Source organism: Bradyrhizobium valentinum (assembly GCF_001440405.1).
In the GTDB taxonomy this organism is placed as follows: Bacteria; Pseudomonadota; Alphaproteobacteria; order Rhizobiales; family Xanthobacteraceae; genus Bradyrhizobium; species Bradyrhizobium valentinum.
Genome location: NZ_LLXX01000143.1, coordinates 35,403 through 92,204 on the forward strand (window position 1 = coordinate 35,403; position 56,802 = coordinate 92,204).

57 protein-coding genes are annotated in these 56,802 nt (G+C 59.8%); 24 read left to right on the forward strand and 33 right to left on the reverse strand.

Features of this window, described 5'->3' with window-relative positions; genetic code table 11:
• Positions 1-67 precede the first annotated feature (67 nt).
• Genes CP49_RS25130 through CP49_RS25145 form a run of 4 tightly spaced genes read left to right on the forward strand, consistent with a single transcriptional unit; the run spans position 68 to position 3,264 of the window.
• On the forward strand, positions 68-364 hold the full coding sequence (locus CP49_RS25130; RefSeq protein WP_057852856.1) for a (2Fe-2S)-binding protein: 297 nt from the start codon (positions 68-70) through the stop codon (positions 362-364).
• Positions 361-1,779 (forward strand): FAD/NAD(P)-dependent oxidoreductase, encoded by a 1,419-nt coding sequence (locus tag CP49_RS25135; protein ID WP_057852857.1) that lies wholly within the window; start codon positions 361-363, stop codon positions 1,777-1,779. Before CP49_RS25130 ends, CP49_RS25135 begins: the two co-directional genes overlap by 4 nt.
• On the forward strand, positions 1,776-2,909 hold the full coding sequence (locus CP49_RS25140; RefSeq protein WP_057852858.1) for an NAD(P)/FAD-dependent oxidoreductase: 1,134 nt from the start codon (positions 1,776-1,778) through the stop codon (positions 2,907-2,909). Before CP49_RS25135 ends, CP49_RS25140 begins: the two co-directional genes overlap by 4 nt.
• A 7-nt stretch (positions 2,910-2,916) precedes the next feature.
• Positions 2,917-3,264, forward strand: a complete 348-nt coding sequence (locus tag CP49_RS25145) for a RidA family protein (protein WP_057852859.1) — start codon at positions 2,917-2,919, stop codon at positions 3,262-3,264.
• A gap of 181 nt (positions 3,265-3,445) precedes the next feature.
• Here CP49_RS25145 and CP49_RS25150 read toward each other — a convergent pair whose 3' ends face one another.
• Positions 3,446-4,345, reverse strand: a complete 900-nt coding sequence (locus tag CP49_RS25150; protein ID WP_082646239.1) for a LuxR C-terminal-related transcriptional regulator — start codon at positions 4,343-4,345, stop codon at positions 3,446-3,448.
• 375 nt (positions 4,346-4,720) lie between these two features.
• Between CP49_RS25150 and CP49_RS25155 the strand changes: the two genes are divergently transcribed.
• From CP49_RS25155 to CP49_RS25185, 6 genes are all read left to right on the forward strand, one after another.
• Positions 4,721-5,308 (forward strand): hypothetical protein, encoded by a 588-nt coding sequence (locus CP49_RS25155; protein WP_156438665.1) that lies wholly within the window; start codon positions 4,721-4,723, stop codon positions 5,306-5,308.
• Between the two features lie 304 nt (positions 5,309-5,612).
• The gene (locus CP49_RS25165) at positions 5,613-6,413 is read left to right on the forward strand and encodes a hypothetical protein (RefSeq protein WP_057852862.1); all 801 of its coding nucleotides are present in this window, start codon (positions 5,613-5,615) and stop codon (positions 6,411-6,413) included.
• Positions 6,414-6,551: 138 nt separating this feature from the next.
• Positions 6,552-8,486 carry a hypothetical protein gene (locus CP49_RS25170; protein WP_057852863.1) on the forward strand — a complete coding sequence of 645 codons (1,935 nt, stop codon included), beginning with the start codon at positions 6,552-6,554 and terminating at the stop codon, positions 8,484-8,486.
• Between the two features lie 115 nt (positions 8,487-8,601).
• The gene (locus tag CP49_RS25175) at positions 8,602-10,629 is read left to right on the forward strand and encodes a type I secretion system permease/ATPase (RefSeq protein WP_057852864.1); all 2,028 of its coding nucleotides are present in this window, start codon (positions 8,602-8,604) and stop codon (positions 10,627-10,629) included.
• A gap of 37 nt (positions 10,630-10,666) precedes the next feature.
• The gene (locus CP49_RS25180; RefSeq protein WP_063791765.1) at positions 10,667-12,031 is read left to right on the forward strand and encodes an HlyD family type I secretion periplasmic adaptor subunit; all 1,365 of its coding nucleotides are present in this window, start codon (positions 10,667-10,669) and stop codon (positions 12,029-12,031) included.
• A 43-nt stretch (positions 12,032-12,074) separates the two neighbouring features.
• A complete protein-coding gene (locus CP49_RS25185; protein WP_057852865.1) occupies positions 12,075-13,634 on the forward strand; it encodes a GNAT family N-acetyltransferase in 1,560 nt (519 codons plus the stop codon).
• Positions 13,635-14,258: 624 nt separating this feature from the next.
• Here the strand turns inward: CP49_RS25185 and CP49_RS25190 are convergent.
• From CP49_RS25190 to CP49_RS25250, 13 genes are all read right to left on the reverse strand, one after another.
• A complete protein-coding gene (locus tag CP49_RS25190) occupies positions 14,259-14,606 on the reverse strand; it encodes a hypothetical protein (RefSeq protein WP_156438642.1) in 348 nt (115 codons plus the stop codon).
• 95 nt (positions 14,607-14,701) lie between these two features.
• The gene (locus CP49_RS25195) at positions 14,702-15,805 is read right to left on the reverse strand and encodes an acyl-CoA desaturase (protein WP_197423229.1); all 1,104 of its coding nucleotides are present in this window, start codon (positions 15,803-15,805) and stop codon (positions 14,702-14,704) included.
• Positions 15,806-16,327: 522 nt separating this feature from the next.
• Positions 16,328-17,299: a tripartite tricarboxylate transporter substrate-binding protein gene (locus CP49_RS25200; protein WP_057852868.1), complete on the reverse strand. Its 972-nt coding sequence runs from the start codon at positions 17,297-17,299 to the stop codon at positions 16,328-16,330.
• A gap of 28 nt (positions 17,300-17,327) precedes the next feature.
• The gene (locus tag CP49_RS25205; protein ID WP_057852869.1) at positions 17,328-18,038 is read right to left on the reverse strand and encodes a GntR family transcriptional regulator; all 711 of its coding nucleotides are present in this window, start codon (positions 18,036-18,038) and stop codon (positions 17,328-17,330) included.
• Between the two features lie 141 nt (positions 18,039-18,179).
• Complete coding sequence (locus CP49_RS25210) at positions 18,180-18,953, reverse strand: SDR family oxidoreductase (RefSeq protein WP_156438643.1); 774 nt, start codon at positions 18,951-18,953, stop codon at positions 18,180-18,182.
• Positions 18,954-18,969: 16 nt separating this feature from the next.
• Positions 18,970-19,353, reverse strand: a complete 384-nt coding sequence (locus tag CP49_RS25215) for a carboxymuconolactone decarboxylase family protein (RefSeq protein WP_057852982.1) — start codon at positions 19,351-19,353, stop codon at positions 18,970-18,972.
• Positions 19,354-19,389: 36 nt separating this feature from the next.
• Positions 19,390-20,625 (reverse strand): ABC transporter substrate-binding protein, encoded by a 1,236-nt coding sequence (locus CP49_RS25220; protein ID WP_057852870.1) that lies wholly within the window; start codon positions 20,623-20,625, stop codon positions 19,390-19,392.
• Positions 20,626-20,661: 36 nt separating this feature from the next.
• The gene (locus CP49_RS25225; RefSeq protein ID WP_156438644.1) at positions 20,662-21,906 is read right to left on the reverse strand and encodes an ABC transporter substrate-binding protein; all 1,245 of its coding nucleotides are present in this window, start codon (positions 21,904-21,906) and stop codon (positions 20,662-20,664) included.
• Positions 21,907-21,943: 37 nt separating this feature from the next.
• Positions 21,944-22,648, reverse strand: a complete 705-nt coding sequence (locus tag CP49_RS25230) for an ABC transporter ATP-binding protein (RefSeq protein ID WP_057852872.1) — start codon at positions 22,646-22,648, stop codon at positions 21,944-21,946.
• Positions 22,635-24,416, reverse strand: coding sequence for a branched-chain amino acid ABC transporter ATP-binding protein/permease (locus tag CP49_RS25235; protein WP_197423230.1), 1,782 nt, complete (start codon positions 24,414-24,416; stop codon positions 22,635-22,637). Before CP49_RS25235 ends, CP49_RS25230 begins: the two co-directional genes overlap by 14 nt.
• Positions 24,417-24,418: 2 nt before the next feature.
• Entirely contained in the window at positions 24,419-25,369 is a 951-nt protein-coding gene (locus CP49_RS25240) for a branched-chain amino acid ABC transporter permease (protein WP_245310851.1), read from the reverse strand.
• Positions 25,370-25,475: 106 nt separating this feature from the next.
• The gene (locus CP49_RS25245; protein ID WP_057852874.1) at positions 25,476-26,873 is read right to left on the reverse strand and encodes an MmgE/PrpD family protein; all 1,398 of its coding nucleotides are present in this window, start codon (positions 26,871-26,873) and stop codon (positions 25,476-25,478) included.
• A 31-nt stretch (positions 26,874-26,904) separates the two neighbouring features.
• A complete protein-coding gene (locus CP49_RS25250; RefSeq protein ID WP_276326855.1) occupies positions 26,905-27,813 on the reverse strand; it encodes an NAD(P)-dependent oxidoreductase in 909 nt (302 codons plus the stop codon).
• 164 nt (positions 27,814-27,977) lie between these two features.
• On the opposite strand from CP49_RS25250, the gene CP49_RS25255 reads away from it, so the two are divergent.
• Genes CP49_RS25255 through CP49_RS25265 form a run of 3 tightly spaced genes read left to right on the forward strand, consistent with a single transcriptional unit; the run spans position 27,978 to position 30,609 of the window.
• Complete coding sequence (locus CP49_RS25255) at positions 27,978-29,321, forward strand: MmgE/PrpD family protein (RefSeq protein WP_057852876.1); 1,344 nt, start codon at positions 27,978-27,980, stop codon at positions 29,319-29,321.
• A 49-nt stretch (positions 29,322-29,370) separates the two neighbouring features.
• Entirely contained in the window at positions 29,371-29,751 is a 381-nt protein-coding gene (locus tag CP49_RS25260; protein ID WP_057852877.1) for a carboxymuconolactone decarboxylase family protein, read from the forward strand.
• A 24-nt stretch (positions 29,752-29,775) separates the two neighbouring features.
• Complete coding sequence (locus CP49_RS25265; protein ID WP_057852878.1) at positions 29,776-30,609, forward strand: N-acyl homoserine lactonase family protein; 834 nt, start codon at positions 29,776-29,778, stop codon at positions 30,607-30,609.
• Between the two features lie 61 nt (positions 30,610-30,670).
• On the opposite strand, the gene CP49_RS25270 is transcribed toward CP49_RS25265, so the two are convergent.
• Both CP49_RS25270 and CP49_RS25275 read right to left on the reverse strand, forming a co-directional pair.
• Positions 30,671-31,642, reverse strand: coding sequence for a Bug family tripartite tricarboxylate transporter substrate binding protein (locus CP49_RS25270; RefSeq protein WP_245310852.1), 972 nt, complete (start codon positions 31,640-31,642; stop codon positions 30,671-30,673).
• 245 nt (positions 31,643-31,887) lie between these two features.
• Positions 31,888-32,133 (reverse strand): hypothetical protein, encoded by a 246-nt coding sequence (locus tag CP49_RS25275; protein ID WP_156438645.1) that lies wholly within the window; start codon positions 32,131-32,133, stop codon positions 31,888-31,890.
• A gap of 170 nt (positions 32,134-32,303) precedes the next feature.
• Between CP49_RS25275 and CP49_RS25280 the strand changes: the two genes are divergently transcribed.
• Both CP49_RS25280 and CP49_RS25285 read left to right on the forward strand, forming a co-directional pair.
• Positions 32,304-32,486, forward strand: a complete 183-nt coding sequence (locus CP49_RS25280) for a hypothetical protein (protein WP_057852881.1) — start codon at positions 32,304-32,306, stop codon at positions 32,484-32,486.
• A gap of 768 nt (positions 32,487-33,254) precedes the next feature.
• Complete coding sequence (locus CP49_RS25285; RefSeq protein WP_057852882.1) at positions 33,255-33,632, forward strand: H-NS histone family protein; 378 nt, start codon at positions 33,255-33,257, stop codon at positions 33,630-33,632.
• Positions 33,633-33,791: 159 nt separating this feature from the next.
• On the opposite strand, the gene CP49_RS25290 is transcribed toward CP49_RS25285, so the two are convergent.
• The 8 genes from CP49_RS25290 to CP49_RS25330 all read right to left on the reverse strand — a co-directional run bounded on the left by CP49_RS25290 (position 33,792) and on the right by CP49_RS25330 (position 41,663).
• Entirely contained in the window at positions 33,792-34,034 is a 243-nt protein-coding gene (locus tag CP49_RS25290; protein WP_057852883.1) for a hypothetical protein, read from the reverse strand.
• A gap of 321 nt (positions 34,035-34,355) precedes the next feature.
• Positions 34,356-34,766 (reverse strand): hypothetical protein, encoded by a 411-nt coding sequence (locus tag CP49_RS25295; RefSeq protein ID WP_057852884.1) that lies wholly within the window; start codon positions 34,764-34,766, stop codon positions 34,356-34,358.
• Positions 34,767-35,147: 381 nt separating this feature from the next.
• On the reverse strand, positions 35,148-35,858 hold the full coding sequence (locus CP49_RS25300; protein WP_063799914.1) for a sugar transferase: 711 nt from the start codon (positions 35,856-35,858) through the stop codon (positions 35,148-35,150).
• A gap of 1,571 nt (positions 35,859-37,429) precedes the next feature.
• Positions 37,430-38,347, reverse strand: coding sequence for a CsgG/HfaB family protein (locus tag CP49_RS25310; RefSeq protein WP_245310853.1), 918 nt, complete (start codon positions 38,345-38,347; stop codon positions 37,430-37,432).
• Between the two features lie 113 nt (positions 38,348-38,460).
• A complete protein-coding gene (locus CP49_RS25315) occupies positions 38,461-38,787 on the reverse strand; it encodes a curli assembly protein CsgF (protein ID WP_245310854.1) in 327 nt (108 codons plus the stop codon).
• 224 nt (positions 38,788-39,011) lie between these two features.
• The gene (locus CP49_RS25320) at positions 39,012-39,473 is read right to left on the reverse strand and encodes a hypothetical protein (protein WP_057852888.1); all 462 of its coding nucleotides are present in this window, start codon (positions 39,471-39,473) and stop codon (positions 39,012-39,014) included.
• Positions 39,458-39,847, reverse strand: coding sequence for a curli-like amyloid fiber formation chaperone CsgH (csgH, locus tag CP49_RS25325; RefSeq protein WP_156438646.1), 390 nt, complete (start codon positions 39,845-39,847; stop codon positions 39,458-39,460). Before csgH ends, CP49_RS25320 begins: the two co-directional genes overlap by 16 nt.
• Positions 39,848-39,905: 58 nt before the next feature.
• Positions 39,906-41,663, reverse strand: a complete 1,758-nt coding sequence (locus CP49_RS25330) for a beta strand repeat-containing protein (RefSeq protein WP_057852890.1) — start codon at positions 41,661-41,663, stop codon at positions 39,906-39,908.
• An 862-nt stretch (positions 41,664-42,525) separates the two neighbouring features.
• On the opposite strand from CP49_RS25330, the gene CP49_RS43380 reads away from it, so the two are divergent.
• Genes CP49_RS43380 through CP49_RS25350 form a run of 3 tightly spaced genes read left to right on the forward strand, consistent with a single transcriptional unit; the run spans position 42,526 to position 43,853 of the window.
• Positions 42,526-43,011 carry a hypothetical protein gene (locus CP49_RS43380; protein ID WP_082646242.1) on the forward strand — a complete coding sequence of 162 codons (486 nt, stop codon included), beginning with the start codon at positions 42,526-42,528 and terminating at the stop codon, positions 43,009-43,011.
• The gene (locus CP49_RS25345; RefSeq protein ID WP_156438647.1) at positions 42,992-43,405 is read left to right on the forward strand and encodes a helix-turn-helix domain-containing protein; all 414 of its coding nucleotides are present in this window, start codon (positions 42,992-42,994) and stop codon (positions 43,403-43,405) included. The genes CP49_RS43380 and CP49_RS25345 overlap by 20 nt, the downstream gene beginning before the upstream one ends.
• A gap of 1 nt (position 43,406) precedes the next feature.
• Complete coding sequence (locus CP49_RS25350; protein WP_057852893.1) at positions 43,407-43,853, forward strand: DUF6941 family protein; 447 nt, start codon at positions 43,407-43,409, stop codon at positions 43,851-43,853.
• A 26-nt stretch (positions 43,854-43,879) separates the two neighbouring features.
• On the opposite strand, the gene CP49_RS25355 is transcribed toward CP49_RS25350, so the two are convergent.
• Positions 43,880-44,224 (reverse strand): curlin repeat-containing protein, encoded by a 345-nt coding sequence (locus CP49_RS25355; protein WP_057852894.1) that lies wholly within the window; start codon positions 44,222-44,224, stop codon positions 43,880-43,882.
• Between the two features lie 334 nt (positions 44,225-44,558).
• On the opposite strand from CP49_RS25355, the gene CP49_RS25360 reads away from it, so the two are divergent.
• Positions 44,559-45,272, forward strand: a complete 714-nt coding sequence (locus tag CP49_RS25360) for an invasion associated locus B family protein (RefSeq protein WP_245310855.1) — start codon at positions 44,559-44,561, stop codon at positions 45,270-45,272.
• Between the two features lie 506 nt (positions 45,273-45,778).
• On the opposite strand, the gene CP49_RS45145 is transcribed toward CP49_RS25360, so the two are convergent.
• From CP49_RS45145 to CP49_RS25370, 3 genes are all read right to left on the reverse strand, one after another.
• Entirely contained in the window at positions 45,779-45,934 is a 156-nt protein-coding gene (locus CP49_RS45145) for a hypothetical protein (RefSeq protein ID WP_156438649.1), read from the reverse strand.
• Positions 45,935-45,970: 36 nt separating this feature from the next.
• Positions 45,971-46,582, reverse strand: coding sequence for a hypothetical protein (locus tag CP49_RS25365; protein ID WP_057852896.1), 612 nt, complete (start codon positions 46,580-46,582; stop codon positions 45,971-45,973).
• Positions 46,583-46,941: 359 nt separating this feature from the next.
• Positions 46,942-47,217, reverse strand: a complete 276-nt coding sequence (locus tag CP49_RS25370) for a hypothetical protein (protein ID WP_057900799.1) — start codon at positions 47,215-47,217, stop codon at positions 46,942-46,944.
• Between the two features lie 357 nt (positions 47,218-47,574).
• Between CP49_RS25370 and CP49_RS25375 the strand changes: the two genes are divergently transcribed.
• Positions 47,575-48,189 carry a BA14K family protein gene (locus CP49_RS25375; protein WP_082646243.1) on the forward strand — a complete coding sequence of 205 codons (615 nt, stop codon included), beginning with the start codon at positions 47,575-47,577 and terminating at the stop codon, positions 48,187-48,189.
• A gap of 52 nt (positions 48,190-48,241) precedes the next feature.
• Here the strand turns inward: CP49_RS25375 and CP49_RS43385 are convergent, their stop codons facing one another.
• On the reverse strand, positions 48,242-48,445 hold the full coding sequence (locus tag CP49_RS43385) for a hypothetical protein (protein WP_082646244.1): 204 nt from the start codon (positions 48,443-48,445) through the stop codon (positions 48,242-48,244).
• Positions 48,446-48,673: 228 nt separating this feature from the next.
• On the opposite strand from CP49_RS43385, the gene CP49_RS45150 reads away from it, so the two are divergent.
• Complete coding sequence (locus CP49_RS45150) at positions 48,674-48,919, forward strand: hypothetical protein (RefSeq protein WP_156438650.1); 246 nt, start codon at positions 48,674-48,676, stop codon at positions 48,917-48,919.
• Positions 48,920-48,954: 35 nt separating this feature from the next.
• Here CP49_RS45150 and CP49_RS47815 read toward each other — a convergent pair whose 3' ends face one another.
• Entirely contained in the window at positions 48,955-49,443 is a 489-nt protein-coding gene (locus CP49_RS47815; RefSeq protein ID WP_245310856.1) for a hypothetical protein, read from the reverse strand.
• A 44-nt stretch (positions 49,444-49,487) separates the two neighbouring features.
• Between CP49_RS47815 and CP49_RS25385 the strand changes: the two genes are divergently transcribed.
• Entirely contained in the window at positions 49,488-50,699 is a 1,212-nt protein-coding gene (locus CP49_RS25385) for a hypothetical protein (RefSeq protein WP_057852899.1), read from the forward strand.
• 29 nt (positions 50,700-50,728) lie between these two features.
• Here CP49_RS25385 and CP49_RS25390 read toward each other — a convergent pair whose 3' ends face one another.
• Positions 50,729-51,001: a hypothetical protein gene (locus CP49_RS25390; RefSeq protein ID WP_057852900.1), complete on the reverse strand. Its 273-nt coding sequence runs from the start codon at positions 50,999-51,001 to the stop codon at positions 50,729-50,731.
• Positions 51,002-52,060: 1,059 nt separating this feature from the next.
• On the opposite strand from CP49_RS25390, the gene CP49_RS25395 reads away from it, so the two are divergent.
• Together CP49_RS25395 and CP49_RS25400 are read left to right on the forward strand one after the other, a co-directional pair.
• On the forward strand, positions 52,061-53,119 hold the full coding sequence (locus tag CP49_RS25395; RefSeq protein ID WP_245310857.1) for a polysaccharide biosynthesis/export family protein: 1,059 nt from the start codon (positions 52,061-52,063) through the stop codon (positions 53,117-53,119).
• 58 nt (positions 53,120-53,177) lie between these two features.
• Complete coding sequence (locus tag CP49_RS25400) at positions 53,178-54,548, forward strand: O-antigen ligase family protein (protein ID WP_057852901.1); 1,371 nt, start codon at positions 53,178-53,180, stop codon at positions 54,546-54,548.
• Positions 54,549-54,635: 87 nt separating this feature from the next.
• On the opposite strand, the gene CP49_RS25405 is transcribed toward CP49_RS25400, so the two are convergent.
• On the reverse strand, positions 54,636-55,268 hold the full coding sequence (locus CP49_RS25405; protein WP_245310858.1) for a transglutaminase-like cysteine peptidase: 633 nt from the start codon (positions 55,266-55,268) through the stop codon (positions 54,636-54,638).
• Positions 55,269-55,440: 172 nt separating this feature from the next.
• Positions 55,441-56,418 (reverse strand): UDP-glucose 4-epimerase GalE, encoded by a 978-nt coding sequence (galE, locus tag CP49_RS25410; RefSeq protein WP_057852903.1) that lies wholly within the window; start codon positions 56,416-56,418, stop codon positions 55,441-55,443.
• Positions 56,419-56,802: the final 384 nt, after the last annotated feature.

Consider the following 56,802-nt stretch of genomic DNA (forward strand, 5'->3'; position numbering starts at 1 on the left):
GACAGGCAGCGGCTCCTACTGACATCGACACGACCCGAGCGCGAGAGAAGGGGCGAAGAGGCATCCAATGTTCAAACGATCCGATCAGGACAGCAGAAGACCGGTGCACATCGTCGTGGACGGGGCCGCCGTCGCCGCGCGCGAGGGCGATACGGTTTCCGCTGCGCTGCTCGCCTCCGGCCGTGACGTGCGCCGCGCAACCGCGGTGAGCGGCGCGCCGCGCTTGCCCTATTGCATGATGGGCGTGTGTTTCGATTGCCTCGTCACCATCGATGGCGTCGGCAATCGCCAAGGCTGCCTGGTGCCCGTCGCCGAGGGCATGCAGATCGAGATCCAAAAGGGCAAAAGGGAGATCGGCCGATGAACGTGGCTCCCAAGCGCGATAGCTATGACGTCGTGGTCATCGGGGCAGGGCCCGCAGGGCTCGCCGCCGCAGCGACCGCGGCCGAAGCTGACCTGTCGGCACTGCTGCTCGACGAGAATGCCGGCCCCGGCGGTCAGGTCTGGCGCGCCATCGCCTCGACCCCAGTAACGGAACGCGACCGCCTCGGCGCCGACTATTGGGCGGGCGCGGAGCTCGTTCGGGCGGTGCGCACGAGCGGCGCCGAAATCATCCAGCGTGCGACGGTCTGGAGCCTTGACCGCCACCTCGAGGTCGGCGTGTCAATCGGCGGCGCGTCGTCCCTCGTCAAGGCGCGCCGCGTGATCCTGGCAACAGGCGCGCTGGAGCGGCCGTTTCCGATTCCCGGCTGGACCCTTCCTGGGGTGATGACCGCAGGCGCCGCGCAGACGATGCTGAAGTCCTCAGGGCTCGTGCCGGATGGGCGGACGGTGATCGCCGGCCAGGGACCGCTGCTTTGGTTGCTCGCGGCGCAGATCCTGCGCCTTGGCGGTCGGATCGACCGCATCCTCGATACGACCGAGCGTCGAAACTATTTTGCCGCGCTGCCCCACGCATTCGCCTTCATGACCTCGCCCTATTTCGCAAAGGGCCTTGCCATGATGCGGGAAGTGCGGGCGAAAGTTCCGGTGGTGAGTGGAGTTAGCGAACTTGCTGCCGCTGGCGACGGCCAGCTTGCAACCGTGACCTATGCAGTCGGCAGCCGACGCGAGACGATTCCAGCCGAGCTGCTGCTGCTGCATCAGGGCGTGGTGCCCAACGTCAATCTCGCGATGGCGGCCGGGGTCGAGCATCGCTGGGACGACCTGCAGCTCTGCTGGTCGCCGGTTCTTGATCACAATGGCAGCGCGTCGGTCGAAGGCATTGGTATCGCCGGCGATGGTGCCGGGATCGGTGGTGCGGGAGCCGCAATTGTTCGCGGCCATATCGCTGCACGAGTTGCGGTCGAGGCGCTGGCACCTGCGGCGGCTGCGAAGCTTGCCCCGATGGCAACCTTCCGAGCATCGCTAGCGCAGGCCGAGCGAGGCCGTGCCTTCCTCGACACGCTGTTCCGCCCCGCCCGGCAGTTCCGCATCCCCTCCGGCGATACCGTCGTCTGCCGCTGCGAGGAGGTCACGGCCAAGGACATTGTCGATGCCGTCGCGATCGGTGCGACCGGTCCCAACCAGCTCAAGGCGTATCGCCGCAGCGGCATGGGTCCCTGCCAGGGCCGGCTCTGCGGCCTGACCGTCACTGAACTGATGGCGCAGGCCCGCGGCAAGACTCCGCAGGAGATCGGCTATTATCGGCTGCGCGCACCGGTGAAGCCGATCACGCTCGCGGAGCTGGCGGCGGTGCCGAAGACAGAAGCCGACGTCCAGGCGGTGGTGCGCGGATGACGAAGCTCGCCGATGCCATCGTTGTCGGTGGCGGCATCCACGGATGCTCGACCGCGCTTCACATGTGCCTCGCGGGCATGAAGCCGGTGCTGATCGAGAAGGACTATGCCGGCCGCCACGCCTCAGGGGTGAACGCCGGTGGCGTTCGTCAACTCGCGCGGCATGTCGCCGAGATCCCGCTCTCGATCCGCTCGATGGGAATTTGGGAGCGGATTGAAGAGCTGGTCGACGACACCTGCAGCTTCGAAAGCCACGGCCAGGTGCTGGTCGCCGAGAACGACGCCGAATTCGATGCCTGTCGCGCGCGCGTCGCCGAGTTGAACGCGCTCGGCTTCACTCATGAGGAGCTGATCGACGGGCCGGAGCTGCGGCGGCTGGTGCCGGCGGTGGCCGAGAGCTGCCCTGGCGGTGTGGTGTCGCGGCGGGATGGCGCGGCCGATCCCGCCAGAACCACCACCGCATTCCGCCGCAAGGCTGCCGCGCTCGGCGCAACCGTCTGTGAAGGCGTGGCAGCGACCAACATTCGTAAAGAAGATGGGTTGTGGCGGGTGGATGTCGGCGCCGACACCTATGCTGGGCCGGTGCTCGTCAATGCCGCCGGGGCATGGGCCGGCCGCATGGCCGCGGCGCTCGGCGAGCCGGTGCCGGTTGAAACCGTGGCGCCGATGCTGATGATCACCTCCCGCGTGCCGCGTTTCATCGATCCGGTGGTCATTCTGCGTGGCCGCAAACTCTCCTTCAAACAGTTCGCCAACGGCACCGTGCTGATCGGCGGTGGGCATCTGGCGACGCCGGACCAGGATCGAAATGAAACGGTGCTGGACTGGCGCAGCCTCGCCATCAGTGCACGCACGGTGTTCGAGCTATTCCCCGTGATGCGCAGCGCCGCCATTGTCCGCGCCTGGGCCGGCATCGAGGCGCGGACACGCGACGAACTGCCCGTGCTCGGCCCGAGCGCGCGCCACGCGGGGCTCTATCACCAATTCGGCTTTTCGCTGCATGGCTTCCAGCTCGGCCCCGGCGCGGGCGCCGTGATGACGGAGCTGATCGCCAACGGCGGTACCCAGACACGGATCGGCGATCTCAGCATCGACCGCTTTCATCCTTCCACACCCTGGAACCCAAGATGAGGACATCATGAACATCATCCGCAACATCCGTACGCCGATCATGCACCGCGCAGTTGAAGCCAATGGGTTTGTGTTCGTCGGCGGCACGATCGCCGACGATACCAGCGCCTCGATGGGCGAGCAGACCCGCAACATCCTCGGCAAGATTGCCGGCTATCTGAAAGAGGCGGGCACGGATGCAACCCGCGTCGTCAGCGCCTCGATCTTCGTGACGGATCTCTCCAAGAAAAAGGAGATGGACGCGGCATGGCTCGAATTTTTCGGCAACGACCTGCCGGCGCGGGCAACGGTCGGTGTGGCCGATCTCGGCGGCGGCGCCTTGATTGAGGTCGTTGTCACGGCGCTCAAAGGCTGAGCACACTGGCCCGCTTGTCCAATTGCTGACAGCGGCTTGTCGTCCCAGAATTGCTGAGGTCGTTGCCTGGCGATCTCAAACCGGTCGCCTGGTTCGAAAGTGGCGCGCACTATCAGATATTTTGGTGGAGCGCTCCACGCGGGCACGTCGCGGCAAAATTCATCGCCACCACGGTTCATCATCAATGAGGCACGGATGATTTGGCCGCCGCGACCGAATCCTGGGTAACCATCTCGGCCAGGCCATCCGGGCCGACGCCGCGGACGGCGATGGCGACTTGCGTACGATTGCAGACGCCCAACTTGCGCATGATCTCGCGGACATGAACCTTGACGGTCGTTTCGGTCATGCCGAGCTTGCGACCGATCACCTTGTTGGGATCGCCTTGGCAGAGGCACGCGAGAACGGCGTACTGCCGTTCGGTAAACTCGGGTGCATGCCGCGCGCCGTTGGAGCCACAAGACCCATTGGAAGACCCATTAGAGCCGTCGACGCCGCGGTCACTCGCCGCCTTGCCGTCGAAAAGGGAGACTTGTTGCTCGTATAGGCCGTCCTCCGGTCCGAGGGGCGGGGCCTGCATCTGTTGCTCGGGGGGCAGGAGCGGTTGCTCCTGGGAAAGATCAGGCAGTCTGTATTCGATGGGCGGCGAATTGAAGGCCTGGGCTAAGACGGCGGTCGGCGGAAAATAGGTACCGCCATGGAGGACGAACGAAAGGGCCTGCAGCGCGAGCTCGGGCGCCATGGAGTTGCTGAAGTAACCCTGGGCCCCGCAACGCATCGCGGCGAGGACGGTGGCGGGATGTTCATCGTCGGAGACGATGGCGAGCGCGGCGTCCCGGCGAAGCGTGTGCAAGACCTGTATCTCGGTGAAGACCTCGTAGGGAGAGGGGGCACCGACGCTGTAAATCAGCATGTCGCATTCGGCGCGCTCGGCAAGCTTCGCGTGCGCTTCGTCAGGATCGAGCGAAATCAGCTCGACGTTTTCGTTCCTGGCCCACGGACTTAAGAAGCTCTCCGCGCGGGCTCGCCTAAAGGCCATCGTATCTACAATAAAAACGGTCTTCTTGGGTGGGACCGACATAACGCGCCCCTTAATGTTACATCCAATGATATCGACAGGTTTCTTCCGAGACCCCAAAGGTCGCTATGAAATAGATCACTTAGCATCTTAATTGTGCAGAAAAGTTTACACTTGTTGGAACGAAATGCCAAGATAAGGATGTGTGACAAGAAGTCGTCAAAAAAATGGGAACTGAAGCAGGATAGCAGCAGGAAAGCAGCAGGATAGCAGCAAGAAGGCGACATTTTTCATGCGATGATGCAAAATATTTCAGGCGCTGATTGCATGAGTGAGGTTCCTCCAGCCTTCGTTATTATATCTTTCGATATATACTTCTTTGGCGACGAAGCCCGTTACGATCGAATGATGATAGGCCTGATCTTCGGAGACATGGCCGTGTTTGTCAGCAAGCTGCCGCCAAAGCCGGATTTTGACATGCTCGCCGCCGCGGCGCCCGCGTCGGCGGATCGCCGTACGTTCGTCCTCGCTTTGATGGGAAACCTGATCTGCAGTTGGTCGAATAACGAAAGCCTTTTCATCTACGTGCTGATGATTCTGTTGCGGACCGACGAGGCTTCCGCCGCAGTCGTGTTCGCGACATTGAACACCACCCGCGCGAGACTCGATCTGATCCAGCGACTGGCCAAGATCAGGGTGACCGACAAGGCTCTGTCGAAAAATCTGACAGCGCTCATCGAACGTTTCTCGGAATCCACCAAGGTTCGCAATGAGTTGAATCATTGCATGTTCATTTTTGATTCCGCGGGCGCCATCACCCACACGCAGTCGATGCGATTGATGGAAACAAGGGCGAGCCTGAGGTTCGGAGAGATCAAGGCGCTGGACGAAAGCCGTCTGCAGGAGATGGTGCGGACGACCCACGAAATGACGAAGATCAACCGCGAGATCTGGGATCTGCTGCCGCGCCTTGAAGCGCATGTTTATGGCGTGAAGCCCCAAGGCGTGCCGCGCGACGCGGCTTGAAGCAGGCCGGCGATAACGAACGATCGAACGTCGTCGCGCCGCTATTCATCCAAAAGACTGACTCGTTCTGGGCGCCAACCGTGCCGATGGTTGATATCGCAAGATACAACGGAGGATCGAATGCGTGCATGTTGTTGTCGAAGATGTGGCGGCATTCTGACCGTGCCGTGGTTCGCAATAACGCGAGTGCCGGCAGTCGGAAGAAACCGACGTTGAAGAGCACCGCCGCGCTTCGAAGACCGCAGACTTAGAAGATCAGCGCTCTCCGTTCCGCCCGCGATGCTCCAAACCACAGGAGCTCGTCATGTTTGATCCCAACGATCAGGAACAAGAGCAAGAGCAGTTGCAGGCGCAGGCCAATCTCCAGGCTCAATTGCAGGGCCAGGGCCAGGGTCAAGGCCAGGGTCAGGGCCAGGGCCAATTCCAGGTCGCGGTACAGTCGCTCGAATCCAAGAGCGACAACGAGAACGACAACGAGAACGACAACGACAATGACAACGACAACGACAACAAGAATGAGAACGAGAACAAGAACGAGAACGAGGTCGAAAACAAGCTCGACAACGAGGTAGATAACGATCTCGACAACGACGTCGACAACAAGATCGACAACGACATCGAAAACAAGATCGAAAACACCGTCGAGAGCAAGGTAGACGTTGATGTCGATGTGGATGTCGATGTGGACACAGAAGGCCTGAGCACCCCGGTCATCGACCTCAGCCACTTCACCACGAATGGTTCTGTCGTCATGCCTGACGTCGTGACCCAGACGATGAACGACGGCAACCAGTTCAATATTGATCAGGTCAACAACCTGGTCGATAACGACAGCAACTGGTCGCATGCCAGCTACACCGGCGGCGCCGGCGGGGATTGGTGTGAGCCGGGTGCAAGCTTCAGCATGGAAGCCAAGATCGAAGGCGGAGAGTCCAGGATCGGCGACGTCGGCGATGTTGGGCGTGGCAGCGTGTCTTCGAGCGCCGATGCAGTTCTCAACCAGTCGGCCTTCGATCAGAACATCACGCAGGGTGCGAACATTCAGTTCAACAGCATCACCATTCAGGCTGCTGGTAACAATGTGAGCGACGACGATATAGGGTAGTTTCGCGTTCGACCCGCGCGGCGTTAGCCGCGCGGGTCATTTTTTCCCAGCTTTCATTTCAGTCGCCGCAGTTGCCGACAAGAAGCTGTGGGGTCGCCGTGCGGCCCCTAACAGCTCGCGGCGACAGGGGAGGTTCCCATGGCGTCAGCTAGTTTCGTCGAAATCATTTCCCATTTCGCTGGATATCTGCAGATCTTCGAGGACATCGCTCGCGATCGCACCCAGTACGATGAGACGCCCGCGCCCGGTCCCTCCGGCGACTACACGACGCTGCGACCGAACTACCACCATCGCTACGCGCCAGAGGATATGGACAGTGCGGGGGGGCCAGGGCCGGAGCTGATAGCCGACGATCCGATGGATCTGATCCGCGGCCGTCCGCTCAAGCTGCACAAAGGCCCGCAGGATCCCGATTTCGATTTTTTTCCGACACCGCTGAAACCGAACATCGTGTTGCCCGCAGCGGGCGGCGGCGGTGGCGGCGGGGGCGAGCTTAACATCAGGGTGACCTACGAGGACGGCGGCGCGCAGATTCAGCTTGCGGTCCGCCAGTACAACTTCATGCATGACGAGGACGTCAATCTACCGGCGGATTTCATGGCTGCGGCCGAGCCCTTGATCATGAGCCTCAATGATGATGCGATGGCCGTCATCGGGAAGTTGGTGGACGGTGCCAACGCCGAGATTCCTACCCATTGGTGGATGACGCAGAACGATGCCGGCCTGCCGGATTTCCTCAAGGCTCACGATGCCGCATGGGCCGACCGCGATGGCACGCCGGATGAGCATTCGGTGCCTGCCGGCTACTATGTCAACGGTGAGCTGCAGGAACCGCCAACGGAGCCGAGGCCGCCGATCGAATTGAAGGAGTTGCCGGACACCGGCGACGGCATCGGCCAATGGGCGTCGATGGGCGGCAACTACAGCATCAACGCGGCGCTGCTGGTCGATATTGGCGAGGGCGCCCGCACCATGGTGGTGTTGGGGGACTACTTCAAGACCGATGCCATGTTCCAGACCAACACGACCATCGACAACGACGAGGTCAGCGTGTCGGGTGGGGAGGGCGCGCCATCGGTGACCAGCGAAGGAAATGTCGCGACCAACATCGCCAACTTCGTCCAGAACCCCAGCATCTACGCCGAACTCCCGTCCTACTGGGCGGGGCCGAACTGGATCGTCGATGTGGTCGACGGCGACTACTACAGCGTCAATGCGGTGAGCCAAACCAACTATCTCTCCGACAACGATGTGGCAGCGCAGGTCAGCAGTGATGGCCACTACAACCTCGTCAGCGGCCACAATCAGCTCGGTAATCTGGCTCAGATTTTTGATGGTGACATTCAATACGACCTGATCGTCATCGAGGGCGCCTATCACGGCATGAACGTGATCTTCCAGAACAACATCCTGTTGAACAACGACAACATCGTGATGTCGGCCGACGGCGCCGATCCGTCTCAATCGGTGAGCTCAGGCGACAACAGCCTGTTGAACGAGGGCGCTATCGAGAATTATGGCGGCGACACCTTCGATGTGCTGACCCCGGGCCTCCAGCAGATCCTGGATCTGCTGGCCTCCGGCGTGACGTCGATTGATCCCGAGCTGGGCAGCGCCATCGCCGGCAATGGCGGCCCTCTGCGCGTGCTCTACGTCAAGGGGGACTACTACGACATCAATGCGGTTTGGCAGACCAACATCACCTCCGACATCAACGTGCTGTATCAACTGCAAAACGAGCCGTCGGCCGATCTGATGGCGCTGGAACCCGGCGGGGGCAGGGGCATAAGGCAGTCGGCCACCACAGGCGGCAATGAACTCGCCAACGATGCCGCGATTGTCGATGTCAATCCCGACGTCATTTACGTTGAGGGCGAGGTCTACACCGATTCCATTCTGGTGCAGGCCAATCTGCTGCCGGTGGACCAGGATGATGCGGTTAATGGCGACACCGATACCCTGGTGACTGAACTCATTGCGTTCGTCGATGACACCCAGGACCAGACAAACACGAGCCCGGCTGTCGTTACCAATTCGGTGCAGGCAGATCCGATGGCGAGCGTGCTGCATTAGCGGCAAGCAGGATGTTTTGATTATTGGAAGTGAACGGAGTTTCCAAATGTGGGGTTGGGATGTTCGTCCAGGCGGGAGTTGGCGCTTGAGGGAGTATGACGAAGCAACGCCGCATATGGCAAAGATAATTCCGCTTCGTCCATGGTTTGATCAGCCCCCTCCGCGTGCCGAGGATCCGCCTGTCGCATTTGCGGACGAGAAGGCGGCTCCGGCCGTGGCCAAGGTCGCGGAGCCGCCGGCGGTCGAGCCATCACTGCGGGAGGAAGCCAAGACCCCGGCGCCGGGATCCACCGTCGTGATCGAGCAGCAGACTCCTGCGCCCCCGCTGCAGCGTGGCGGCGACAGGAACGGTGGCGGCTCCTCCGGCGGTGGTGGCGGCGGAGGCGGTGGCGGCACGCCGCGGCTCCAAAAGCGTTCCGGCGACAATGAATTTCGCGATGTGCTCGGCAAGGGCCTTGCGAATGCCCGCCGCAACCTGGTGACCGTGGGGATATTCTCGATCGCGGTCAACCTGCTGGTGCTGGCGATTCCGATCTACCTGTTCAACATGTCCGATCGCGTGATGACCAGCCGCAGCACGGACACGCTGGTGATGCTGACCATTATCGTGGTCATCGCGATCGGGGCGCATGTGCTCATGGATATGATGCGCCGCGTCATCCTGATGCGGGTGGCGGTCGAGACCGAGGCGCGATTGGGCGGACCGGTGCTGAGCGCCGCCGCCAAATCCGCGCAGAGTGGATCCAGCCGCGAATTCCAGACGCTGGCCGACCTGCAGCACCTGCGCGCGTTCATTACCGGCCCCGTGCTGCTGACGATGTTCGATACGCCGGTGTCGCCGGTCTATTTCGCCGTCGTGTTCCTGATCCATCCGCATCTCGGGTTCATCGTCCTGGGGGCCGGCGTCGCATTGGTCGTTGTGGCGCTGATAAACCAGCGGGTGACCGCGATCCCGTTCAACCAGGCGAACAATTACGGAGCCAGGGCAAACCTGCAGGCGGAATCGATGGCGCGCAACGCCCAGGTCATCAACGCCATGGGCATGATTCCCGAAGGCGTGCAGGTATGGGGCCGCGAAACCGTGGAGTCTCTGAAGGCACAGGTGATCGGACAGGACCTCAACATCCTGATGACGGGCGTGTCGAAATTCCTGCGACTGTGCACCCAGATCGCGATCCTCGGCTGGGGCGCATGGCTGGCGCTGGAGAACGAGATCACCAGCGGCATGGTGATCGCGGCCTCGATCGTGGCGAGCCGGGCGCTGGCCCCGCTGGAAGGCACCATCGAAGGCTGGCGCAATTTCGTGCAGGCGCGTTCGGCTTATGCCCGCATCAGATCCCTGCTGCTGAACTCGCCGCTCAACCTGGAGCGGCTCCGGCTGCCGCGTCCAGCAGGGTATCTCAGCGTCGAGCGCATTCTCTACGTGCCGCCGCCGAACAAGAAGGTGATCCTGAACGGGATCAGCTTTCAACTGAAGCCCGGAGAATCCCTTGCCATTGTCGGAGATTCCGGTACTGGCAAAACCATGCTGGCCCGCATGCTGGTTGGATCCATCATTCCAACCGCCGGCAGCGTAAGGCTGGACATGATGGATCTGCGTAACTGGGATCCGCGGCAGTTCGGCGAGAGCGTCGGCTACCTACCGCAGGATGTGCAATTGTTCCCTGCATCCATCAAGGCCAACATCGGCCGGATGCGCGAAGACGCCCGCGACGAGGATGTGTTCGACGCGGCCGAGGCCGCCGACGTGCACGAACTGATCTCGAGCTTCGCCCAGGGCTACGAGACCGTTGTCGGCATGGATGGGAGTCCGCTGTCGGGCGGCCAGCGCCAGCGCATCGGGCTAGCGCGCGCGTTCTACGGCAATCCGCGCCTGCTCGTGCTCGACGAACCGAATTCGAATCTGGACGCCAATGGCGAGCGGGCGCTCGCCAAGGCGCTGGTGCGCGCCAAGGAAAAGCAGATCACGGTGGTGACGATCACCCAGCGCGCAGCGCTGCTGATGAGCGTCGACAAGATCATGATCCTGCATCAGGGCGCGGTGCAGGCATTCGGCAACCGCGACGAGATCATTCCGATGATCACCGGACGCAAGCCGAACAATATCCCCCCCAACGGCAATCCTCCTTCGTTGAATTCATAGGGACATCAGTCAGGTTTGACAGCAACGAGGTTACGCCATGGCCAACAGGAAAATTGCGGACCGCTCCGCAGTATCACAAGGCACCTGGTACGATTCGCTGCCGCGATCGACCAAATTTCCAACGGTTGCCGGCGCGCTGATCATGGCCGTGGTGCTGATGGGATTCGGCGTCTGGGGCAACATGGCGCCGATCGCCGGCGCCGTGGTTGCGTCGGGCGTATTCGTCGTTACCGGACAGAACAAGATCGTCCAGCATCTCGAGGGCGGCGTGATCCGGGAGATTTTCGTGCGCGAAGGCGACAAGGTGGAGGCCGGACAAATACTGCTCGAACTCGATGACACGGCGGCGCGTGCGGAGTTGCAGCGGCTGTTCCTGCGTCGCATCCGCCTGTCGGCCATGGATGCAAGGCTGCAGGCCGAGATGAGGGAGGAGGCGGATATCACGCTTCCGCCGGAGGTCGTCGGTTGGCTGGGCAAGTCGCCCGAGGCGAAGGAAATCGTGGACAGCCAGCAGATGACGTTTGCGGCGCGCCGTAACAACCTCAACAGCGACGTCAAGAGTATCCAGGAGAGCATCAACGCTCTGGAGGAGCGGATCCGGGGGTCGCGGGTCCAACTGGACGCGGTCAAGCGCCAGATCGTCCTGCTCGATGAGGAGATCGTGACTAAGGACCGTCTGGTGCAGGCCGGACTGGTGCGCAAACCGGAGCTGATGGTGTTGCAGCGGTCGAAGGCCAATCTGGAAGGCGAGGTCGGTCGCATCATGGGTGATATCGGGGATGCGAAGGAACGCATTGCCCGCGCGCTCGAGCAGATTAACGGCGTGCGCAAGACAGCGATCAAGACCGCGGTCGAACAGATGCACGAGGTCCGGGGCGAACTGGCCGACGTCCGCGAGCGGATGCTCAGCGCCAAGGGCATACTCGATCGGGTTCGCGTCACGGCGCCGGTGAGCGGCGTCGTGGTCAAGCTCCGCTATCATACGCGGGGCGGCGTGGTCGAGGCCGGCAAGAACATCATGGAGCTGTTGCCGGTGAAGGACGAACTGATCATCGAGGCGCGATTGCGGCCGCAGGACATCGACAGCGTAAAGCACGGACAGGCCGCGATGGTGCGGCTGACGGCGCTGAACCAGCGCATCACGCCGATGGTCTCCGGCGACGTCGTATACCTGTCGGCCGATACCCTGGCGGACGAAAAGAAGTCCCAGCAGGTCGGGCCGACCGACATCTATCTCGTCCGCGTCAGGCTCAACAGCGAAGAGAGCCGGAATCTTCCGGGCTTCAGTCCGACGCCCGGCATGCCCGCCGAGGTTTACATCAAGACAGCGGAGCGCACGTTCTTCCAGTACCTCATGAGGCCCATCTACGACAGCTTTATGCGCGCATTCCGAGAGCGCTAGGTCTCGACAGGAACTCAACACGCACTTTGGAAAGGCGTCCGCCGTGCATATCGACATCATCGAAACCTTGCCGTCGCTGGCGAAACTCGAGGACAACTGGAATGCCGTCTACGACGCGGACGACGAGGCGCAGATATTCCTGTCATGGAAATGGCTCAACGGCTTACTGTCCCACAGTGCGGGGCCATGGTTTATCCTGGCGGCAAAAGCCGACGAGGCCGCGGATACTCCCTACGTTGCGTTCTTTCCGTTGCGGCTGCAAACCACAATCAAGAACTCCGATGTCTTCCATGAAATCAGGATGACGGGCTCCGCCGATTACACTGGCATCGTTTGCAGGCCCGAGGTGGAGAACAAGGTCATTCCCGCGTTTGCCCGATATATCAGGCAGATGAACTGGGCGCGCTTCAAGCTTGATAATCTGCGAATGTCGGAGAGGCGCGTGCGGCTGCTTCTGGCCTGCTTTCCGAGAGCCAGTTTCCACTGTACGGAGGTCGACATGGTCAGCAAGGTCGATGGGATCGACCTCAGCCGCTGCCCGTATGTGACGCTGCCCAAGGACTGGAACGCCTATCTCGAAACGCTGAGCTCCAACACAAGACAGAAAATCAGGCGCCTTCTGAAGCAGATCGATGCGCAGGGCGAATATCGAATATCCGTTTCCACCCCCGAAACCTTTGCGCAAGACCTCAAGACTTTGCTGCGGTTCTGGGAGGCAAGGTGGCGCTCCCGCAAAGGGGATCGGATGGATGGGCTCGTTCGTTCGAACAGCGCCATGCTGACGCGCAGTTTTGAATCCGGTCTGGTCTACCTGCCGACGTTCTGGCACGGCGACCGGGCTGTCGCGGCGCTGGCCACGCTGGTGGATCCGCGCAAGCGCACCTTCTCATTCTACATGACCGGACGCGACGAGACGTTCGATGGACCGCCGGCGGGGGTGATCCTGCATGCCTTCAGCATTCGCCACGCGATCGAGCTCGGCTATACTGAATACGACTTCCTGCGCGGCAACGAGCCGTACAAATATTCATTCGGCTGCGCGGAGCGCAAGATCCGCGGCACCGTTCTGGCGACCAGGAACGGCGGGAATCTCGGCGGCAGGATCGACCGCAGGAGCATCCCTGACGTCCTGCGACAGGCGACCGAACTTCACCGGAAGGGGAAGGCTGCCGACGCCGAGATAGGCTACCGGCGGATTTTGGAGGTTCAGCCAAAACACGCCGACGCGTTGCATCGGTTCGGCCAGTTATTGACGGCGAAGGGTGACTTCGTCGCGGCCAAGCGGCTGTTCCGCACCTTGACCGCGGTTCGCCCCGACGCCGTCAAGGCATGGCAGTGCTTGGGCCAGGTCTGTGAGAGGCTCGGTCAGTACGAGGAAGCGCTGCGCCATCATCTCGAGTTCATGCGGCTGCAGCCGGAACTGACAGACGGATTCGTCGCGGTCGGTCGATGCATGGTCAAGCTCGGCCGGATGGCTGAGATCAACGCCGCGCTGCTGGCCGCGATAGAGCCGGCGAGCGGGTTATCGGTCAGGCGCTGGCGCAACGGCGGGGATGCGCCGGATCAGAGGGCTGACCGGGAGCAAGCGATGTCGCAGCACTGAATGGCTGCCGCGCCGGCAAGGCGCGGCGGATGACTGGTCAGGAGTGAGCACCATGTTGGCAATGACCAGAGATGTCAGTCATCGGCGTTCTCGCAGCAAAACAACGGCGCGGCGAATCCCCGGCGTTGGTGAGGCGCCACTATTCGTATCGCTGCTGGTCGCGTCCTATGAGCGGGAGTTGATCGCTGGGTTCTGCCGGTCGTTTCCGACGGTGCCGCAAGCTGCATGGATGAGCTGTAATGGGTTCTGGTCCAAAGACACCATCCGATCCAGCCGCGTCCACTGAGCAGCCTCCGCTGCCTCACCGGACGCGCGTCAGGATGACAGCGCTGGGCGCGGAACGATGCCCGAACCTCGCCGGCAGGGAAGGCGTCGTCGTCGGCTCGGGGCAGTACCGCAGCACCGTCCGTGTCATGTTCGATGGGTTCAAGTCGCCGACGTCGCTGCACAGCTCTTACGTCGAAGCTGTGGTCGAGCAAGAGCGCGCTTCCAGCCGTCGCCGGACGTGCCGATAGGACGCAAGTCAGCGTTGAAGCTGACCGTTATGAGCGCGGGACTCTACCTGGAAATTCGAGCAAAATCAGTGATTATCGTTTGAGATCGTGCGCGTTCGTGCACGTTTGTTCATGGGGTTTCTGGCGGATAACTGGCGGGGCGGCGGGCAGCAATTTCTGCTCGCAACGCTGTGAGCGGCTTATTGCGGTCCAGTTCGGAGCCATAGAGACTTGTCGAGATCAGACCCGCTCGGAACGCCAGCGCGGTTTTACGTGGCGCAAATATGACGCCCATCAGTGCCAGAGGCAGGCAGAAGAGCGTCGCCGCCCAGTGGCGGTAGCGTCCGGCGGCAAACTCCCAGGCGGCCATCTGCATCTCTCCCGTCATCGTGCAGGGATAGCCGGTGAGAATGTGGTGGAGGTCGTGCCGAGTGATGGCGTCTCGCCTCCACTTCCAGTTTGGAAATTCAACCGACACCGGCCCTATCTTGCAAATCCATGTCGCAGCGCGAGCGGGGTCAGCCTCTATGCCATTCGCCGCATAATAAGCGGCGAGGGCTTCAGCCGCAGTCGTCACAACTGGACTCTCGAAATTTCAGCTTGGCCGGGCGCACAGACTGAAAGCGAGCGGGCGCGGACCGGGCTTATTCCAGGCCTGGGCGGCAGCTCCGCGGGCACCTGAACATTCCACGCCAGGCCAAGGGCGCGAAGCAGCCTCACGAACTCCCAGCCGAGATCGATCTGCCCGGGATAGAGACCGTGCCGCGCAGAGCCCGGAAAGGCGTGATGGTTATTGTGCCAGCTCTCTCCCATTGTTGGAATAGCCATCAAGGGCACGTTGTGCGCCTGGACCACCGCGCCGTCGACTGTCCAGTCCTGCTCTCCTTGTGTGTGCGCAAAGTAGGATATTCCCCAATGCATGGTCGTGCAGGCCGCGACGCGTACAAAGACGCCCCAAACGACAAAAGGCCACCCGCCCAGCCAATAGAGAACGAGTGCGATCGGAATCTGGTGCAACATCCAGGTGCGATCGAGAAACTGATAGAAGGGATCGTCGCCAATTCCCGGACCAGGATCGAAACCAGGAGGACGCTTCAGGACAAGCCGGCCATGGAGGTAGAGCAGGCCATCCAACCAAAAGTCTTTCCGGTGCGCGAGGAACGGATGACAATCGACCTGGCGCTGCGCCCAATCCCGGCTGTCGTGCACGCGAATAGTCCATAGCGGCCCACCCATGCCCACCGCCGTTCCGAACCAGACCAGCGTCCTCTCCAGCCATTTAGGACACTCGAAGCTGCGGTGAATGAGGCGCCGGTGGAAGCCGACGGAGTGGCCGGCGCAAAGCGTGATTGCGGCTGTGATCAGAAAGACGGCCAAGGCGCTCCACGAAGATGTGAGCGGACCGAGGACGATGGCCCCAAGCAGCATCGCGCCATTCCACAGGGAGCGCGGTGCATCCCAAACAATCGTGCCCTCGACAGGCGACGCCTCGTCCAGATTGGTCAGCGAATTGACTTTGTAAAAATCGTGCTGCTCCTGGACCATCATCCAGACCTCGGCTCTTTGCTGATACCAGGAAAAAATTGGCGAGACGGTGCTGCTCCGCCCAGCTTTCCTACCAGAAAAGCATAAAGAAAGCATGAAAGTGCAACGCCAGATTGAGTCGTTGCTTCCCACGCAAAAGCTAGTCCGTCAAATTTGCCGTCGCTGGTGCGAAGCGGACTCTTTGAAAGCAGAGTTGCCGCTAACGACAACACGTGAGCTGACCAAGAGTGGCTCTCAATCAGCCGGTCAGAAGCCACCATTGCTGCCCCCAAGAGCCCGTCGTCGGGCAGGGCCATGGGCGATCTTAAGAATTGCATGATGATGCAATAGTGCGGCTGATTTGCCCGACGTGTCAAAATGTTTTCGCGGGATCATGCCAGCGACCCCTGTTACTTTGCATGGGGTTGTTTTCGATATTTTATTGGGAGCGAGATCGCGTCGGTGCTCGCGGCTGTCTCCTCACTAAGATCGCAGGATGGCTTGCCGAGCCGTAGCTCGCGGATGCGCCCGCCTACGCCCAAGCGGGCTTCGGCGCGGCAGCCTTCACTCGCTTCGCGAGCGAAGGCTGGTGGGCCCGGCAGGACTCGAACCTGCAACCAGACCGTTATGAGTGGGAGGATCAGGCGAGGGCGGTTTGCCTGGCCGAGCCTGGATTCATTGCGGCTCGATACCTGCCTGCTTGATGATGCGAGACCATTTGTCGGTCTCGGTTCTGAGAAAGGCATCGAGCGCCGCGGGCGTGGCGCGTTCGTCCTCAACCGGCGTCATGCTGAGTTCGGCGAAGCGGTTGACCAAGGGCGGGTCCTTGAGCGCCTTTTTCAGCGCATCCACCAGCGCATCGACGATCGGCTTCGGCGTGTTGCGCGGCGCATACATGCCGTACCAGGTCGTCACGTCGAACGCCGGTACGCCGGCCTCCGCCGAGGTTGGCAGGTTCGGCAACGTCGATACGCGTTTCTTGCTCGTGATGGCATATCCCGGAATGGTGCCCGCCTGAATAAAGGGCGTCGGCCCGGTCGCGGGATCGCAATAGACGTCGATGTGACCAGCGAGGATGTCATTCAGCGCCGGTCCGCCGCCCTTGTAATAGACCGGCGTAAGCTTGGCTTGGACGGCGCTCATGAACATCAGCCCGCAAAGATGCGATGCAGACCCCAGGCCGACATTGCCGTAGGTGACCTTGTCGCCCTGGGCGCGCACGTGCGCGATCAGCTCTTTCAGATCCTTGGCGGGAAAGTTCGGACGCGCGATCAGGATCATCGGAACGTCGGTCACCAGGCCAATCGGTGCGAAGTCGCCGATCGGATCGAACGGCAATTTTGCATATAGCGCGGGCGCAGTGGCCTGGCCGACATGCATCAACAACAATGTGTAGCCGTCGGGCGGGGCCTTGGCGACCCGGTTGGTGCCGAGGGTGCCGCCGGCGCCGACGACGTTTTCGATGACGACGGCCTGCTTCAGCGTCGCGCTCATCGACGTTCCGAGCAGGCGCGCGATCACATCGCCTGGCCCGCCGGCAGAGAACGGAACGACGAGGGTGATCGGCCGGCTCGGATATTCCTGGGCGAATGTCGGGGTGACCTGTGAAAGCAACAGCAATAGCAGTACGCGCTTGAAAAACTTCATGGCTGCTTCCTATCGGGATGAGGTTCGCTCATTCGTTCAACTTCTCGTTCGATGCGGATGCCCGCTCGATCATGCTGAGCGCGGCCACCGCGGCCGCCTTCACATGATCGACGCAACACTGCTCGGCGAGGTCTGGGTCGCCGCTCTGGATGGCGCGCCAGATTGCTGTAACTTCGCGGAGGCTCTTGTTGATCCGCTTCGGCTGCGACATCGAGGTGATCCGCAACAGCGTGATGCGGTCGTGCAGCGGGCGAAGCATGCGCTCGATGAAGGCATTCTGGCAGCCGCCGATCAGCGCTGCATAGAACTCCGTCTTGGCTTCAAGCGCCATCATCAGGTCGGATTCGGCGAACGCGGCCTTCAGCTTGGTCAGCGCGTCCCCGATCTTGCGGACGACAACGGGGTCACGCAGGCGGGCGCATTCACGGCCGGCAAACCCTTCCAGGACGGCGCGGGCGGCGTAAAGCTGCTTGGCTTCCTCGAGGCTGATGGTGCTGACGACGGGGCCGCGATGCGGGACGGTCGCGACGAGACCGTCGGCTTCCAATGCCCGAAGCGCCTCGCGAATGGACGGCCGACTGACACCAGTCATCTCGCAAAGCTCCCGCTCGATCAGGCGCTCGCCCGGCTTGAATCTTCCGGACATGATTGCCTCGCGCAGCTTTTGCGCAACCATCGAGCGGACGGTGGGAACGCCCTCGATTCGCAGCGTGGATTGCAATTCAGCGCGCTTGTCCATTGCCTACCGCCTTCGTATCGGAATACCGATTCAGTAGCGATTTACGGGCAGAATCATCATTTCCGCAATCTGAACATGAGGTGGCTGGTCCCGTGCAAACACGGTCGACCGGGCGATATCCTCGGTGTGGAGTGTTGGTGCTCATGCGATGGACCAGCCTCCGTCGATCGGCAGCGTCGCGCCCGTGATGTCCTGCCCGGCCGGGCTGGACAGGAAGACAACCATTGCGCCCACGCTTTCCATGGCGACAAACCGCCCGGTCGGCTGCCGCGCCATCAGATAGTCGCGCGTTGCTTCGTCGACGGCGCGGCCTTCGCTCGCCGCGATCGATGCAATCTTGCCCTGGATGGCCGGCGTCGGAAGGACGCCCGGGCAGAGGGCGTTGCAGGTGATCCCGTCCCGTGTCGTCTCGATCGCGACTGCCCGGGTCATGCCGAGAATGGCGGTTTTCGTGGTCACGTAGTCGATGCGGTCGGCAATGGCGCGGCTCGCATAGATCGAGGCCATGTTGATGATGCGGCCCCAGCCACGCTGCTTCATGGCGGGCAGCGCGAGCCGGACCAGATGAAAGGGCGCCGACAGATTGACCGCCAGCGCCTCTTCCCAATGCTCCGGAGCAAATGTCTCGACCGGTGAAAAATGCCGGACCACGGCGTTGTTCACCAGGATATCGATGGCTCCGAGGCGCCCGAGTAGGTCGTCCATCATGGTTTCGATCGATGAACGTTGTGACAGGTCGGCGGCCACGCTTACGGCATCGACACCGAAACGGGAACGAAGACGATCCCGGGCCTCCCGGGGCTCAAGCAGGTCGTGCAGGGCAATATTGGCACCGGCGCCGGCCAGGCTCTCCGCCACGGCCAGCCCAAGGCCGGCTGTTGCGCCGGTGACGAGTGCCCATTTGCCCTGCAGCATCGGATCGGGCTCCTGTTTATTTCTTCTGGTCCAACTCGGCGAATACTTCCCGCGCGTTGCGGAAAGCATCGACGCCGGCCGGTACGCCGCAATAGATTGCAACCTGCATGAAGACCTCGCGTATCTCCTCGCGCGTCGCTCCGTTGGTCAGTGCGCCCCGAACGTGCGTCTTGAGTTCATGCGGCCGGTTCAGTGCGCACAGCATCGCCAGGTTGAGAAAGCTGCGGGTCTTGTGGCTAAGGCCATCGCGGCCCCAGACATAGCCCCAGCAATATTCCGTCGTGAGGTCCTGCATCGGCCGGTTGAAGTCGTCGGCCGAAGTGATTGCCTTGTCGACGAATTCATCGCCCAGGACGCTCTTGCGGATCTTGAGGCCTCGATCGTATGTCGCCTTGTCCATATCGGTATCCAATGTGTTGCGGTTGATGGCTACACGCTAGTTTTTGGGCCAGAACGGTTGGGCCAGCGCCAGTTGCGGAGGGAACACCGTGACGGGTACGCCGGATTGCCATTGCACGATGGTCATGCCGGCGCCGACGCGGCGGCCCTTTTCATCGAACTTGATTTCACCGAGCGGGTAATATTTGGAGGGACCGCCATCCATGGCGCGCAGGGCGTCGGCCACCGCGACGCGGTCGGCCTTGCCGGCCTTTTCGAGCGCGTCCTTGATCACCCACATGTCGCCATAGGTGGAGATCGCATTCTGCGTCATCCACGGTTCCTTGTAGCGGGTCTTGAGTTCGGCAATAAGGGCCTCGTGACCCTTGGCGCCCCAGCTTGCGACGCAGGTGAGCAGGCCTTGCAGCAATTCAGGGCTTACGGTCTGCAACATGTCGGGTTCGGCGATGGCGATGCCGAACGAGATCGTCGGAATCTTGCCTTGTCCCAAGCCGAACTCGTTCATCTTCTCGAGCAGTAGCTTGGCGTCGGAAATGACGGTCGGCAGGAAGAAGAGCAGGTCTGGTCTGGCTGAGCGGACTTTCTGGACCAGCGAGGTGGCATCGGCGAGCGGCGGGGTAAAGGTTTCGTCGACGGTCAGTTGGAGGCCGTTTTCGGCGAGCAGGCCGTCCCGCATCGCTTTGGCCGAGGAAACCGATGCCGCCGTGTTATCCGTGACGATCGCGACCGTCTTTGGCTTCTTGCCGGAAGCCGTCTCCGCAAGCTTCACGATCTGAGGCAGGGCCTGCTTTGCCTGCGAGCCGGCCGTTGCCGACGTCTGGAAGACATACTTGAAGCCCCGATCGGTAATCAGATCGGAATAGGAGAGGGTCAGGACCGGAAGATTGGCCCGCTCGGTCACTTCCGTGACGGCAAGCGTGAATGAACTGAGATAGGCGCCGCTCGCCGCCACAAGGTCGGGCTCCTGGGCGACCATCCGTTGCGCGGCATTCTTGGCCTTCTCTGTCGTATCGCCGGAATCAAGTACGACCAGTTTCAGCTTGGCACCGCCGAGCGATTTGATGCCGCCTTGCGCGTTGATGTGATCCACCGCCATCTCGGCGCCTTGTCGCATCACCGTACCCGGGCGGGCATAAAGGCCGGAAACCGGCACCAACAATCCGACCTTGACCTCGGAAGGCTGCTGCGCCCATGCGCGAGAAGAGATCAGGCCGGCGGATGCACCGGCGAGCAGGCTGCGCCGCGTCAATGCGGCCCGGGTAGCTCTTGTCATCGCTAATCCTCCCTGAAGTTTTTGAACGCGTTACGGTCAGGACTTCTTCGGCCAGAATGGCGCAGCCAATGCGAGATCGGACGGATAGACTGTGACGGGCACGCCGGACTGCCACTGCGCGATCACCACGCCGGCGCCGACGCGGCGGCCCTTCTCGTCGAACTTGAGCTGGCCGCCCGGGTAGTGCTTCGACGGACCGCCGTCCATGGTCCGGAACGCCTGTGCAACGGCAAGGCGATCGGCCTTTCCGGCTTGTTCGAGCGCTGCCTTCATCAGCCACATATCGCCGTAGGTCGAGATGACGTTCTGCGTCATCCAGGGCTCCTTGTATTTTGCCTTCAACTCGGCGATCAGCGCCTCGTGGCCCTTCGAGCCCCAGTTGGCGACCACCGTCATGATGCCCTGAACGGCTTCCGTGCTGACGCTTTGCAGCATGTCGGGCTCGGCGATCGTGATGCTGAAGGAGACGGTCGGGATCTTGCCTTGGCCGAGCCCGAACTCGTTGATCTTTTCCAGGCCGAGCTTGGCGTCGGAAATGGCGTTGGGCATGAACAGCAGCAGATCTGGACGCGCCGACCTGACCTTCTGGATCAGCGGCGTCGCATCGGAAAGCAGGGGCGTCCATACTTCTTCCACGACGAGCCGAAGGCCTTCCTGCGCGAAGATTTTCTCCTTCAGCGCCTTGGCGGTCGCAACTGACGTCGCCGTATTGTCCATCAGCATCGCTACCGTCTTCGGGCGTTTGCCGGATGCGGCCTCGGCAAGCTTCATCAGTTCAGGCAGGCCGAGTTCCGACTGCCGGCTTGCGGGCGCTGCGGTCTGGAAGATGAATTTGAAGCCGCGCTCGGTCAGCAGGTCCGAATAGGACAATGTGAGCATCGGCAGCTCGGCGCGTTCGGTCACCTCGGTCACCGCCAGCGTAAACGAGCTGAGATACGAGCCGGTCGCCGCAACCAGGTCCGGCTCCTGCGCCACCATGCGCTGCGCCGCATTCTTGGCCTTTTCAGTGGTATCGCCGCAATCGATCACAATCAGCTTGAGCTTGGCGCCGCCGAGCGATTTGATGCCGCCTTGAGCGTTGATGTGCTCGATGCCCATCTCTGCGCCCATCCGCATCACCTGGCCCGGCCGGGTGTAAATGCCCGACAGCGGCACGATCAAGCCGACCTTGACCTCGGCAGGTTGCTGCGCGCGCGCCATCGTCGACAGTCCCATGGCGGCGGCACCGGAGAGCACGGTTCGCCGCGTCAACGATGTCTTCGACATATTGGCCTCGCCCATTTTCGTTCTCCCAATGGTGTTATTGATCGTTTGTTGGTTACATGCCGAGATAGGCCTTGCGGATGCGGTCGTCCGCCCGCAAGGTTTGGTTGTTGCCTTCGAGTGCGACGCGGCCTGCTTCGAGAACGTAGCCGTGGTCGGCCGATTCCAGCGCCTCCGCCACGCGCTGTTCGACCAGCAGGATGGTGAGGTTCGATTGCCGCCGGATCTCGATCAGCCGTTCGAAGATGAAATCCGCGATGGTTGGCGCGAGGCCCATCGAGGGCTCATCCAGCATCAGGAGTTTCGGCGAGGAGGCGAGCCCGCGGCCGATCGCCAGCATCTGCTGCTGTCCGCCGGACAGTGTTCCTGCGAACTGGCCGCGGCGTTCGGCGAGGATCGGCAGCCATTCGAAGATGCGCTCGATATTGTGTTTCCAGTCGCGCTGACCGGCCTCGGTCATCGCGCCCATTTCGAGATTTTCCATCACCGTGAGCGACGGAAAAACTTGACGGCCTTCCGGGACATGGGCGATGCCGAGATGCGCGCGCTGCGCGGGCCGGATCGACAGCAGGTCTTGATTGGCGAACCTGATCGTACCGGTGCTCGGACGCACGATGCCGGAAATCGTCTTGAACAGGGTGGTCTTGCCGGCGCCGTTCGGTCCGACGATAGCGACGAACTGGCCTTCCTCGACCTTGATCGAGACGTCGTTCAAGACCGGGATCGAATAGCCTGATGTCAGCCCTTCAATGTGGAGCATGGGCCATCCATTTCTTGCCGAGATAGGCTTCGATGACGCGGCTGTCGCGGGTGACGGCCTCCGGCTCGCCCTCGACGATAACGGCGCCGTGGTCGAGCACGAGGAAACTGTCGACCAGGCGAACCATGGCCTGCATGGTGTGCTCGATGATGGCGATCGTCATGCCGTCGCGGGCCAGCCGCTGGATTACGGCTACGACCTCGTTCGCTTCGTCATGGCCGAGGCCCGCGAGCGTCTCGTCCAGCAGGAGGATGCGCGGTTGTCCGGCCAATGCGCGGGCGAGCTCCATCAGCCGCAATTCCTTGGTGGTGAGTTCGCCGGCGATGCGGTCGGCGATCTCGGACAGGCCGACGCGGGCAATCGCCTCAGTCGCCAGCCGTCTTGCCTCGGCATCGGTCTTGGCGCGGACATAGGCGCCGACCACAACGTTGTCCGAGATCGACATGCGCAGGAACGGTCGCATGATCTGGAAGGTGCGGCCGATGCCGGCCTCGCAGAGCTCATGCGGCTTGCGGCCGGACATCTCGCGTCCGTCGAGGAGAATCTCGCCCGTACCTGGCCGCAGGAATCCGTTCAACAGGTTGAACAGCGTGGTCTTGCCGGCGCCGTTGGGACCGATGATGCCGAGGATCTCGTTTCGCCGCAGCTTGAAGCTGACATCCTGAACGGCTTTCAATCCGCCGAAGGAGCGCGACAGGTTACGTACTTCGAGGACGACGTCGCCCGTTCCCGGGAATCGTTCCGAACGCGATGGCGCCGGCGCGGAGGGAACGGCGGCGGCCGGGATATCCGGGCCGCTCGATGTTTTCGCGGCAGGCGATGCCGACCGCTTGCGCAGGAAGTCACGCACTTTCCAAAACAGGCCCTCAGGCGCGAGAAGGATGACGCATATGATGGCGAGGCCGTAGATCACGCCCTGAATGCCGGGAAAGCGCGAGCCTGCTTCGGCGTTGAGCGTTTCGGCCAACGGGATCAGGATCACGGATCCGATCACCGGACCCCAGACCGTTCCAACACCGCCGAACATGGCGACCGTCAGCGCCTGGGCCGATACCAGCATGCCGAATACGGATTGTGGGGTCACCACCAGCAGCACGACCGCGTAGAATCCGCCGACCGCTCCGGCGATGGCTCCGCTGAGCGTGACGGCACGGAGTTTCCAGGCCAGCGTGTTGATTCCCGCGCCTTCCGCGGCGGCTTCGTTTTGTTTGATCGCAAGCAGCGCCATGCCGAAGCGCGACCGCTCGATCGCCCGTGTCAGCAGGATCGTAGCGAGCATCATCGCCAGCGCCAGCAGTGTGTAGAGACGGTGATCGGCGAATTGCATATAGGCGATCGGATTGTCGCGTTTTATTGGCAGCGTAACTTCCTGAAGGCCGAGCCATTCAAACACATAGAGAATGGCGAGCGGGTAGGCGAGCATCGCCAGCGCGAAGTAGTGGCCCTGCAGGCGGAAAGTCGGAAAGCCGATCAGCAGTCCGGCGATGCCGCCAAGGATGGCTGCGATGGGGATCATGATCCACGGCGACAGATCGAAATGGATCTGTCCGAGCACGACGGCATAGGCTCCGAGGCCGAAGAAAGCCGCGTGACCGAACGAGATCAATCCGGTGTATCCACTAAGCAGGTTCCACGACAGGCCGAATATCGCCCAGACCGGCACCAGCGTCATGACGAGCTGGTAATAGGAATTGGTCACGCTCAGCGACACCGCCGCATAGAGCGCGGTGAAGACAATGATAGGCAGCAGCGATCGCCAGCCACGCATGGTCACGTCCTCTCGACCATGCGCCCGAAGAAACCTTGCGGGCGGAAAAAGATGATCAGGAGAAACACGACGAAGATCGCGGCGTTCTGCAATTGCGTCGGAAGGATCAGCGTCGACATCTGCTGGACCAGGCCGATCGTCATGCCGCCCCAGAAGGCGCCGATGATGCTGCCCATGCCGCCGAGCACGACGCCGGCATACATGACGATGACGTATTCGACGCCGACAAAGGGGTGAAATGGATAGTTTGTGGCGAGCAGGCCACCCGCGATCGCGGTGATACCAGTGCCGAGCGCGAAGGCAATGCGGTGCGCGCGGTCAACGTCGATACCCATATAGGTCGCCGCGGTGGGGTTGTCGGCCGCGGCGCGCAGCGACTTTCCGATCCGCGACCGCGTGATCATTAGCGTCAGCAGCAACATCGTCACCAGCGAAACAACCGCGTCTATCCCGCGCGCCTTGTTGATGAAGACGCTGACGTCATAAAATAACGGTCCAAGCTCCCACGCCGAACTCGACAGCGGCGTCCGGATCGAGGCAAGCACCGAACCGAACACGAGCAGACCGCCGTTCTGCAGGATCAGCGCGATCCCGAGCGTCAGGATGAGCTGGGCATAATGCCCCTCTCCCTCGAGCGAAGAGGTGCGCGTGCCTGATACGCGTGAGATCAGGGTAAGGTGGACGAAGTAGCCGAAGACGGCCAACACCGGGCCGGCCAGCAGGATCGCGACGAACGGTCCAAAGGTGTTGCCGAACGTGGCCTGCACGCCGAGCGCAGTGAAGAAATAGAACGCCGCGTACATGCCGAGCATCATGAAATCGCCCTGGGCAAAATTGATCACCCGCATAACGCCGAAGATCAGCCCGAGCCCGACGCACATCAGGCCGTAGACCGCGCCGATAAGGAGGCCGGCGGACAACGCTTGCAGAAAACCTTCCAGCACCTGTGTCACCGACGACCTCGTGCGGCGTTGGCATTCGTCTTCGGTGCGCTGGCCGATGTCGAGTGCGCCTCAGGTTTGAACATTTCGCTCCACATTTCCTGCTTGCTCATATTGGTCATGATGCCGGCCGCAACTGCCGTTCGCTTGGTTCGGACCGGCAGCAGGCTGCGATGACGCGGCTGTCCGGAAGCGATGCGCAATCGTCGACAAGTCCTTCGAGAAGCAGCGCGCGCTTGTCGCCGATCACGCCGGTCGCAGCAGTTCGAAAGCGCGTGCGGATCTCTTCCGGCGTCGCGGCAATGACATTGTCGAGGCGCTGATCGACGGCGTTTCCGTCGCGCAAGGTAACGCGTATCTCGGCGCCCTGCTTGGCCGGGAATGCGGCGGTGAGGTGCGGCTCGCTTTGCAGGCTGGTTCGCTCGACGAGGCGAAGAATTCTGATGTCGTCGATGTCAGCGTAATTGGCCTCTTCGAGCGCGCCGCGCGCGAGCACGGCAGCGACGCTGAAGGGGATGCTCATCTTCGCCTGCAACGCGTTGCGGAACGGGCCTTTGAAATCGCAGCCGGGATAGTCGGCCGCGGCCTCGGGGAAGCGGATCGAAACTGTCGCGATGTCGTCCGCCGTTCCTATGTCGCGCACGGCACGCAAGGCTGCTTGTGCCGCGGTCTGGGCAAAATTGCACGCGGGCGCCGGCTTGTTATAGACCGCCATGATCTCGGGCCGCGCGCCCGCGAACAACCGGATGCTGGCGGGGGCAGGCTGCCGGCGGAAGGCTGCGAATAGTCCGGCTTCGCCCTCGAGGATCGTTTCCGAGGCGCGGGCACCGGCTTCGGCCAGTTCGATCGCGGCAATCGCGTTGCGCGCAGCGAAACCCGGGTGGAAATACATCTCGGAGCCGCCGGCACGCGGCCATTCGTTCAGGCCGGATGATGTATTGGCGGCAATGGCGACCGCACTCGTTACGGCATCCTCGGTGAGACTGAGGGCACAACTTCCCGCTAACGCTGCGCCGAGCGGCGCCACCAGGCCGGTCGGCCGGTAGAGGCGGGCGAGGTCGGCCGTAACGAGTGCGCGGCCGATTTGCGCGCCGGCCTCATAGCCGATGATCGCGGCGCCAAGGAAATTCGCCCCGGACAACAATGTTCGCTCCGACAGGGCAAGCAGGATCGGCCAGATCACCACGCCGTGGTGGCAGATGCTGGCGGCATGCATGTCCTCGCGCACCAGGCCGTGGCCCATCGTCGCATTGGCGAAGGCGGCATCGCCCGGCGCGGCAAGCGAGCCGGTCCCGATGATGGTCGCGCCATTTGCCACCTGCCGCGCGATGCCGATCGCCTGGCGGCTCCAGGGGTGATTGCGGGCCTCGAAAGCACAGGAGAGAAAGTCCAGCAGGCAGATTTTGGCCTTCTCAACGACGTCCTGATCGAGACGGCCGGCATCGACGGCAAGCGCGTCGCGCGCGAACGCTCGCGCCATCGATACTTCGCCTGGTCCGATCGATCCGACCGTCACGCTGCGGCTCCCTTTCGACGATGGCGTCGGCCTACCCACGCATCTGCACGCCGGCCCACTCTTCCAGCACTTTCGCGATCGATGTGAAGTCGGACGACGCGCCATATTTGGCATTGGTGATCGCAAGCATCTGCCGCACCACGGAGCCGCAGACCATCGGAACGCCCATGGCTTCGGCTTCGTCGACGCAGAGCCGCACGTCCTTGTAGGAAAGGCCGGTGGTAAAGCCGAAGTCGAACGTGCCGGGAAGCACCGCGCGGGGGAATTTGTCTTCGGATGCGCTGTTGCGTCCGCTGCTGGCGTTGATGATATCGATCAGCACTTTGGCGTCGACGCCGCCCTTGACGCCCATCGCCACCGCTTCGGAGGTGATGACCAGAGCGGCCGCCGCCATCAGATTGTTGGCGAGCTTCGCGGTCTGAGCCGTACCCGGCTTGTCGCCGGTGTAAAACAGCTTTCCAAAATGCTTCAGGATAGGCTGAACCTTGTCATAGGTCGCCTGCGGGCAGGAGACCATCACGGCGAGCGTGCCATTTACCGCGCCCTTGATGCCGCCGCTGACGGGCGCATCGACCAGCGTGATGTTCCGGGCTTCGAATCCATTCGCGATCGCCTTGGCGGCGCCAGGTCCGGTGGTGGACAGATCGATAAGAATGGTGGCGCGGTTGCCGGCAACGATTCCATCAGGGCCTAATGCCACGGCCTTGACGATATCGGGGGTCGGCAGGCTCGCCAGCACGATGTCTGCGCTGGACGCGACTTCGGCGGGCGATTTCGCCAGCCGCGCGCCGCGCGCAACCAGCGGCTTGGTCGCTTCGGTCTGCGAATCGTAAACGCATAGCGAATAGCCGGCGTCGAGCAGGCGTCCGGCCATAGGTCCGCCCATGCGGCCCGTTCCGACAAAGCCGATTGTTTCTGCTGCCATGGTTCGCTCCCTGATGCGCCGCAAGCGCTCTTCTTGTTATTGGCGCCGCCGGGGTTCCCGGCCGCGTTTGACCAAATGTCCAGATTGTCAGTTAATCTGTCAAGCATAAGATTCCGGTCGACAGGGCGCGGCGCGGCGGAATAGGATTGGAGAAACAGGCTCACGGGGAAATTTGCTCAGTGCGGCAAGATGAAGCGCAAGGCGCCGGCACGACGCTCGCCAGTTTCGTTGCCGGTACGACGTGGACGGATGTCGCGGGGCAAAGTCACGAAGCGAAACGCTCGATCCTGAACTTCTTTGCAACCGCCTTGGGTTCGGCCCACGACCCCGCGGTCACCGCTGCCTTGCGCGTGCTTTCGCCGTTCAGCGGTGTCGCAACATCTGCGGTCATCGGCCGTCCGGAACGGCTGGATGCGATGGGCGCAGCGTTCGCCAACGCGGTGTCAGCCAATCTGCTCGATTTCGACGATACCCATCTGGACACGATCATTCATCCGGCTGCCCCAGTCGCAGCTCCGGTCCTGGCCTTGGCGCAGGCGCGAGGATTTTCGGGGCGGGACGTTCTCACGGCATTCATTCTCGGCGTGGAGATCGAGTGCCGCGTCGGCAACGCGGTGTCTCCCGGACATTATGCGCGCGGCTGGCATATTACTTCGACCTGCGGCGTGTTCGGAGCCGCCGCCGCCAGCGGCAAGCTGCTCGGCCTGTCGGCAGACCAGATTTCCAATGCGCTTGGAATTGCTGCAAGCCAATCGGCCGGGATCGTCGAGAATCTCTCCAGCGCCGCCAAGAACGTCAGCGTCGGCAATGCGGCGCGCAACGGCCTGTTTGCCGCATTGCTTGCGGCTGAGGGCTACTCCGCATCGCCCTTCGCCATTGAAGGCTCGCTCGGTTGGGCGCGCGCCATGGGAGATGAGCCCGATCTTGCGCGGCTGACGGGAGGTCTGGGCAAGACCTGGGAGATCGCCAAGAACACCTACAAGCCCTATCCCGCGGGCATCGTGTTTCATGCGGTGATCGATGCCTGCTTCAGATTACGGGAAAGGCTGGGCTCGCACATCGAGGATATCGCCTCCATCACGGTGCAGGGCTCCGCACTCTTGCTGGCACGCGGTGATCGGCCGGTCCGCAACGAACGCGACGCACGCGTCAGCATCCATCACTGCGCCGCCTGCGCCTTGTTGCTAGGAGCCGCTGGCATCACGGAGTTCTCGGCGGCGATGGTATTTCGCCCGGACCTGGTGTCGTGGCGTCAGAAGGTGAGGGCGGAGCTCGATGGCTCACTTCCGGATGGCGCCGCGCGCGTCGTGATTCAATTGACGTCGGGAGAGGCGCTGAGCGAGATCGTGATGGCGGCAAAGGGCAGTCTTGCCGATCCGCTGTCGGATCGTGCTATCGAAGCCAAGCTGCGTGATTGTGCGCGGCTGGGCGAAAGCGACTGGGATATCGATCGCATCATCGATGGCGTTTGGCGTATCGATACGCTTGATGACATATCGGGCCTGATGGGGGTGGGGCGCTGAGTCGCGCTGCCTTGAAAGACAGCACTCAAACAAACGGAAGGAACCAGTGATGAGCGAGTTGTTCGAAAAGGGATTGAAGATTCGCAAGGAAGTGCTCGGCGAGGATTACGTCAACAAATCCATGGCAGGCGCCGACGAATTCACCCGGACGATGGCGGAGTGGTCGACCGAATTCTGCTGGGGCGCATTGTGGGCCCGGCCGGGGCTCGATCGCCGGACGCGCAGCATCGTCAATCTTGCGATGCTTGGCGCGCTCAACCGGCCGCATGAGTTGAAGCTGCATGTCAAGGGCGCGCTGAAAAACGGTCTCACCAAGGACGAGATCAAGGAGATCCTGCTCCAGGTCGCCGTCTATTGCGGTGTGCCGGCAGGGATCGACGCTTTCCGTAACGCGCGCGAGGCGTTCAACGAAGCCGAAGGCAAGTCATGACCTGCCGGTCTGTCAGGGAATAGCATGGCCGAGCCGGAATACGAACTCTTCGCCATTCGCTACGCCACCCGCGATGCACGGCGGAGTGAGCATTTCATCGGCGGCGACCCGCACGACGGGCCGATGCCGATGGACTATTTCATGTGGCTGGCAAGAGGGGGAGGTCGTACCTTCGTCATCGACACCGGATTCAACGCGGAAGTATCGACGAGACGGAAACGGACATATCTGCGCTGTCCCGTGGAGACGCTCAGTGCGTTCGATATCTCTGCGAGTGCGGTCGAGGATGTCATTCTCACCCATTTGCACTACGACCATGCGGGAAATTTCGACCGATTCCCGAACGCGCGTTTCCATCTTCAGGAGCGCGAACTTGCCTATGCCACGGGGCGCTTCATGCGCTATCCGAGGTTGTCGCATTCATTCGAGGTCGAGGACGTCTGCGGGATCGTACGGCTCAACTATGCGCGCCGCGTCTTGTTCTACGATGGCGACGCCGAGCTCGCTCCCGGCCTCTCGGTACACGCGGCAGGCGGCCATTCGGCCGGGCTTCAATTCGTTCGCGTCAGGACCCGCCGGGGGTTCGTCGTGCTCGCTTCCGACGTCAGCCATTTTTACGAGAACATGGCGAGCGAACGTCCGTTTACCACCGCGCTTCATATCGGCGAAATGCTGGAAGGGTTCGACCGGCTGCGGGCGTTGGCGCCGGATGAGAGCCATATCGTCCCGGGGCATGATCCGCTGGTTATGAAGCTTTATCCGGCGCCGAGTCAGGAACTCGAGGGCATCGCAGTGCGCCTCGACGTGCCGCCATCGGGCGCGGCTCCGGTTCGCGCCGACTATGCGTCGGAGCACTAGCCAAGGTCGTTGCACTCCCAACGGAAGCGAATGTCTTCAACGAGCGATACACTGGCCGCGCCTATTTCTCCATCGCAGCTCTTAGGATCGGCATCAGACGCGCGGATTCGCTTCTGATCAGGTCGGCGAGGGGCTTTGGTCCGCGGCGGCCTGGCTCCACGATGTCGGCGCCGAGATCCGCCAACCGCTTTTGCACCGATTCCTCGCTGAGGCCTTTATCCAGCGCCTCCGCGAGCTTCTCGATAACTGATTGCGGCGTGCCGCTGGGCACGAACACCCCGTAAAACGGTGCGCAGTCGAATTCGGGCAGGCCTTGTTCGTAAGACGTTGGCACATCCGGTAGCATCGGGCTGCGTTTCCGGGCCGCGACCGCCAGTGCCTTGACGGCGCCGGCTCGCACCTGGCTCAACGTTCCGAGCACGGGATCGCATTCATAGTCGATTTCACCCGCCAGCATTGCATTCAACACCGGGGCCGTGCCGGTGAACGGGACCATGGTCGGCTTGATGCCGATCGCAGCGTTGAGAAGGAGGCAGCCGATGTACGACACCGAGCCAAGTCCGGCGTGTCCGGCATTGAGCTTGCCTGAGTTGGATTTCGCATAGGCGACAAATTCGGCGAGGTTGTTGGCAGGGAAATCTTTGCGGACGACCAGCAGTTCGGGGTACTCGGCGCTTAATCCAATCGGCTCGAAATCCTTTTGCGGATCGTAACCCAGATTTGGATAGAACGCCGGCGCAAGCGCATTTGTGCCCAGGTGCCCGGAAAGAATGGTGTAACCATCGGCCGCGGCACGGGCCGCTCGAAGCGCGCCAAGGGTGCCGCCGGCACCTCCGACATTCTCCACCACAAACTTCTGATTGAGATGACGGCTAAAGATATCGGCGACGATCCTGCCCGTGATGTCGGCCGGCCCGCCGGCTGCAAAGGGAACGATGATCGTAACGGTTCTTGCCGGATAATCCTGGGCCTGCGCACCATTCATTCCGGCTATTGCAAGAAGAACAGCCGCCGCCATCAAAAGCTTTGCCACTTGTCGCCTCCCTGAAGCTATTTTTGTTGTAACCATAGGCTGGTTTCGCCGACAGGCAAGTCGCCCATGCGGCAGCTTCAGCAGCCAAGCATCGTCGCTACAGGGACGTTAGGATCATCATGGCAATCGCGATAGCGATTAGTGGTTTACTTTCATCCATGTGGTGCGCTGGCGATCCAAAGAATAAAGCCGCCAAGCGGAATATACTCGCCTGACGGCTTCGCCGAGGGGCGAGGCGGTTTGCTTCAGACCGCGCGGCTATGCGTTGCGACAGAATGCGCAAGATGGGCATCGAACGCCGATGCGACGCTTGGCACCAGGAATTCAGCGCCGTCGCTGATGGAAAGCCCATCGTCAATGATCGTCACGGCGCCGTCAGCGATGAGGCTTTCGATCCGCGAGGGATCGACGATCGCGGATCGCAGGTCCCAGCCGTGCAACCGGGATACTCGGGGCAGGTTAACCGCAAGGTCGCACATGATGGTTGGCAAGAGCCCTTCTCAAGCTCGTCTCGTTGTATGATTGGTAACCTTCACGCGAAAGCTTAATGCCAAGTTTGCTTGCGACGTCTTCCGGCGCCGATAAAGTTGCATTATAAGGGATGCAAGGCATACGAGCCAAATTGCAGATATCTCTTCGCATTGGTTTTTGAGATAAAGCGATGAAGAAGCCTAAAAGCATTGCCGATCAGTTTCAGGAACTGAAGAAGCTCCGTATCAGCGTCGGTCGAGCTGAAATGGCTGCGGCGCGGAAGGATGAGAAAATCGCTAAGCGGAAAAATGACTTTTCGCGTTCAAAGAAACAGGCACCGGCCCGCAGAGCTTTGAAGGACTTGGGGACCTAGATCGCACGCCAAAGGCAAGGAACATCCGATCTAAGGGGATGCCGGCTTATGAAATAGGCCAAGCCACTGCGTACTTATACCTGGCAATTCATCTCTGCCTGACGCCTCTCTCAGTATTCAAGCTGATTGCGATCGATTATTTCCTCATTGAATGCATCGTGGCACGCGGTCTAGGGCTTTACATGGTTCGTCGCTAAGCGGACCATTGTAATACGCAGCGGCGACGGTTGCGCAATTTCCTGCTCAGTCGCAATCGAAAACAAAGGCAAGGCCCTGTTCGCACTCTGCGCGATCAACCGCTGGATGTGCAGCCGGGTTGATCAGGATATCGAAATTCGGTCGAACGCAGTTCATCAAGGCAAGTGCAAACTTGCCTCGTCACCTTGAGCATGCGGCGCCCAAATCGTAGAGTTCCTGGCGCGCCTCCTTATAGTCCATCTCACGCTTCGCGCGGTGGGCCGATTAAGACTAGCAGACGTCTTGCAATTCTCTCCGCCTTTGTTGGCTATGCGCTTGAAAGCCGTTGATCCACACGCACGGGAGCATACGCGATGGGGGTTGCCGAACGAACGTAGGCTCTCCCTGAATACCACAAAAGCGGTAATCACCTTGGTCTGGAGCCAGGACGGGTTACCCGCTGCGCCCGTCACGACTTGACTATCATTCCGCGCGCAGACTACGAGCGGTGGAGGCGGCACGGTGGGTTGAATGCCGGTTGATACATAATATGTTATGGTATACGCGAATCGGAACCATTGTTGAGCGCCCATGGACAAGTCGAAACTCGAGGCGATGCCTCTTGATGATCTGTGGTCTCTTCACGAGCAACTCACCGCTCTCTTATCCAAGCGGATCATTGCGGAAAAGCGTCAGCTTGAAGAGAGGCTAACCCAACTCAATCGTGGAAAAATCGCGCAAGCATCGGCGGCTGTCGAGGTGAAATCAACCAAAGCAGGTCGCAAGAGCGCGCGGCGCCATTATCCAAAGGTTTTCCCAAAATATCGGAATCCAGCGGTGCCGTCAGAAACCTGGTCTGGACGTGGTAAGCAGCCGCGATGGCTAGTTTCCGCTTTGAAGGCCGGCGGCAGGATTGAGGACTTCAAGATCCCCAGTGCGCAGCAAGGTAAGGTGAGAGCGCAGCGTTGATCGGAGCCTAGAGTAAATCTCTGCCCTCGGTCATCCAAACCGCCGCAGAGCGCAAGGCTCCCGCGTCCTGATTGGCTTGTAGTCTTCGGTTGGGGGCCTCCAGCCATTTACCTTTCCCTGAACTGCGAAAGGCGCAATGGGCTGCCGGACGGCTTGAGACTAGATGCGCTTCGAAGATCGGTTCAGGAGTTCGCGGCTGGTCAGCCCGATCATGTATCCCCCCTGAAGGGCGACCGCAGGTACAAGAATGGCCAACAGCGTCCCGGAAATAGTTTGGCCCTGCGACGCTGCGGCGGCACCGGAGGCTACGACTGTGGCCAGCGTGAGGGGCACCAGGAGCAGGAAGTTGCAGTAAACGCCAATGAATGCTCCGACCAGACAGGCAGCGACGAAAAGTTCCATTTGCGCCCCTGCAGCTTGATGCGGCACTCACAAGTGTTGCAATGCGGTGCGGCTAAGTTAATCAGAGGACCATTAACGAGAAGTTATTTTAACGGCGCTCCCATCCCCTGATTTCCTGATCGGACTGCCGGCCGCCAGAAAGGCTCCCTGGTCATCGCCGGAAGTTGCCACACGGCCGCAACCGGCCGACGAATTTGGTTTGCTCCGACCCGACGAAATACTCTTCCTTCGGACATGAGCGGGTAGTAGTTCCAACTGGCGGCCGAGCGGAGAACAGGGCGACGACCGTCGCCTCTTTTATTAAAACGGGGCAAATGGGATTTAGGTCGTCGTCCGCGCAGTCGACCCGCTTGACGTCTTTGCCAAGTTGAAATCGGGAAACCTCGTCAGGAGTGCTGTTCTTAAGAACTGGTAGTGGCCGATACTTACCGTCAGTTCACTCAACCGGCGCTGCCCGTTCGCGATTTCAGCACCAAGAGTGTCTTGATTCCGGCTATCTTCAGCCTCACGCGTGAGATATTCGTCCGTGCCATTTCCCAGCGTAATGGCAGCTCGTGCGAGTACTTCGTCGACGCGTGCGGTTAGGCCAGCGTGCTCGGCCCTGGCCGCCTGCAGCGCATCTTCGATCGCACGAAAGATAGCTCCAGCTCTGAGACGATCCACTTCGAGGTCCCGCTCTGGAGATCGCGCCTTGAAGTTGATGGCTCGCGGACGCGTGAAAAATCGAAACATGTCGCAGATCCTCGGATAATCTGACGGGATCGACGAGCTCTCGCCGATTCGACCAGAGTAAAGTTACCATGAAGATATAGCAAAAACGGTCGGTGCCTTCAGGCAAAGAAGACGAGTCATCGCCGCCGAGGATGCCAGGTCGCTGCGCTGCGAACATCACGCAAGCGCCGTGTCATTCGAAGCCGCTCCGGGACGGGTAGCCTGAAGCTCCGCGATCCGTTCCGAATTGCTCGTTGCGCAGGGTAGGGCAAATTGCTTGCCTTCAAACCCGCTTCATCGATGTTATCAAGTTCAGTCACGCCGCGATGAGGCAAGCAATGACCATCGTGGTCTTAGATTGCACCTGATTGCCAAATCCAAGCTTCGACGGATTTCATCGTCTCATCCCTTCCGCTTTTCTTTGTTCGTGAAGAACTTGTCGAAGAAAATCGCTGCTAACCGTACCGGTGTCGGCTCCAGCCTGGCGAACAAGGTTGAGATCGCGATCCTGGCATCCAACAAGAGCGACCAGCTCTTGGCATAAGCGCAATCGAAGCTAACTCGCTCGCTATACTTCGCCTGACCGCTGACCCGCCAAAGTCCAGTAATGCCTGGCTTGCACGCCAGATAGGCCGCTGCTTTATCGGCATAATGATCGATTTCGTCGTCGCTGATGGGTTGCGGGCCTACAATGCTCATGTCACCCCGCAGCACATTGAACACCTGCGGCAATTCGTCGAGACCGGCCTTACGAAATACGGCCCCCAAGCGTGTGACGCGCGGTTCGTCCGGTCTCTTTCCGGCTTCGCTTAACTCGCGGGCAGCAGAATCCGCGCTCGAGCAAAGGTGTAGCCGGTGAGCCGGTGCGGAGGTCTCGAACTTCAAACAATCAAAAGCACGACCGCGAAAGCCAACCCTCCGATGGCGAGCGATGATCGACCCTCCTGAGGCCAAGAATGTTGCGACCGCGCAGAAAACAAGAAGCGGCAGCAAAAGCCCGATCCCGCCTACCGCGAGAATGATGTCAATCAACCGTTTGATCGCTCCCCCAACAGGCGCAACGCTCGCCGTTCTGACACTCGCGTCGGAGGTTCGCTTGGCCATTTCCGGCATTAAAAGTCGCCCCACTCGAAAGTATCGGCCGTCAAAATGATTTAAATGCGCAATCAGTTTTAATACCTTATCGCATCGCATCATTCGGGCAAGGCGATTATTGGGCGTAAAGGCGTCTTGTTTCGGCGCCGGCGCGGAGTTCTACCCGAGCCAGCCACGTCTGATCAAATGCTTCGCAAGCGAATAGGCGGCGACGGAATCTAACAGGCGCGCGGCCCGCGTTTGCGACATAGAGAGACTGCCAACGACGGAGTTGACATGCCGGCGTGGTCATCTGGTCCGGACGCGAATTGATTCATATGCCGGTCACGACACTTGTTTATCTTGGCCGGCTCAAGCCAGGGCAGTGAGCTTTCACTTGCAGACGAAGAGGCGATATCTGAACCTAAACCGAATTTTAGCTTACTAACGAATTAGGTCGCCAACAATTAGTGTCCGAACCGGATGGATCAGATGCAACAGATCAGTTCCAAGAAGGCCGAAGATGTCGGGATCGATTGTAATCTTGCTGAGCAGTATGCTGAAATCCAGCGTCTAAGAAGCTGGGTTCGGCGGGCGGAATTGGAGCGAAAAGGCGGTCCCCGTCGGCGGACCGTTCGGAAACATCCTGGCATCGATCTTGCCAAGCACAAATGACGTTCGCATGCGCGAGTTCGCGTTGAACTCACTGCGATGTCAGGGTGTGCTGGCGAAGGCCGAACCAGGTAGCAACCTAAAGCCAGGCGGGGCTGCAGGAGAGCTGGATGGCCGAGACCAGCGAGAATGCGCTGGCTGCATTTGACGCCTTCGTTGAAACCTGGGGCGTCAAATATGACAAGGCCTGTCGAGTGCTGGGTCTTCGGCAACTTGTTTGGCACGTTGGCGGTTTTGTGCACCCTGCAGCACAGGCCGCTGGTCTGAGGCCACGTCTTCCCGACTGCTTGCCAGAAGCCGGTCTACGCCGGATGGATACACTTCGATCCGCCTTGACTGGCTTTTCAGCTATGGCGGCCGTGGATCATGGTGCTCCACCACATCGCGCCTTATGGGCGTCTCCAGTCTCAGCACTTCGAGTGTGAATTCACGACCCGGGCGTGCTAAGAAGGCTATGCCGCGACGTGAGCGGTGGAATTGATTGGCTTCGACAGCGGTCATTCGCACGCTGTCGTTTGCTTAGGCCGCGCACATGATTTGCTTGGAAACCTGTTTCGTACCTGCGCCTTTTTAGTGCTCAGGCTGGTATCGAACGTCAGTAGAAGAAAGGGAGCGTAGGATGCATACAGGGCAATTGGCGGTCTGCGTACTGGCCGCTCTTGGAGCTTGGTCCCAATTGGATTCGGCTGATGCCCGCGAGCGAAGGCGAGGCTCGGAAGCGCGGGTCGAGCAGGCCCATGGTAGCCTGCCGCCGGGCGCAAACATAGATGGCGGAAGCAAAGCGCTGAAAGGCGCGCCAGAGGGCGGGGCCGGCTCTGCCGCCACAAAGACCGGTCCTACCGCACCGGTGACCTGCAATCAGCAGAACGCATCGTCGCCGGCCTGTTATAGCGCGACCCAGCAGGCACGCCCTGTCGCGCGATAAGCCGGCGGGCCTATCAGTTCTTGGTGATCACCACCGGCTCGGCCATCGGAGCGGCTGCGACCACGGCGACCGGCGGCGGCACGGCCTTGCGGTGGAGTTCGAGCTCCCGCATGAATGCAGCGCCGGCCGCGGTGTCCCTGAACTCCCAGAGATTGTTCTTCACGCCTTCGAAGATGAGGGAGTAGACGGCGAGTTGAATGCCTTCGCGAACGGCGAGCGTCGCGGGCGAGTTCTTGGTCACGCCGATATCCGCCTGCAGCAGCGCATCGACGGCGGCGAACTGGAAAGCGTTGGCGCCGACGCTCGTGGAATAGATGGTCTTCGTGGTCGTGACGGATGCCAGCACGCGGCCGGTCTGCACGCTGACAGCCCGCAGCGCCACCGAGACAATGTCCTGGCGATACGACACGTTGCCGCCGATGCCAAGGTAGTTGGCGCCGATGCCGCCGGTGGTCTCGTTGGTATCGTAGCCGATCACGCCGCCATCGAGCAGCACGCCGGCAAACCGCAGGGGCGGCAGGCTCTGGGCTTTGTTTCCCATCAATGCGGTGCGGGTATTCTGAATGATTTGGCGTTCCTGCAGGAGTGACTGCAGGTCGGCGCGTTCGGCGACGTCGAACCAGGCCCCACCGCCGGCCTTGACCAGAACATCGGTGAGAATCGAGCTGCCGCCCTGGGTCACCGCACGCGAAAATTCGGCAAAATTGTCGTTCGATTTATTCTGGCCCGTCATGTCAGGAAAATTGTAGACGGCAACGTCGAGCTTCTGCCTCGGGGGCGGAAGCGTATCCAGAACCAGGCCGGTCTTGGTCGCGGGCACAAGGGTTGCAGCCTGCGTCACGGGATCCTTGGCCGTGCCGGTGAGGGCGCAGCCGCCTGCCGTCCAGCCGAGGAGCGAGGCCATAGCCAGCCTGACAACGAGACGATTCAAGTTAACCCCCAAGACAAAGTCGTGCGCGCTCCAAAAAGGAACGGTGCAGCCAAGGACTGGTCCGCAAGCCGACGAAGCAAAAAAGCGAAAAGAAAGGCCGCGAATGACGGCCTTTATGGACTCGATGGAATGGTCGTCTGACCGTTGCCGCCGATGATGATGACGGGCTGCCCGCCGCCGTTGCCGATACCGCTCAGCGCGTTGGTGAGCCCCGAAAGATCCGGGCTCTGCTGACCGGACTTGGTGCCGTTGCCCTGAGCCTGGGCGGTGGAGAGCAGGAAGTTTCCATTCAACGCATTGCCGCCAAACGTGGGGCTCACAGGGCGATAAATCTGCTCCGTTGCGGAAGCGGAAGTGGAAAGGACGAGGCCTGCGACCAGGCCGGCTAGGGAAATCAATAATCTACTCACGGCAATCTCCATCAAAATTAAATCGATCAAAATCCCGCGTAAGTTACCAAAAGCCTATAGATAAGGCTATTGCGGGCCAGCAACACTGCGACGCTATCTCAACGGCCTCAATAATTTCTAAAGCTTCGACGTTTTCTGAACGCAGGGCTTACTGGCAGATAGACTTGGAGCATCGTTGTTAATCCCGACAGAGGTCGGGCTGCTGAAAGCCGAACTTACCCACGTTGCATCTCCTCTAGAGAAATTCGAGTGGATTATCGCTTGATCAGCAGCCCGCCGTTGGGAAGCCGCGCGATCATCACGTTGACCGGCGCCGATCCGTTCGGCTGGATCACACCCACCGCAAGTCCCTGCGTGTTGATCAAGGCAACGTTGGACTTCAGATTGTTGCCGGCCTGCAGGACGCCGACGCTGTTGGCGTAACCCTTGATGATGCCGACATTCGAAACGTTGTCGGCGCCGAGCTGCGCCTGGAACACCTTGTTGTAGGCGCCGATCTCGAGTGTGCTGGCGTAGTTGCCGCCGCTGGCCGCTGCGGCCAGTTCGGGCACGGCCTTCAGGCTGGCGGTCCTCGGCGCCGTGTAGGCTGCCGCGCCGCCGCCGGTGAGGGCCGCGGTCGGCGCAATGGGATTGGCGACGCTTTGAGCAAACGCACCGGAGCTGGGCAGGATCGAAATGGCTGCGAACGCGGCAATTGATTTTAGGGTGAGACGCATGAAACGCTCCCGAATTCCTTTGTGTCCAGTGTCAGCCGCGCCCGGTAGTGGCCGCGGGCAGACCCGTCCAGAACGACTGTGGTCAGTATGGCGTCCCGATCGGCATCCAGCCCGAACGCCCCGCTTTGGACGTTCTGGCTGGTGCCGCTCGGACTCTGCTTGAGGATCTCGAAGCGATAGTTTCCGGTCGCGGATTCCGGACCGTTGGCCACCGCGTCGAGCCGAAGCATCTCGTTCTGCGATGTCACCCGGATCTGGCAGCCAATGGTCATTTTCGGCTCCGCTGCGGACGAAAGCTCCGCCCGCGTACAGTTGAGAAAAACGCCAGTGGCAATGGCAAACCCGGTGACGAAGGTCGTGCGCAAGCCCGACATGCCCGTCATCCCCTGAAGGAGAGGGCGGCGGAGAGAAATCCCGCCGCCTTCTGTGGGCTTACTTCTGGACGGTGATCGCGGTGTTGTGCGAACCGAACTGCGCCGTAACCGAGGTGTTGGTGACGCTCGCGCTGTTCTGGGCGGTCACAGCGTAGTTGCCGGTACCAACCTGAACGGTCGCCTGGGTATTCAGGGCGCCAATCATCGGCTGCATGCCGGTCGACTGGGCAGCGATCGCGGTGTTGTTGTTGCCGAACTGAGCAATCAGAGAGCCGTTGGCTCCGAGGTTGAGCGGGTTGGCGATCTGGTTGGTCAGCGCCTTGTTACGCGAACCGACCTGGATGGTGGCGGCGGCGTTCAAGGTGCCCGACACAACCGAGTTCGACTGCAGCGTCACGGCCGAGTTCTTCTCGCCGATCTGCACCGTTCCCTGAGCGTTCAGGCCGTTGGTCTGGCTGGCAAGGGCGAAGTTCTTCTCGCCGATCTGCACGGTCGCCGAGTTGTTCGACGAGGGCAGAACGCTCATGCCGCTCTGGAGCGTGAAGGCAGAGTTTTCCTTGCCAACCTGCAGCGTCAGGGCGTTGTTGTCGACAGCATTCACACCGATGAAGTCGGGTGTGGTGACGGAGCCCCAGAGCGTCGGAAAAACGAGACCCGAACTAAAACTCGGGCCTTGGAAGCCGACTGGAAGAATGGACGGAAGATAGCCGGAGATGACGTTTCCTCCGATCCGACCTCCCTGCGAAACCTGATTGGTGAACGCTTTGTTGCCGTTACCAAGCTGCACTGTCGTTGATGTGTTTACGCCACCATAGTAGGCGCCCAAAGTAATCGGCGAGAAGGTTGTGCTCGAATCATTGAGGGCGGGCTTCTGTATCCAGGGCCCGAAGAAGCTATTTTTGGTATAGTATGGGGTTGAGGTCGTGGAAGAAGCAAACTTCGTGATTTGACCCTGCTGCGCCGGGGAACCCTTCGACACTTGGCTGGTAACGGCGGTGTTGCCATTGCCGGCCTGGAACGTGGTCGAGGTGTTGGTGAGGCCCTGCGCGTTGCTGTTCTGGCCGGTCAGCGAGAGGTTGCCGTAGCCGATCTGCAGCGTGCCCTGGTCGTTGTTGCCGCCGGTCTGGCCGACGAACGAACGGTTGAAGCCGCCGAACTGCAGCGTGGTCGAGTCGTTGGTGCGACCGTTCGTCTGGACGCCGGTCTGGTTGGTGACGGCAAGATTGCCGACGCCGACGCTCAGCGTGGTCTGGTTGTTGTTACCGCCGGTCTGGTTGACGAACGCACCGTTGAAGCCACCGATCTGGGTGGTCGACGAGGTGTTGGTCTTCGCGGCAGCGGCGTCCTGCGACGTCGTGGCGAAGTTACCGACACCGATCTGCAGCGTGTTCTGCTTGTTGTTGCCGTCCTTCTGGTCGGCCGCCGAGGCGTTGAACGCGCCGAACTGCGCGGTGGTCGAGTCGTTCAGCTTGCCGTTGGTCTGCGTGCCCTTCTGCGTGGTGATTGCGAAGTTACCGACGCCGCCCTGGATGGTGGTCTGCTCGTTGTTGCCGCCCCTCTGGAGAGCAACCGAACCGTTGTGGGCGCCGAACTGCAGCGTGTTGGACGTGTTGGTCTTCGAACCAGCCTGGTCCTGCAAGGTCAGCGCGCCGTTCTTCTTGCCGACCTGAATCGTGTTCTGCTTGTTGTTACCGCCGTCCTGGCCCGCGATTGCCTTGTTTTTTTCGCCAGCCTGCAAAATGAAAGATTCGTTGCTCGCCGCAGAAGCGAGCGACGTCGTCGCCATCAGAAATGAAATGATTGTTAAATTTCGCATTTGGAAATCCCTTGTTTCCCATTGGTGGTACAGCGACCATCGCTGCCCTCCTGGGCGGGACTTAACCCTTTCTTAAGCATGCTCTGCAAGTGCCAAAGCAAATTTTACCCTAATGTTCGTGGTTTAAATTCTGCGACGGCAATGTTTAGTCGCTGGGAATGCTATCCAACCTTCAGCGGGGATTAATGAAATTCGACTTGTTGACTTATATGTCGACATCGTTGGCGTCGATGCTACGAGGCACGGTTTGTTGACATGAATGTCGACAAACGAGGACGTGCTGCTCATCTCCGACGGATATCGGGAATCGATCGGCGAGCTCCGCTTTTTTGTGGTGCGCCGAATCATCGTGTGGCTGACCGACCGGTTCGCTGGCGCATCCGGGAAATCACCGCGTGTGGATTGCTATTGTCGATCTGCTCTTCAGCTGCCGCCAAGTCAGGATTTCTGTTTTGGCTTGCGATGGAAGGGTAGGCGAGAAGCGCACGGTTTCTCCTGGCGGGCATCGCATGTGAACATCGGCCCCAGTCTTCGCTTCGGTTCTGTGCTCTCTTCGAAATCGAAACGGTGATCGGTCTCGGCTGTAGTGACAGTCGATGGCTGGCGTCTTTAGGTCTAGGCTGTCACCGTTGGCCGTGAAGTCATTTCACGCGGCCCGGATGCCGGGCGCCTGAATGGTTGCAATGCAGCAGATACTCCCGTTCAGCCCGGAAGCTGTGCCTTCAGCGCCTCAGGTGCAAAAATTTAGGGTTGCGCGCGGCCGGGCCGAATACCATTGTAACGTTCGGGAATGCGCATCGAGCCGCATGCTAGCATCAACGGATCCACGAATTTATGACCTCGGAGCGGTTGTAGACTTAATATGTCAACGATCGAAGATCTCGTCGCCGCGGGGGCCATTTCGAGAATTGAAGTGGAGTTGAGTGGCCGCGAACAGGCGCAACGCCTGCTGTATGGAACGCCTGATTTTATTGAGTGGCTTCGTAAACTCGTAAACGGCGCTGAAGCCGAAGGCCGCCTCGGGCAAGCGACAGCCGCAGAGCAAATCGATCAGCTTTTCCACCTATATCTAAGCGGCGGGCCTCTTATCCATACCCGCCAATTTCGATATATTCGCGCCGAAGAAAATGCTGTATGGGAATTGAAGACGCCGGATATACGCATATTCGGCTGGTTCATGAAACGAGATTGCTTCGTTTGCGTATTTGGTGATTGGGCTGATAGAGTTAAAGACCACGAGCTTTATCGTGGCTATCGAATTGCAATAAGAAGAATCCGTCGGCAATTGGACGTTGATAATACTTTATGTGTTCAGGGGGTAGATCCAGGTGACGTCCTTTCAGTTTGATATTGGAAGCAGGGCGCGTAATGCCGGTCGATTTATTGGTCGCGTCAGAAATGAATTGCTGAGGGCGCTCTCAGAGCGGAAAAAAGACGAGAAGCTTTCGCAGCAGCAGCTTGCGAAGAAGCTCGAGGTTCATCGCTCGCTGATTAACCGGCAGCTCTCCGGAGAAGCGAATCTGACGCTGAGGTCACTGGCGGATCTCGCGTGGGCGATGGATATGGAAATCTCATTTGAGCTCAAGAAGCCGGTGGTCGAGGCGGGACAGAATCAGCCAGTAACCACTTCGACGATCGGCCATGGCCAGATCAAATATATAGATGGCGGTAGGCGACGCACGTCGCTTTGTCAGAAGCTCGTCGCATCTTCGCTCGCGCCGGGCGAGCAACGAAATCTCTAAGATGAGACGTTACGGCTATTCCATTTTCTGCGACGACATTCGAAGTGAAGCTGGTGGCAAGCTCAGCTTCATCGGCTGTTATAATGCGGTCATGATGACGGCGCAGAAATTCCCGCTAGTCCTTTCCAAGTTCTGCATTCATTTCCACGTGTTCTCTCCCGCAACGCAGCCCTACACGTCTGTGACGGCTCGGTGCTATGTGCCCGGCGAGCCGGAGCCTATTGCCGAAGAGCCGATCGAGGTGCCCGGACTGCTGGACCAGCAGAACCTGCTGGATAGGCTGCCGAAAGATATCGCTGTCCCGCCCTATATCGTCGTGGCATCGAGCCTGGTTTTCTCGCCGCTGGAGATCCGGGAGCCGGGCCTGATTAACATTCGTGTTGTGATCAACGGAGGACCTGACGAATTGCATCTCGGCTCGTTGCAGGTGGTACCCGCCTCGACGTAGCGAAGAATGAGGAGGAGCTCGAGGAATCAGCGTCGCTGATTCACGATGGCCTGATTTCCCGCGCCCTGCTGGACGATTGCGGACAAGTTGTTTCCGCCGGTCTGCGCAACCATTGCGAAGTTGTTCGTCCCAACCTGTGTGACGGAAGAAACGTTGGCATTGGGTGGCAATGTCGTCGGCGCCGCAGCGGCAAATGCGTTCGCCTTGACAGGCGCTGCGATCTTCGCGGCCGAGACCGCTTCTGTCGGCCATTTGAAGCTGCCGGCCATCTGCCTGCCACCGCCGATCTGCGGAATGAAGACCTCGCCCGCCAGGCTGGGCGTATTGGCTGCAGTCAGGAGGGCCGCGAGAACGAGGATGTGTGTACGCATTCTACTCACCATTGCAATGCGCCGTTCTAGCGGATTTTCCTTAATGACTCGTGACGCCCTCATTTTCGGTTAGCGTTACCGATCCGATTGGACCATCGCGAAGCCGTTCGTTGACGTGTTCGGCGCGCAGGGCTGGATGGCTTTGAATTTCGCAGCGCACACGGGCGCGACATTGTCGTCTGCAGCGCATGTCGTGCTCCACGAAAGTAAACCCTCCGAGTAATCGGTCTCTGCGACAAACCTTGCAGGTGCAGGGAAAGTAGGGGCTGGCGCTGGCGTTGGGCTGGCGATATCTTGCCGTCGTTTGTAGTCATGTCCCCTCAGCGTTTTGCGGTTGCCCGAGCACGAAGGCTTTTGTGTTATGCGCGAATTTTCATTTTCCAAGGCTCACATCATTCTTTTCGTATCTGCCGCAGTCTTTTGTGATGTGGCGCCACTTCATGCCCAAGACACGCTAGGGCCCGTCGAGCCCAATGCCGTCTTCATTCCGCAGGCGGATCCAAAGGGAGCCAAGAAGGCGACGGCGCCTGCACGCCGGTCTGCGCCGCAAGCGGCCAGTCAAGGCCAGGTGCAAACGAGCACTGCGTCAGGTGCGCGCGTCGGCGCATTGCCGAACGGCGCTTCCCAACTCAGCGAAACATACGGCGACTGGACCTTGAATTGCAGCACGGGAGCTAAGGCTTGCACGCTGAGCCAGGCGCTCGTCAACAAAGAGGGGCAGCGAGCCTTCATGATCGAGTTGCGGGTTGCAAAGGAGGGCGCGAGCGAGGGAACGATCCTGATGCCGTTCGGCCTCAAGCTGGAGGCCGGCGTTCTCCTCAAACTGGACGGTCAGGATATGGGACAGGGCCTGCGCTTCTCGACCTGCGTGGCGCAAGGTTGCGTGCTTCCCGTCACCTTTCCGATCGCCGGCATGAACGCGATACGAAACGGCAAGGCGCTTGCGGTGGACGCGCTCAACATGAGCGATGGTCAACTCATGACGTTTAGCGTGTCTCTCAACGGTTTCGCTGTCGCGGTCGATCGCGCCATCCAGCTCGCGAGCTGAATCCAAACGGAGCAACTTCAGCTCGTCTGAACAAGCCGCCTTGATACAGAGCAGCGCGACGCGTTCTCCTGCTCCTATTGGAAACTTGCCTCGGGAGATTATCGCCGGGCCGTTTAGCCGCGTCTCGTTGCATCCCTTCGTCCAAGCCATGCGAGGACACCGCCGCGATTTTGGGGGTTCCCTTTTCCCTCAACCGGAATAAATCTTACCCTTGCTCGAACCAACTATGGGGACGGTGGTGTTTTCGCATTCTTGAAGTGGGGTTGCTGAGCGAATTTCCTTCTTCGTCGGGAAGGATTCAATGAAGTCTTCCGGTGCTGATAGGCAGTGTCAAGGCGCTGTGGCCTTGATGCCATAACCGTACGCGTGCCGAAGGACGCAGGGTGTTCTGCATCACCCATCGCGCGCCTGGCGGCAGCGGGGAGAAGCTGAGGATTGAATTTTCAATGGGCGTACGGCGGAGCTGTTGATCTGTAATGGATCCAACCAAGATACGGATGAGATATCTAATCCTCATTCTTGCGGCGGCGGTGCTTACCGCCGCCGTCCTCCGGCACACGCTTCATGTTCATGCCGGCTTCACGCGAATTGAGATTGCCATACTTGCGGTTGTTGGCCTGGTTGCCTTTTTGACGGCGATCGGTCTGGTACGGCGCAGGCATCGCGACTGAACGGGCCGATAAATCTCTCGTTGCCGCTCAGAGCGAAGCCCAGCCCGCGGCGCGCTGCCGGGTGACGCTTCTTTCCTCGACGAGCACCAGTTCTTTCTGCATGCGCTGGACGACGTTTGCCAGGGTTTCCGCAGCCAGCTTTCTGTCCGCTTTGCCGAATTTTGCTCCCTGAATTTCCCAGTTCGGATCGAGATTCGATTTTGGGGTCTTGCGCCCGACGATCACACCAACGAAGTCTTCGCAGGGCGCAGTCTTCTTCACAGCCTCCGAAATCGCCGCTTCGAGTTCCGGAACGGTTATCTCAGTGCGGGAATCGTTTCTCCACCACTTCCGCTTTTTCGGCCGGCCGAGTGGTTGCTTCTCTGGGGCTGGTTCTTCCTGTGGCACTACTTCCGGAGACGTGGCGACAGCACTCACCGCAGGCTCCTCGACTTCCATAGGAGGCTTCGCTGAAGCTTTCTTCGCATTCCGATGCCTGCTCGTTTTCCTGGACTGTCGCGCCTTTCGCCTGATCCAGAGATTGATCTTCTTCGCGGCAAGAACAACGGCGCTGCCGTCGCTGCTCTGTTTGGTGGCATCGTGCAGAATCAGCGCTATCAGCGCAATCCAGAGGATTAAAATCACGATCCAAACAAACATCGTTCATCCATCTACGCCGTCGATCTGGAGCACGGATGTTTCCGCGAGCCCGGCGAGCGTGCAAGGAGATTTTGTTGGCTGGAGCAGGACCGTGAACCGGATCACCGGAGCCGGGGGCGCGGTCGGCCAAAACCGGCGCCTGCCAAAGGCGTTACAGGACTCCGCGCGGCGCGAAGGCGTTTCGCACCAGCCCGTGTCATTAGCATCAAGTGCTCAAGAAAACGGCGATAGATCGAGCCCGACTGACGTTCCGAAGAACGCCAGTCGCACCTTGGGGTGGCCAGGTGCCGCGCGCGAAGACGAACAGCCCGCTTAGCCGGCCTTGGTCATTTGCGAATGTTCCGCGGAGACCCCCGGGGTCAGTACCGCACCGAAAGCACACGCGTCGCCTGAAGCACCGGTTCGCAAATCAGAATCGGACCGTAACGATAGACGCGCCGCCGGAAGAACGGCTCCCAATTCGGAGTCGGGTAGATGTAGGTCGGACGTGGCCCCGGATCGCTGCAGGCACCCGCACTCAGCGCATACGCGGTGCCAGCGTGCCGCAGATGGCGGGCCTCGGCGGGGCCTGCAGCGGCTATCGCGGTCATGCCCAGCACAAGAGAGGCAGTCAAAATGGGCTTGATACTTTTCATGAATCTCAATCCCCGGATGATTGAATAGTGCCGGAACATTCCGTGTGGCGTCAACTACAGTTCGTTCGATGAGGATTGCAAGCAAACTAGGCGGGGGTGGCAGGTATCCTGTGACTCACGGTTGCGCCTAGCTGACCCGCCGGATTTGATTTCGTCAAGGACCGTCAGCCTCTTGTCGCGGAAAGAATGCAACCAGGATGATGGCTCGATGGTAGAGGGCTGGCATTATGGTGGAAAACTGCGCAGTTGCGCCATTAATTGGCCGCGACTCGACCGTCATCGCGCCATCAGCGCGCCTCGAACAAACGATCTATCGGAATCCTCTAGCTTTAGTTTAAATTAGTTGAGTTGTTAGCAATGAGACACTTGTGGGCAATTCTTCTCATTTTGGCTGCGACGCTATCGGTCTTGTTCGGGAGGAGCGGCGCTGGCGTCGCCCAGTCGTCGGATTCCACGCAGCGGACGGAAGCTTCCGATGACGGGCCGCCGCCCGGCGGGTGCAATCCGATCGGCGTAACCGCCTCGGGCGAAATCGTTTTCCCGATGACCTGCAAGGATTTCATTGAAAAGCACAAGGCCACGGACCGCGACGCCGGCGCGGCGAAGACGAAGCCAGCGACCGGCGATGCCAGCATTACCGCAGCTGCGGCCGAGGCCGGCAAAGCTCCCGCTGCTGTCGATGCCGGCAAGGCGCCGACTGCGGCCGATCCAAGCAAGCCTGACGAGAAAGACGCCAGGCCCGCTGCGGCACAAGCTTCAGCGGATGAAGCAGCCCGGCCCGCAACCAATCAGGCCGCGGTAGCGCCGGCCGAGATCAGTAATTTCGCGACCGAACCCGCTACAACAGCCGCAGTACCGAAACGGGCCCGAAACCGCGTCGCTGGTTCGCCTGGCTGTATGAAATTCCGGACGTACGACGCGGCGAGCGGGACTTATCGCAGTTACAGCGGACATCGTCGGCCGTGCCCCTGAGGCAGAGGCCATCCGTAAACGAACAGACGCGATCGCTATTTCGCACAGCCCTTTACTTGTCTTTGCGGAGGCAAACCACGCGTCCCAAGGTTTGAACCCGCTGGGCTGGAATTGGTGCGTTGATTTCATTCCTGATTGCTTCTGCTGCATTGTTGCAGAGCTCTTCTGAAGCAAAGGGTTGAATCAGCTGCGAGGTTGGCTGAGTGGCGCTTCCAAGAACAATCCATTGCAGCGAGACGAAAAGAACCCATTCCATGCGGTAACTCCTAGCTGTGTATGCCGGCGCGGCATTCGTGCGCGATCACTGTCTACGGCGAAACATTGAATGGCGGAGGCCGTTTGTTGATCTGGGGAACGGCGCCGAGGCCCGGAGCGGAGTTCCGAGGGACAGCGCTGGAACGGCTGCCTGCGATTCCATGTACCACCTGGGATGCATTCTTCCGTATTCGGGTCTATGATAAGCGCTGGAAAAAATAGAGGTCACATGAAAATCACGTTGGCGGTTCTTTGCCTGGTTGCTTGCAGCAGCTCGGCGCTCGCACAATACGGCGTATCGAACGCCAGAGACGGCAATGGCAATCTCATTCGCAATTCCGGGATGAACCCGGGACGAAATTGGGATCGTGCGCCCGTCAACAATTTAAACGGGCCGATCAGGCAGACGATCACCCCGGCACCAAATCCCACGCTGGCGCCAAATACTGCAGCGACAAAGCGCACCAGAAATTAACCCGGGCGCTCGACGTGTTGACGACCGTCGGTCCCTTACCAATAGACCATCGGCCTTTCAGGCGCTCCGCAAACGATTGCGCGGCGGCGTTCAATTCCCGCCGGTGTTTCCACGCTGACCATCTTGATGCAGCCGGGATGGATGGCCAGGTTGTAGTGGAAAGGAGGCTGGCTGAAGTAACCGTGGATCGGGCAGAGATAGGCGAGGTCAGGTCCGCAGCGCGTCAAAGGATACAGCCCGCGCGCCGACGCTTCATCTGACAGGCCACCAAGCACTGCGACGATCGTGGAAAAAACGGCGATCTTGATGGCGTGCGACATTTCCGGATCCTTGCTGCGTGGGACGATGAGATCGAGCAGGAACGGACCATAAACCGTAATGGGCCGGTTGGCCAAGCTATATGCCGAGATCAGCCCGACCCATTGCCTTGGGAAAGTTCTGGAATAGTCTTCAATTTCGTATCGCGTATCGGACCGGTGGGCCTGAACACCAAGCGTCAAGACATTAATAGCGTGCTTTTCCATGGCTTTAGCCGGTAAATGAGATCGCAAGAAGCGTTGCATGGTCCATGAAAACAGAATTGTCGCAGCCTGACGGAAATGAGACCGCGGTTTTCCAGAACCAGGCGGTCGAGTTCGCCCTGATTCTCTCGCGGATGATCAACACCGTGAAGGAAGACCCTTCACAGATGCGCCTGGCGATCTACGAGTTTGCCCGCGCAAGGCTGAAGACCGATACATCCTGGGCCAATGATGCGGAACGAAAACAGCTTTTGTCCTCGCTCGAAGCGGCGATTCGGGGGGTTGAAGACTTCGCTGTACGCGGCGGAGACCAGGCACGTATTGAGGCTTCGACGCAAGCTCCGCAGCTCCCGGGCCGGAAATCCCAGGAAGAACCACCGGGCATGTCAGTTGTGGAGATCCATCGTCCGGAGCCGCCGCAAACGATTGTTCCTGGGAAGGTGGTTTATTCCTGGGACAACGCTACGCCGGCCGCAGGAGTTCAAGCCGCACGACTCACGTTGAGGCCGAACCGCTTCTGGATCGGGCTGATGCTATTTTTCGCTGCGGTGGCAGGCACCGCGATTTACGCGAACATGCAGTTGATTTTTGCGCTTGGTCGCGACGCGGAAGTCACCAAGGCGGCGTCACCGGCAAGCGCAGAGCCCGCAGCTCCGCCGGCATCGGCGCAATCTCCACCTCCGACGTCTCTCGCTTTCGAAACAAAATCAGCCGCCGCGGCCACGCGGCCATTTCCGTTGCCCACTGATTATGGCGTCTACGCTTTGAGCAGCGCCGGCTTGAGCGAATTGAGCCCTCTGCCTGAACAGGTGCCTGACAAGCGGGTCTCGATATCTACACCGATCAGCCAATCCAGCAGCACAACCTTGCCTGACGGGAAAGCGAAGTTCGTGGTGTATCGGCGCGACTTGGCAGGTAACGCGCCGGAGAGGATGGACGTTCGCGTCGTGGCCAAGGTGGTGCGCGCCCTGAAGTTCGATGCCAAGGGCAAGCCGGTTATTTCGCCGGTCTCCGATGCCTGGAATATCCGAAATCTGTCGTATGAATTCAGGGTGCGGCCGATTGCCGGGAATCCCGAAATGCTGCTGGTGCAACCGGCGGATTCTGAATTCACTCTGCCCGCTGGCCGCTACGCGCTGGCTCTAAGAAACCAGGGGTACGACTTCACGGTTGCTGGTGAGATCACCGACCTGTCGCAGTGCCTTGAACGGACCGATGCAGTCAATGGCTCGTTTTATTCCGATTGTCGAAAGCCGTAAGCAAGCTTTTAGAGACCCGGAAAGCTACATTATAAAGAACCCCAGAATCTGAGTACGCTGCTCTCGCGGAGAGCTGCACTTAACGCAGCCCTGACCACTAATCCTCCAAAGTAACTGCCTTGCACGATCATTTGCGCCGCCATCACGGCCAGAGCGGCGTTCAGAAAGCCAAACCCGTAGACGAAGGAAAAGACGACAGAGACCACGAGAAGCAGAGCCAGAAACCAAAGGAGAGCTCTGACGCGGAATGCCATGCCAAATACAAATCCCAATATGGCTAGCGCGACTGCAGCATACGTCATGCCAATGTCCCCCGTCGCTTGTGACGATACCGCCGTACTCGCAGAAAGTACTCAACAGGTAGGACTTGCGAAGACAAAGCCTAAGACCGCTACTTGTTCGCCTTTATTCGCCCGTCACGGGGCTGGCTCGCTCATTCCGCGTGAGCGAATCATTACTTGCATTGAATCACGAGACTTTGAAAAAAGCAGCTGCAAATCACAAAAGGATCAGCACTGGTTGGCCGAGTTTTGCAGCCCCGAAAAGGAGAATTGTTTGTCTGCTTCGCGATGCGACCCGCGCGGGTAAGTTGTCAAGACGGCGATTCTTTAAGGATGGCAAGCCAATACAGACTTGCGCCGCCTGTTGTGATGCTATCGTAGGCTGCGCATTATTTTTAATCAACTCTTAATTGAACGTGAATGTCAGGGAAATCCTAGGAGTCGACGTTCAATAGCGTTTTAGAGGGCAGACAAACACTCCCGATTTCCGGGACACATTCTGGATCGCGCGCCGGTGAGTGGGGCCAGAGGTCTTCCGGGGGATGCGTCTCGGCCTTAAAGTCGCCGACCAGCCCGACTGGGGGATACAGGACGGTATGGACTGTTAGGTTTTCCAGCTCTTGACATCCAATCGCATGTAACTCCTTCAATATTCAGCGCTTTGCGGGGTGTGGCGCAGAGGCAACGGATCGCTCAAAACCGAGTCAAGGCGCCACTGCGCTGTTTGATACGCGCGACTCCCCCTGTAGGTTCGGTTCGGAAGCGTCCGCGAGCCAATTGACGTGAGTAACGGGAATCGAAGACGCAGGATCCGGGGGCAGGGCGTTGAAATTAAGGGCGAACCATATTGCTAAGATGACCCAAGACCGGCCAAATCTGGGCGGGCCTTTGCGTTTGGGTCCCGAGACTGTTCGGCAGCGGTGCTGGCGATGGGGGGCACGCGCCGGGGTACGGAGCCAGCCGCTGTTTGCAGTTGTCTTTGCGTTTATGCTGCCGGCATGCTCGATTCTTCCCGGAACTGGGCCCTCGAGTGACGCGGTAAATGGAAATGCGACCGCTGGCATACGGTCTACGACGGCTTTGCCCTATGCTCTGGTCGACATTAGCGCCGATACCATTGGCTTTCTGTCGCAACCTAACCTGATCACATTCAAAGGGCAATTTCCTGACAAACGCGCCAAGCCGACTCAGGTTGTCGGTGTGGGCGATGTCCTGAATGTATCGATCTTTGAAGCTGCTCCGGGCGGCCTGTTCACGCCCGGCCAAGCTGCCGGCGCTCGGCCGGGAAATTTCGTCGATTTGCCGCCCCAGGCGGTGGATCAGAAGGGGAGCATTTACGTTCCCTATGCCGGCGAAATACCTTCCGCTGCGCGGACCATTCCAGAAATCCAGCAGGCAATTGTTGCTCGGTTGCGCAACCGCGCTATCGAGCCGCAAGTGGTCGTCAGCCTTAATCAGCAGCACTCGAGTGTCGTCAGTGTATTGGGTGACGTGAATACACCGGGCGTCTTGGCTCTGAACAGTGTCGGCGAAAGGTTACTGGCGCTTATTGCGCGCGCAGGGGGCCCGAAGTACGAAGCAATTGAAAGTTACGTTACCTTGCAGCGCGACGGCAAGCGCGTGAAGGTGCTGCTCAGTCGCGTGGTGCACGACCCGCGCGAGAATATCTTCATAAGACCGAACGACGTGATTTTCCTTACCCGTGAGTCTCCCACTTTCACGGCATTAGGTGCGCTCAATCAAAATGTGTTCGGGTTCAATTCAGAAATTCCGTTCGATGTTGAAACGCTGACGCTAGCGCAAGCAATGGGCAAGGCTGGCGGACTCAACGACAATCAATCCGACCCCAGGGAACTTTACGTCTATCGCTATGAGGACCGTCATTTCCTGGAAAAGCTTGGTGTCGATACAACGAGATTCACCTTTGAAAGGGTGCCCACGATCTATCGACTAAACCTGCGGGATCCATCTGGTATGCTGCTCGCCGCTGGTTTTCAGATGCGATCCAAGGATGTCATGTACGTCGCCAACGCCAAGGTTGTGGACTACTACAAGCTCCTCTTGCTGATTAACAATACGACCTCGACCGTCAGAAATGTCAATTCAGCCGTCCATGAAGTGGCCACGCCGATTAACTAGGCGTGGCCCGATAGGGTCAGCGATTCGGCTATAGATTGATGGTAATTGAGATTTCGGCGTGACGGCCAGCTCTGTCCATCTGTGGATCACCGTCCTTGTGCTTGTGCTGGCCCCGCTGTTCTTCGGGTCCGTCGATCTTTTCTGGATAGCGGTCTGGACTATTCTGCTCTCAACAAGCGCGTTGTGCGGTGTGGTCGCACCAATGAGCTCCAGTCAGAGCCGGGTATTGCTCGGCTTCCTTGCTTTATGCGGGGTCTATGCGCTGGTGGCGGTCGTTCAGGTCGTTCCTGATGCGATCAGCCAGCTCAACGATCTAAGTTGGCATCGGGCCAACGAGATTCTTAATCTTAATGCGTTGCCCCGTATTTCTAGCCGAGCCGAGATTCCACCGATAGCGGCAGGGCATTTTCTGCTCTTTACTACGTCTTTCGTCAGCGCCTTCTGCCTGGGAGTCTCGCAGCGCAATTTCGAAATAATTGTCCGGTTCGCACAATACTCAATTCTTGCTTACGTTGCTTATGGCCTTGCCGCTTTTGCATTTACGCCGAACACGGTGTTATGGGCCCCTAAGCTCGCTTACCAGGGAAGTCTGACCGCGACGTTCATTAATCGCAATACCGCCGCCACATTCGTGGGGGCCGGCGTGATCCTGTGGTCCTGCTCAGCCTTTTTCTCGATACAGTCCTTTCAATTTTCCTCGCTACGGCTGCTGTTACTGTCCAAATTGAATGAGGACCTTGCGTTCAAGATCATTCTTCGATCGGCCGCCGCGCTAATGTGCTTTTTTGCACTGCTTTTGACGGGCTCACGCGCCGGATTGATTTGCACCTGCTTCGGATTAATGGTGGCGATCATCCTGATGGTCGCTAACAGGCGCAAGGCGAGATTTTGGTTCATCGCGGTTTCAGTAAGCGCGGCTATTGCGCTCGTTGTCCTGTTGCTCAGTCGGATGGGCCAAATTGTCACTCGTGGGTTGTTGGACGAAGCGCGATGGTCAGTCTATGAGTTTTGCGTTGAGGCCGTCCGGCAGCGACCTCTTCTGGGTGCCGGAGTTGGCAGCTTTGCAGATCTGTTTCCATCGCTCCGGACCAACGACTTCTCCAGTGGGGGCGTCTGGGACTACGCTCACTCCACAATTCTAGAAATTGCAGTCGAGATGGGAATTCCTGTGGCAGCCATGGTTGTCATTGCGGCGCTGGCCTCCTTTTTTATCCTTGCTCGCGCTGCCCTTATGTCCAAGGACCGGAGCCGGAGCTCGCTGGCTGCAATCGCCGGCATTGTGGTCCTTAGCTATCTGCACTCGCTCGTCGATTTTTCACTGCAAATTCCTGGCTATCTTATCGTGTTCGGTATTCTGCTCGGTTGCGGGCTCGCCCGAGCATCCTCTACCTGCCAGTCCAAGCAACCCGCGATTACGCAATCTTCTTGAGTTGAGAGGGAGCGGCAAGCCTGCGTTGAGAGCAGCGGGTCGAGATGCTTATGGCGGCCAGAATTATGCGCGGCTTTTTCGAACCGGCTATCGATCCGCCAGGCGAACTTTTTTATCAGCTTGCGCCATGGACGGGCCACTCGCAGGATACTTCACCTCATACCAAAACTTGGCGTCGGTGGCTGATTGTATCTTGAGCCATTGGTAGCCCGTGCTCTGCCAGGGGCGGATCGCTTCGGTCAAATTGTCCATAACGAGGTCACCCCGCGTCGTCGCGACGACGAGCACTAGGTGGCCAATTCCGGAGGCTGTCTTGACCACCGATAGCCGCAGAGCTCTAGAGGGCAGACCGCCTTCAAGGAGCTCGTGCCGTTTAGTTACGGCGTAGTCGTTGCAGTCTCCCATATCTGGGGCAATCGTCCAGCCGTCCCCAAGGTTGGAACCATAAGTCTTGGAGGCTGGAATGATGGACATGTTGATGCTGTGATTCACACGCTTCAGCAACTCCGAAGTTTCCGTGTTGAATTCGATGCGGTCGCTTTCCGCCGCGCTTGTCTTGCAATCAGAAGGATATCGAAGGCAAAACCGGACATGCTGAAAAGGAGCTAATGTCGGAGAAGCTTCCGCAATCGCTGGAGGCACATTTGAGTCCTGTGGGGATCGACTGCGAGCTTCGGCGAGGCCAGCAAACAGTGCGCCTGCAAGGATTGCAGCCAGCATCGAATATAAGTGTCGCGTCATAAGACAACCACCGACCGAGGATGATGCGACCGCTTGTGCGCGCGCTATCAATCGGCGGATTGTCCGGCTGCGAGGTTAAGTCTTCCCTAGCAAACGCCGTTAACGAACTCTTATGATCTTCTCCTGCAGCCCGCGGTGGTCAAGAGCTGGGTCAAATCGTCAGGCAGTTTGAGTGCCAGTTCCAGGCCGTACTGACAATCGATCGGAGGTCATGCCGAGGAGACCACCCGATCGTTTGTTTCGCCAGAGCGTTGTCTGCTACCAAAATCGGTGAGTCGCCTTCCCGACGTGGCCCATATTTGACGCTAATGCTTTTGCCCGCAATGTGCTGAACGGTCTCAAGCAGTTCCTTCACGGTTGTCCCATGACCGGTGCCAAGATTCAGCGCGTGGCTTGTGCCGTTGTTCAAGAGATGCTCGATCGCGCGGACATGCGCGTCGGCGAGATCGAGCACGTGGACGAAGTCGCGCACGCACGATCCATCCCGCGTTTCATAGTCCGTTCCCAGAATCTCAAAATGTGGCCGGCGACCCAAAGCGGTCTCGATCGCTATGGGGAGGGCGTGAGTTTCCGGTGAATGCCATTCACCGATTCTTCCTTCAGGGTCTGCTCCGGCCGCGTTAAAGTAGCGCAAAATTAGGGATCGAAAGCCCTGGTACAGATCCAAGTCCTTCAATATCTGCTCGACGATCAGCTTACTCCGGCCGTAAGGATTGATCGGCGCCTGAGGGTGGGCCTCATTGATCGGTATCGAGGAAGGAATACCGTACGTCGCACATGTCGAGGAGAACACGATCTTGTCGATTCCTGCAGCTTGCGCTGCTCGAAGCAACGTTATCGTGCCGACCACATTGTTCTCGTAGTAGCTGCCTGGGTCCAGAACCGACTGGCCAACCTCAATCGCTGCGGCGAAATGCACGATGGCGAGCGGTTTGTGTTTCCTGAGCACGTCGTCGAGCTTGCCACGATCCCGGATGTCGCCGATTTCAAGAGGACCCCACTTGACGAATTCAGCATGACCGTTTGAGAGGTTATCATACACGATTGGCGTGAAGCCCTTAGTGAATAGATCAAGGCAGGTGTGCGCCCCGATGTATCCCGCTCCACCAGCGACAAGAATATTTGCCATTCTAGGATTTCCCGGAGGGCGCTCGCGGTGTCAGTTCCGCTGCGATTGAAAACGCGATTGTTGCGAACGCCCCGTTCTATGCCTGAAGGGCGGCTGCGATTTGAAGGATCCAAGCTCAGTCGCGTCTTGAAACAAAGGCGGTAGTCCAGAACTAGACGTAGGTCGTCCAGAGGTTTTTACTATGATCGAACACCCACTGCCATAACGTGATCATTCCCCACCCAAGAAAGGCGAGCCATGCGAGCATTGCCAATACAATCATTGTGGCAAGCAGCCAAATCGCGACCTTCCTGCCCGTTCGCACACCAGTGAATCTGGTTGACGAACCCTGCAATTCGATGTCCGATTTTTCCGATCGCTGGTCATCATTCATTCGTCGTTACC

Bases quoted from the DNA above. Each gene is read 5' to 3' on its own strand.
- CP49_RS25130 (WP_057852856.1), top strand. From the start codon at position 68: ATGTTCAAACGATCCGATCAGGACAGCAGAAGACCGGTGCACATCGTC.
- CP49_RS25135 (WP_057852857.1), top strand. From the start codon at position 361: ATGAACGTGGCTCCCAAGCGCGATAGCTATGACGTCGTGGTCATCGGG.
- CP49_RS25140 (WP_057852858.1), top strand. From the start codon at position 1,776: ATGACGAAGCTCGCCGATGCCATCGTTGTCGGTGGCGGCATCCACGGA.
- CP49_RS25145 (WP_057852859.1), top strand. From the start codon at position 2,917: ATGAACATCATCCGCAACATCCGTACGCCGATCATGCACCGCGCAGTT.
- CP49_RS25150 (WP_082646239.1), bottom strand. From the start codon at position 4,345: ATGTCGGTCCCACCCAAGAAGACCGTTTTTATTGTAGATACGATGGCC.
- CP49_RS25165 (WP_057852862.1), top strand. From the start codon at position 5,613: ATGTTTGATCCCAACGATCAGGAACAAGAGCAAGAGCAGTTGCAGGCG.
- CP49_RS25170 (WP_057852863.1), top strand. From the start codon at position 6,552: ATGGCGTCAGCTAGTTTCGTCGAAATCATTTCCCATTTCGCTGGATAT.
- CP49_RS25175 (WP_057852864.1), top strand. From the start codon at position 8,602: ATGGCAAAGATAATTCCGCTTCGTCCATGGTTTGATCAGCCCCCTCCG.
- CP49_RS25180 (WP_063791765.1), top strand. From the start codon at position 10,667: ATGGCCAACAGGAAAATTGCGGACCGCTCCGCAGTATCACAAGGCACC.
- CP49_RS25200 (WP_057852868.1), bottom strand. From the start codon at position 17,299: ATGAAGTTTTTCAAGCGCGTACTGCTATTGCTGTTGCTTTCACAGGTC.
- CP49_RS25205 (WP_057852869.1), bottom strand. From the start codon at position 18,038: ATGGACAAGCGCGCTGAATTGCAATCCACGCTGCGAATCGAGGGCGTT.
- CP49_RS25210 (WP_156438643.1), bottom strand. From the start codon at position 18,953: ATGCTGCAGGGCAAATGGGCACTCGTCACCGGCGCAACAGCCGGCCTT.
- CP49_RS25215 (WP_057852982.1), bottom strand. From the start codon at position 19,353: ATGGACAAGGCGACATACGATCGAGGCCTCAAGATCCGCAAGAGCGTC.
- CP49_RS25220 (WP_057852870.1), bottom strand. From the start codon at position 20,625: ATGACAAGAGCTACCCGGGCCGCATTGACGCGGCGCAGCCTGCTCGCC.
- CP49_RS25225 (WP_156438644.1), bottom strand. From the start codon at position 21,906: ATGGGCGAGGCCAATATGTCGAAGACATCGTTGACGCGGCGAACCGTG.
- CP49_RS25230 (WP_057852872.1), bottom strand. From the start codon at position 22,648: ATGCTCCACATTGAAGGGCTGACATCAGGCTATTCGATCCCGGTCTTG.
- CP49_RS25235 (WP_197423230.1), bottom strand. From the start codon at position 24,416: ATGCGTGGCTGGCGATCGCTGCTGCCTATCATTGTCTTCACCGCGCTC.
- CP49_RS25260 (WP_057852877.1), top strand. From the start codon at position 29,371: ATGAGCGAGTTGTTCGAAAAGGGATTGAAGATTCGCAAGGAAGTGCTC.
- CP49_RS25265 (WP_057852878.1), top strand. From the start codon at position 29,776: ATGGCCGAGCCGGAATACGAACTCTTCGCCATTCGCTACGCCACCCGC.
- CP49_RS25280 (WP_057852881.1), top strand. From the start codon at position 32,304: ATGAAGAAGCCTAAAAGCATTGCCGATCAGTTTCAGGAACTGAAGAAG.
- CP49_RS25285 (WP_057852882.1), top strand. From the start codon at position 33,255: ATGGACAAGTCGAAACTCGAGGCGATGCCTCTTGATGATCTGTGGTCT.
- CP49_RS25290 (WP_057852883.1), bottom strand. From the start codon at position 34,034: ATGGAACTTTTCGTCGCTGCCTGTCTGGTCGGAGCATTCATTGGCGTT.
- CP49_RS25295 (WP_057852884.1), bottom strand. From the start codon at position 34,766: ATGTTTCGATTTTTCACGCGTCCGCGAGCCATCAACTTCAAGGCGCGA.
- CP49_RS25300 (WP_063799914.1), bottom strand. From the start codon at position 35,858: ATGCCGGAAATGGCCAAGCGAACCTCCGACGCGAGTGTCAGAACGGCG.
- CP49_RS25320 (WP_057852888.1), bottom strand. From the start codon at position 39,473: ATGCGTCTCACCCTAAAATCAATTGCCGCGTTCGCAGCCATTTCGATC.
- csgH (WP_156438646.1), bottom strand. From the start codon at position 39,847: ATGTCGGGCTTGCGCACGACCTTCGTCACCGGGTTTGCCATTGCCACT.
- CP49_RS25330 (WP_057852890.1), bottom strand. From the start codon at position 41,663: ATGCGAAATTTAACAATCATTTCATTTCTGATGGCGACGACGTCGCTC.
- CP49_RS43380 (WP_082646242.1), top strand. From the start codon at position 42,526: ATGTCAACGATCGAAGATCTCGTCGCCGCGGGGGCCATTTCGAGAATT.
- CP49_RS25350 (WP_057852893.1), top strand. From the start codon at position 43,407: ATGAGACGTTACGGCTATTCCATTTTCTGCGACGACATTCGAAGTGAA.
- CP49_RS25355 (WP_057852894.1), bottom strand. From the start codon at position 44,224: ATGCGTACACACATCCTCGTTCTCGCGGCCCTCCTGACTGCAGCCAAT.
- CP49_RS45145 (WP_156438649.1), bottom strand. From the start codon at position 45,934: ATGCCTGCGCCGTACCAGACCGATCGCCGTCAAAAAGGCAACCAGGCC.
- CP49_RS25365 (WP_057852896.1), bottom strand. From the start codon at position 46,582: ATGTTTGTTTGGATCGTGATTTTAATCCTCTGGATTGCGCTGATAGCG.
- CP49_RS25370 (WP_057900799.1), bottom strand. From the start codon at position 47,217: ATGAAAAGTATCAAGCCCATTTTGACTGCCTCTCTTGTGCTGGGCATG.
- CP49_RS25375 (WP_082646243.1), top strand. From the start codon at position 47,575: ATGAGACACTTGTGGGCAATTCTTCTCATTTTGGCTGCGACGCTATCG.
- CP49_RS43385 (WP_082646244.1), bottom strand. From the start codon at position 48,445: ATGGAATGGGTTCTTTTCGTCTCGCTGCAATGGATTGTTCTTGGAAGC.
- CP49_RS45150 (WP_156438650.1), top strand. From the start codon at position 48,674: ATGAAAATCACGTTGGCGGTTCTTTGCCTGGTTGCTTGCAGCAGCTCG.
- CP49_RS47815 (WP_245310856.1), bottom strand. From the start codon at position 49,443: ATGGAAAAGCACGCTATTAATGTCTTGACGCTTGGTGTTCAGGCCCAC.
- CP49_RS25385 (WP_057852899.1), top strand. From the start codon at position 49,488: ATGAAAACAGAATTGTCGCAGCCTGACGGAAATGAGACCGCGGTTTTC.
- CP49_RS25390 (WP_057852900.1), bottom strand. From the start codon at position 51,001: ATGACGTATGCTGCAGTCGCGCTAGCCATATTGGGATTTGTATTTGGC.
- CP49_RS25405 (WP_245310858.1), bottom strand. From the start codon at position 55,268: ATGCTGGCTGCAATCCTTGCAGGCGCACTGTTTGCTGGCCTCGCCGAA.
- galE (WP_057852903.1), bottom strand. From the start codon at position 56,418: ATGGCAAATATTCTTGTCGCTGGTGGAGCGGGATACATCGGGGCGCAC.